Here is a 55,397-nt window from a genome sequence, read left to right on the forward strand (position 1 = left end):
GCGATGCCGATCGCGACCGAGATCACGACGATCTGGAGCACGTTGTACCCGACGCTCGAGCTCGTGGCACCCGTCTCGGGGTTGATCGAGGTCGACACCGACAGACCGAGGAAGTTCTGCGGGATGAGGCCCGTCAAGAAGCTCCACCACGAGCCGACGCTCGAGGGGACATCGGGCGTGAGCTCACCGGCGTCGACGCGTGCGCCGGGCTGGATCGTGACGCCCAGCACGATACCGATGGTCACGGCGATCAGCGCGGTGATCCCGAACCACAGCAGCGTCTGACCCGCCAGGCGCGCGGCGTTCGTGACGTTGCGCAGCTGCGTGATCGAGGCGACGATCGCGAGGAAGATCAGCGGCACGACCGCCGTGCGCAGCAGCGTGACGTAGCCGCTGCCGATCGTCGACAGTGTCGCTGCGAGCCCGTTCGGGTTACCCTCGGCATCGGGCCCGAGCTGGCGTGCCAGCAGGCCGAGGAGGACGCCCGCGACGAGGGCGATCGTGATCTGGAAACCGAACGAGCGGTAGAAGGGCTTCTTCCGCTTCGCGGGCGCGGCGTTCTTCGAGGTGGCAGAACTCATGGTGGTGCTCCTGAGAGGGATGACGTCGCGATGGCGACCCACCGACGCTAAACCCGAATCGGGGTCGTCGGGGCCATATGACTCTTCGTGACGGCCTCCCAATGCTCCGCGCCGTCGCATTCGGGACAGGGTGGCTCTGATGCCTGCCGGAGTCCGCAGCCGGCCGATGCGGACCGTCGTCGCCGGCGCAGAATGAGCGCATGACCCGCGATCTCGATGACCTCCTCGCTCCGCCCACACCCACGGCGTTGCTCGCACTCGAGGCCGTGCGCCGGTGGTCGTCGCCCGCGCTCGTTGATCACGGCATCCGGTCGTGGGCCTGGGCGCGGCTGCGCGCCGAAGCGCTCGGGCTCGACCACGACGCCGAGGTCCTCTACGTCGCCGCGATGCTCCACGACCTCGGTGTCACCCCTGCCTTCGACGCCCACGAGATCGCCTTCGAATCGGCCGGCGGCGCCGCGGGGTGGCTCTTCGCGGCCGGCGCCGGGTGGCCCGTGGAACGCCGCGAACGGGTGCGCGAGATCATCGAGCGCCACATGTGGCTGAGCGTCGATCCGGCGCTCGATCCCGAGGGTCACCTGCTGGAGGTGGCGACGAGCCTCGACGTCTCGGGAGTCGCGCCGGAGCTGTGGGATGCCGAGACCCTGCGGGCGGTCACCGAGCGGCATCCGCGTCGAGACTTCACCGCACAGTTCGCGGGATGCATCCACGCGCAGGCGCGCCGCAAGCCCGGCACCGCCGCGGCCCGGCTCGACGCGTCGCAGCGTATCGCCGAGGGCGGGCGCGTGTGGGACGGCATCCTGGCATGACGAAGGGCGACACCCGGATGAGTGGCGCGTTCATCCACATGACCGTCGTGGGCACGCGCGACGCCTCTCGGCTCACTCATCCGGGCCGAAGACGATCGTCGCGTTTCCCCCTGTGATCTCCAGCCGGCCATCGACCCGCGCCCAGTCGACATCCGAGGCAAAGACCTTCTCCACCCAGGCCTGCTCAGCCGCTCGGGTCGGATCGCACGCCTTCAGCGTCGCGGTTGCCGCACCGGGGACGATGATGCTCCCGCGCAATCTGACGGGAATGTTGAGCGTGTTGCAGGGCGTTTCGATCACCAACATCGGCGTGCCGTCCGTGTTCATAGCTCGGAGGACGATTGCACCCTCAGCCACCCATTCAATTGATGCCCCGTCTTCTACAGCGCTTATGGATCGGTACCTCTCGCACCCCAGCGTGTGCGCCAGAGCAGCGGGGCACCGCTCGAACGTCGTCCACGACGTCGTTGGCGACGGTTGCTGAGGCTGGCTACAGGCGGTCACCATCAACATTCCGATGAGGTTGACCAAAAGCGCACCATTCCTGACCCGCCTGCGATCCTTTTCTACTGACCTACCCACGGCGCACACTAAAAGGTAAGGAGTGATGCGCCGGGCAGGTTGTTCAAGGCGGTTCTCATGGACGTGAAGAGCACTGTCCTGTAACACTCGATACCCGGGTACGCCACACTGCCACAGGCAGTCCCCACCGAGTCGCGACCGGCTTGAATCATGCCGATTGCGCTCACATTATAGTCATTCGGCGGCATATAGTTCATGAAAACCGATCCCCCACTGTCCCCTCCGGCGATTGCAATCTGACCAGCCGTTCGCTGCGTGGCGGAAATGGTCGACACCATGCCATATCCGTCGTCGATGTAGACGTACATCGCAGTTACCTGCAGATTGCAGTGGGATCCAGAAGTGGCACCACTCACGCACACGTAGTCGTTCAGCCCGACGTCGAACAACCCGTAGAGACCTTTTTCGAGACCGGTGTTGACACCCACGTCCCATGGCCCATCGAACATCCGTGGCCCACCTGTCGCGGAAAGTACGCGGAGTGCCCCGTCCAAAGATGTCGCAAGTGAGTTTCCAAAGCTGCCCTGGCCATTCGGCGCCGTGTAGGGAAGTGCGTCGCAGTGCCGCGCGGTCGTGGCACGGGGGCTGCCGTTGTACAACACGGAGAACCCGGTGGAGCAGATATCCGTGGTGGGCGGCAAATGACGTTGCATCGCGGAGCCGGCCCAGTACGGTGGCGTCGGCTCGCTCCGGGATCCGTTGGTCAGAGCGATGTCTCCGCCGACAGTGGAGACACGCGTCTGCGGTCCTGTGATCGACTTCGCGACATCCTCCGCCGCGTCCCGCGACCCCGCATGAACATCCTGCGCTGAACGAGACCGATCAGTGGGGACCCCGAGGACGACGATGTCGGACGTATCAGCCGCCACCCCCTGAACGCCCGTGATCTCAAAGCCAACATCAGCAAACAAGCTCTCAGCCTCAAGGAGCCGCCTTGCCGCATCTTCGATCTCGGACAGGGACCGAGGCCACTGCTCGACAGTGGCACTGATGCCTAATCCTGCCGCCCGCTCCAGTGTTGCAACCATGAGGTCATCCTGACCGTGCCACAGAAGGCGTACGGCGAGATTCTCTGCGTCGTTCACTTGACTGACGTACCCACTACCGTGAACGGATTCATGCTGAGCGATCCAACTTGTGAGTTCACCGATTCGCAACTGATTGCGCAGTACCCGATCATCCACATCCCCGGGAACGTTACTGACGTCCCCGCGCTCTTCACTGCCGACGTCAGCCGCGCTCGCCACCGCAGTACCACCCGCGGTCATTACACCGACTATGAATGCGGGCACGACTCGGCCCACACCCCGTCCTCGCATTTGCCCCAGCTCGCCTTCGCTCGTGAAATACGGTGATGTTCCAACTGATTCACTGTCTTACGAAGAATCACCGTCGAAGAGCAGTCAATCAGACCGCCGCAAAGAATGTAAGGCCTGCACTGGCAACCTGCAGTCGCCCCTGCGAACGCGGGCCGGCGGGAAAAATCTCTTGAGATCAGTACGCGCACCTCTGCGACCACGACGATAGGATCCGGTCGCGGAAGTGCGGGACAGCCGTCCTCTGCGTCGCGACGTGGAAGGCTCCGGCCGCAAGACCCACCCTGGCGCAAGGGCTTGTTCGCGCAGCCCCACAGGCTCGACAAGAGGCAGGCTAAGATCGGCCCCCTCGCTCTCTCCCGGCGAGCGCCCGGGCGCGTGTGGGACGGCATCCTGGCATGACGAAGGGCGCCACCCTCGCGGTGTGACGCCCTTCGCCGTGGCGGAAGTGACAGGATTTGAACCTGCGAGGCGAGTTACCCCGCCTACATGGATTCCAGCCATGCTCCTTAGGCCGCTCGGACACACTTCCGTCGTCGAGTTTATCAGTCCCCGGCCCCCTCTCCCGCCGCCTCGCCCTCGGGGCACGGAGCTAGGCTCGTGACGTGACTGATTCCTCTCTCGTCCTGGTCGCCAACGCGGGTGACAGCAGCATCAGCGTCTTCCGGCTCGACGGCGACGCTCTCGAACGCGTCTTCGTCGCCGAGGGCCTCACCGGCACCGGCACCTTCGCGATCGACGGCGAGCGCGATCTCGTCTACGCCGGCGTCAAGGGTGCGGCCTCGGACGAGCCCGCGGCGATCGTCACGCTCTCGCTCGATCGCGGCACGGGTGAGCTCACCCCCGCGTCGCGGTTCCCGCTGCCGGACGGATCGGTCAGCTACATCGCGCTGACCCGCGGCGGCACGGCTCTGCTGGCGGCGTCGTACGGCGGCGACTACGGGTTCGTCGCCCCCATCGCCGATGGCACGATCCTCGAGCCCACCGGGCGCGTGCAGTTCGCCAAGCTCCACTCCGTGCTGCCTTCGTCCGACGGCCGGTTCGCGTATTTCGTCTCGCTCGGAGACGACCTCGTGGGGCAGTTCGCCCTCGGCGACGACCTGTCGCTGACTCCAGTCGGATCAGGCACGGCCGCGGCACCAGCCGGCAGCGGCCCCCGCCACCTCGTGCTCAACAGCGCCGAAGACGCCGTGTACGTCATGACCGAGTACTCCGGAGAGGTGCTGCACTACGCACGCGACCGTGAGACGGGCGCTCTCGAGCTTCGTTCGCAGGCCAACGCCGTCGATCCCGCGGCCGGGCTCGCGCGCGGCGAGATCGGCGGCGACCCCGTCGCCAACCACGCTGTCTGGGGCGCTGACATCCATTTCGGTGCGGACGAGCGGTTCCTGTGGATCTCGGAGCGCTCGACCAGCACGCTGGGCGCAGCTCCCGTCGCCGAAGACGGCACCGTGCACGACGTCTCGACTTTCATCCCCACGGAGCCGCAGCCGCGTGGGTTCGTTCTCTCGCCGTCCGGAGACCGTCTGATCGCTGCGGGCGAGAAGTCACGCACGGTGTCGCTCTACGCCGTCGACGGCGCCGAGCTGACGCTGCTCGAGCAGGCCGAGACCGGCGCGGGCGCCAACTGGGTCCGCTTCGCCTGACCCGCTGCGTCGGGGCTGATGAGCCCACAACCGGTGAGCCCCGGTACCGTGGGTGAGGTGGCCCTCTCCTCTCGCACCGCACCCCGCACGCCCCGTCCGAGCATCGAGCTCGAGGTCGTCGGAACCGAACGGCTCTCGGCGCACCTGGTGCGCGTCGTTCTCGGCGGCGACGGCTTCGCCGCGTTCCAGAACCGGCCCGAGACCGACAAGTACGTCAAGCTGAAGTTCGCCACCCCCGCTCCCGAGTCGGCGCCCGTGACCCGCACCTACACGGTCCGTCGGGTGGATGCCGTCGCCGGCACGCTGTCGATCGACTTCGTGGTCCATGGCGACGAGGGCCTCGCCGGGCCGTGGGCGGCGCGGGCACAGGTGGGCGACCGGATCGAGCTGATGGGGCCGGGCGGCGGTTACGCACCGGATGCCGCGGCCGACTGGCATCTGTTCGCGGGCGATCTCTCGGCGGTTCCGGCGATCGCCGCGGCCCTCGAAGCGCTTCCGTCGGACGCGGTCGGACACGCGTTCGTCGAGGTGGAGTCCGACGACGCGATCCTGCCGATCGAGGCTCCGGCCGGCGTCGAGATCGAGTGGATCGTCGACCCTGCCCACGACGCCGATGCTCTCTCCGCCGTCGTGCGGCAGTACGACTGGCCGAGAGGTGACGTGCAGGTCTTCGCGCACGGCGAGCGCGAGTCGATGAAGGCCCTGCGTCGCGTGCTGTTCGACGAGCGCGGACTCGAGCGCGGCCGGGTCTCGCTGTCGGGCTACTGGGCCCGCGGCCGCACCGAGGACCGCTTCCAGGCTGAGAAGCGCGAGCCCATCGGGCAGATCCTCTGAGCTCCGCTTCGCTCATTCGACCTCGTCGGAGAAGATCTCCTCGATCGTGCATCCGAACGCCCGCGCGAGCCGGAACGCCAGCGGCAGCGACGGATCGAAGCGCCCCCGTTCGATCGAGATGACGGTCTGACGCGACACCCCGAGCTCATCGGCGAGGCGCTGCTGCGACCACCCGCGGTCGTGTCGGCGCTCGGCCACCGAGTTCTCCACGGTCAGCCGCGCCGCTGCTGCGCGAGATAGCGCACCGCGACCGACGCCATGGCGATGAGCAGCACGGCTGACAGTGCGATCAGGGTCGGGATCTCGACCCGGGTGAACGCCAGGATCGCCGTGCCGAGGCCCACGATCAGAAGCGTGTCGGTGAGGGCACCGCTCGAGGCCCGCTCGAACCATCGCGCCTCGACCGACTGCTCGGGCTGCTCGGTGATTCCCCGCAGAGTCGATCGGTCGACGAACGCCACCCAGGCGAAGCCGACGCACGCAGGCAGGGTGAGGGCCACGATCACGACGGCGCCGAGGGCCGGCTGCGTTCCCGCGCCCCCCGTCGCCACCACGACCGCGGCGAGCGCCGCCGACACGAGCACCCCCACGGGGATGGCGACCCACAGCGCGGAGAAGCGGCGACTGCCGAATCTCATGCGTCCCCAGCGGGGGCGCGTGTCGACGACCGACGGCGTGTCACTGTTCTCGACCATTATTCTCCTCGGTGTAAAGCGAGCTTTACTGTCAACTGTACTTTACACACGTTCCGTGTCTGTCGGGAATGCCGAGGCCCGTCCCCACGGTTCACCTCCGCATGACCACTGTGGGAATCATCGGAGCAGGACACATCGGAAGCGCTCTCGCGGAGGGGCTCGTCGCACGCGGCTACGACGTCGTGATCGCCAACTCGCGCGGGCCCGAGACGCTCGCCGACCTCGTCGCGAGGCTCGGCGACCGCGCCCGGGCCGCGACAGCGCAAGAAGCGGCGGAGGCGGCCGACTGGGCCGTCGTCACTGTGCCGCTCAAGGCGCTCGAGGACATCCCCGCCGAACCGCTCGCCGGCAAGATCGTCCTCGACACGAACAACTACTACTGGGAGCGCGACGGCCGGATCGCCGAGCTGGAGGAGAAGCGCACCACGACATCCGAGATGGCTCAGCGCCACTTCGCCGAGTCGAAGGTCGTGAAGGCGTTCAACCACATCCCCGCCGCCGACATCAACACCGGCGGCTCCCCTGCCGGAACCCCCGACCGTCGCGCGCTCGCGACTGCGAGCGACCACCCCGAGGCCGTCGCGCACGTCACCGCGCTCTACGACGACTTCGGCTTCGACACCGTCGACATCGGTTCGCTGGCCGACAGCTGGCGCGTCGAGCGCGACCAGCCCGCCTACGTCGTGCGGCAGAACGCCGACGAGCTGCGCGCCAACCTCGCCCGCGCCCAGCGCTGAGCGAAGCATCGAAACGCCCACGCGGGCCTGTTCGAGCGGATCACCATCCCATCGAACCGGGGACGCCCTTGAACGGGCCCGCGAGGTTCGACGTCACCCAGCCGCCGTAGAAGCCGCCGGGCTGAGGCACGACGGCCTCGCCGTCGACGGTGCACCGGTCCATGCCGCCCGCATAGACGGCGACGCGGCCGACGAGCTCTTCGTATCCCGGCAACGGGTCGGGGTAGCCCCACGCTGCGCGCTCGCGCACCGCCGTGCCGCGTACGACGTCGAAGTACTCGGCCGCGCCTTTGAACTCGCAGTACGAGCTGCCGACCGCAGGAACCAGCGAGCCGGGCACGAACGCCGCGGCCGGCAGGTAGTACACGGGCGGATGACTCGTCTCGAGCACCCGCACCACGTCGTCGGTGTCAACGATCGTGATGGCGGCGAAGTCGATCGTCACGCGCGCGTGAACGCGTTCGAGACGCGGCGGACGAGGGTAGTCCCAGACGGACTCCTGTCCGGGACCGACGGGGTCGGGGGTGGGGCGGCGCATGCCCGACAGGTTACGCGCGGGGAGCGACATCCCGGCTGCGAGAATGCCCACCACGGCGCGACCGCAGCGCCCGGATGCCGCGGGCGATGAGACGCCATCCGACCAGCAGGACGAGCAGCGTCAGCGTCGCGACGATCACGAACGGCAGCGCCGTCCCCTGACCCGACACCGCGCGAAGCAGCATGCCCCCGATGACCGTCACCACCCACACGACGACGCCCGTGGGGACGATCCCCGTCGGCGAGCGCCAGGCCCGTGCCACCGTCCACGCCACCACCAGTGCGGCGAGGAACGGCCACGAGGTCGTCCACAGCCCCGCGAGCACATCGGAATCATGGCTCGCCCGGCCGGTCGCCGCGAACGCCACCACGAGGACGACATCGAGCAGAAAGGCGAGAACGGACGTGCGGGTCATGTCACCATCCTCCCCCGCGAGGTCGGTGTCCGCCGCCGTCGATAGCGTGGAAGGCGTGCGACTGCTTCTTCTCTCCCTGCAGGCCGGCGCGATGCGCCCGTTCCTCGATGACGGCGCCCGACCGGGACCGATCGTCTACGTCGACGATGCTCAGGCTGCGTTCCGCGATGCGCCGTTCATCGCCGCCGAGCGCGACGCGGTGCTGGCCTGCGGCCGCGAGGTCGTCGACGCCACACTGCGCGACACCGCCCCGGCGGATGCGGCCCGCCTGCTGTCCGACGCCGGAGCCGTCTACGTCGCGGGCGGCAGCACGTTCGCTCTGCTCGAGGCCCTCCGTCTCTCCGGCAACGACGACGTCCTCGTCGACCATGTGCGCCGCGGCCTCCCCTATGTCGGGCTGAGCGCGGGATCCATCGTCGCGGCGCCCGACGTGACACCCGCCTCGCTCATGGACGATCCGGCCGATGGCCCCGCCCTCGCGACCCACGCGGGTCTCGGGTTGATCGACGTCACCGTCATCCCGCATGCCGACGGCGCCCTGCCGCCTTACCCGCCTGAGCTGATCCGCCGCACCGTCGACACCTACGGGTCGGACTTCGCCCTCCTGCTGCTGCGAGACGATCAGGCGCTGCTGGTCGACGACGGGGTCTCCACGGTGATCGCCTCGCGCTGAATCCGCGTGTCCCATGCTTCGCCCAGCATCCGGTCCTTCTTAGACTCGGAAGGCGTCCGGTGCGCCTGCTGCGGACGAGAGAACAGATCCGAGGCCCATGTCTTCTCCCGATGCGACGGCGGCGACAGCCGCGTTCCGCGCCGCCCGCGACTTCCTTCTCGACAACGCGCATTCGCCCGAGGCGGCCCACGCGGGGTTCGTCTGGCCTGACGTCGGCGACCACTTCAATTGGGCCGTCGACTGGTTCGACGCGATCGCGACCGGCAACGACCGCGTCGCGTTGCACGTCGTCGACGAGGACGGCACCGAGGTTCAGGTCACGTACGACGAGATGCGTCGGCGCTCGAACCGCGTCGCCAACTGGCTCACCGAGCAGGGCATCGGGCACGGGGATGCCGTCATGCTGATGCTCGGCAACCGCGTCGAGCTGTGGGAGGCGATGCTCGCGATCCTCAAGATCGGCGCCGTCATCCTGCCGACATCCGTCGTGCTGGGCACCGACGACCTCCTCGAACGAGTCGAGCGCGCCGACATCCGCGCCGTGCTCGCCGACCCGGTCGACGCCGCCAAGTTCGACGGGATCGCGGGTCGGTTCGAGCGCATCGTCGTGGGCGGCGAGCGCCCGGGCTGGCAGTCGTTCGCCGACACAGCGACCGCCGCTGACACCGCGCCCGGCGTCGTCGTCGCCTCGGACGACCCGGCGATCGTCTACTTCACCTCGGGAACGACGTCGCGACCCAAGATGGTCGTCCATACGCACGTGAGCTACCCGGTGGGGCATCTCTCGACGACCTACTGGATCGGCGTGCGCCCCGGCGACGTCCACATGACGATCAGCGCCCCGGGGTGGGGCAAGCACGCGTGGAGCCTGTTCTTCGCCCCGTGGATCGCCGAGGCGACGATCTTCGTGTACAACTACGCACGCTTCGACGCCGCACGCCTCGTGGAGCAGCTCGATCGCAACGGCGTCAACACCTTCTGCGCACCGCCCACGGTCTGGCGCATGCTGATCCAGGCCGATCTCGAGAAGCGTCCGCACGCGCTGCGCGAGCTTCTGTCGGCCGGCGAGCCCCTGAACCCCGAAGTGATCGACACGATCGAGCGCTGGTGGGGTCTGCAGATCCGCGACGGCTACGGCCAGACCGAGCTGACGGCGGTCATCGGCAACACCCCGGGTGTCGCGGTGAAGCCGGGTGCGATGGGTCGCCCGCTTCCGGGCAACGACATCGTGCTCATCGACCCCCTCACGGGTCGGATCGGAGACGAGGGCGAGATCTGTCTCCCCACCGCTCCGACGCGTCCGCTCAACCTCATGCCCGGCTACCTCGGCGAGCCCGAGCGCACCGCCAAGGTCGATCACGACGGGTATTACCACACGAGCGACGTCGCCGTCCGCGACGCCGACGGACAGCTCACCTTCGTCGGACGCACCGACGACGTGTTCAAAGCCAGCGATTTCAAGGTGTCGCCGTTCGAGGTCGAGTCGATCCTCTTGACCCATCCCGCCGTCGCCGAGGCGGGGGTCGTCGGGGCGCCGGATGCCGTGCGGCTCAACATCGTGAAGGCCTACGTGGCGCTCGCGGCGTCGTGGGGAGCGTCCGCCGAGACCGCGCGGGCGATCCTCGCTCACGCGCGTGAGCACATGCCGCCGTACATGCGGGTGCGCCGTGTCGAGTTCTTCGAGCTGCCGAAGACGATCTCAGGCAAGATCCGCCGGGTGGAGCTGCGCGAGCGTGAAGTCGCCGCAGCAGATGCCGGCGAGCGTCTGACGACCGAGTGGCGCGAGTCGGACTTCCCCGACCTGAAGGGCTGACGCGCGGGCCTCCTGTCGCTCAGGCGGGCCATTCGCAACCCCTGGCACACCCACAGGCGGCGGGAGAAGACTGAGACTGTCCGGACAGCCTCAGCAGAAGGAGCCCCCGTGCCGCAGAACGTCGCCGAACAGATCGTCGCCCAGCTGATCGATGCGGGGGTGAAGCGTATCTACGGCATCGTCGGCGACTCACTCAATCCGATCGTCGACGCGGTGCGACGAACCGGGGGCGCAGCGTCGGGCGGGATCGACTGGATCCACGTCCGCCACGAGGAGGCCGCCGCCTTCGCTGCGGCAGCGGACGCCGAGCTCACCGGCGAGCTGGCCGTGTGCGCAGGAAGCTGCGGTCCCGGCAACCTGCACCTGATCAACGGCCTCTTCGATGCGCAGCGATCCGGTGTGCCGGTGCTCGCGATCGCCAGCCACATCCCGAGCCTGCAGATCGGGTCGGGTTACTTCCAGGAGACGCACCCCGAACGGCTGTTCACGGAGTGCAGCGACTACTGCGAGATGGTCATGACGCCTCAGCAGTCGCCGCGCGTGGTGAACTCCGCGATCCGTCACGCGACCGCGGGGTCGTCCGTCTCGGTGATCGTGCTGCCCGGCGACCTCGCCGAGCTTCACTCGACGGGTGAGTTCCCGCCCTTCGTCGCTGCCCGGCCGGGCCGGGTCGCTCCCGATGAGCGCAGCGTCGCCGAGCTCGCCGCGGCCATCGACCAGGCCGAGAAGATCGCGATCTTCGCCGGCGAGGGAGTGCGTGACGCGCGTGACGAGGTGATCGCGTTCGCCGAGCACCTGCAGGCGCCGATGGGGCACTCGCTGCGCGGCAAGCAGTGGATCCAGTACGACAACCGCTTCGACGTCGGCATGTCGGGCCTGCTCGGCTACGGTGCCATCGACCACGCCATGCACGAGGTCGACCTCCTCCTCATGGTCGGCACCGACTTCCCCTACGAGCAGTTCCTGCCCGACGGTGCCAAGACGGTGATCGCGCAGATCGACGTCGACGCCCAGCGGCTCGGGCGTCGCGCGGGCGTGACGCATCCCGTCCACGGCGACGTGGGTCTCACCCTCGCGGCGCTGCGGTCACGAACCGCCGCCAAGACCGACGACGCGTTCCTCGAGCGCACACTGAAGCGCTATCGGAAGGCCATGAAGGACTCCGTCGCGACCTACACCGACTCCGACGCGCAGCCGATCCACCCCGAGCGCGCGATGTCGGTCATCGACCGGGTTGCGGCATCCGACGCCGTCTTCACCGCCGACACCGGTATGGGAAACGTCTGGCAGGCCCGGTACGTCACTCCCGGGCCCGAGCGGCGCCTGCTGGCATCCTGGCGCCACGGTTCGATGGCCAATGCCCTCCCCCACGCCTTCGGCGCACAGATGGCATATCCCGATCGGCAGGTCATCGCCATCGCGGGCGACGGCGGGCTCTCGATGCTCCTAGGCGAGCTGATCACCGTGGCCGCCTACGACCTGCCGCTGAACATATTCGTGTTCAACAACTCGACCCTCGGGATGGTGAAGGCCGAGATGCTGGTCGCGGGCTTCCCCGACTTCGGCGTCGACGTGCCGATGGTCGACTTCGCCGCCGTCGGGCGGGCGCTCGGGTTCCACGCGCAGCGGGTCACCGACCCCGCCGACCTCGAGGTCGCCGCATCCGCCGCCCTCGCCCACCGCGGGCCCTCGATCGTCGACATCGTGACCGACCCCGATGCGCTCTCGATGCCGGCGGCGATCACGGCGGATCAGGTCGCGGGCTTCGGCATGTCGATGGCGAAGATGGTGCTCGGCGCGAAGGACGCGGGCGGCATCGGCGCGGTGCTCGAGACCGCGAAGTCGAACATCAAGCACATCCGCAGTCTCTGACGCGCCTTGCGTCGAGTGCCCGGACGCGCGCGGCGCTCAGGCCAGGAACTCCCACGGGTCGAACGACTCGATCGGGATGACGCGGACGCGCGGCAGCGGGGCATCGAAGGCGTGGACGTCGTATTCGAGGTCGAAGAACTCGACTCCGGGTATGGCGGTGAGCTCACTGCTGCGGAATTCCGAGAAAGCCAGCACGCCGACCCGGCGGTCGGGTCCGGTCAGCGCCGCGACCTCACCGACGAAGTCGCGGTCATGGCTGACCAGGACGACGTCGTCGTCGCGCTCCTTCAGCGCGGCGAGCGTGCGCTGTATGGCGATGTCCACGACCTTCTCGTCGACGTCGCCCGACAGCGGGACCGGCTTGTAGTCGAGCGCCAGCAGCGCCTGGACGAACGACATCGGCAGGTGGTTGCTGGCGTTGAGGAAGAACAGACCGCGCGCGGGCTGCTTCCACTGATCGCCGACGAACTGCAGCAGACGGTCCCACCGGGGCCGTTCATCCGGCAACGGACGCCGTCCGAGGATCGATTGGCCGAGCGTCGCGTCGATGTTCTCGCCGTCGACGAGCAACCACGTCACGCGTTCGGTCATGAGGTCCCCTGTCTGCGAATGTCCTCCGTGAACGCTATCAAGCCGGTTCAGCCGCCGGCCGTCAGTGACACCCGCATGAGTCGGTCGTCGCCGGACGCGGCGTTGCCGCGCCCGTCGGTGTTGTTCGTGAGCAGCCAGAGGTCATCGCCAGCGACGACGGCATCGCGGATCCGCCCCAGCTCGCCTTCCCAGAGGGCGATCGGCGCGCCGGCGAGAGCACCGCCGTCGACATCGATCTGCCACACGCGTTCGCCGCGCAACGCCGCCACGAAGATCGTGTTCCCGCGCGCCGCGATGCCGCTCGGGCTCGCCTCGTCGGGTGTCCAGGTGACCACCGGTGCGATGAAGCGGTCATCGTCCGACTCGCCCTCGACATCGGGCCAGCCGTAGTTGCCGCCCGCCTCGATGCGGTTGAGCTCGTCGAAGCGGTCCTGTCCGAACTCGCTCGCCCACATCGTGCCGTCCTGCGTCCACGCGAGGCCCTGCACGTTGCGATGGCCGAGGGAATACACCTCCGACCCGAGAGGATTGTCGGCGACCGGCTCACCGTCGGGCGTCAGGCGCAGGATCTTGCCCGCGAGCGAAGCGGGGTCCTGCGCCGCCTCGGGCGTGCCGGCATCTCCCGTCGCCACGTAGAGCAGACCGTCCGGTCCGAACGCGATGCGGCCGCCGTTGTGGACGCGGTCGCGCGGGATGCCGTCGATCACGACCTCCGCGTCGCCGAGCCGGCGATCACCGGCGTCGCCCTCGAGCGGCATCCGCACGACGCGGTTGTCGTCGGCCGTGGTCACGTACGCGTAGACGAGCGTCTCGCCGTCCGCCTCGTGAACGGCGATGCCCAGGAGCCCGCCCTCACCGACCGCGGCGGTGAGGTCGATCTCGCCGGCGACGCGCGACACCCCCTCTGTGTCCACCTCGAGGATCGTCCCGTCGTCGCGCTGGCTGACCAGCTGCGTCCCATCGGCGAGCACGACGACCGACCACGGCACCTCGAACTGCGTGACGACGTCGGCTGGGTCGCCGGTCGGACGCCACGGAGCCGGCGCGGCATCCGCGGGATCGGTCGACGTCTCGGAGGGGACGGGCGTCGCCTCCTGGTCGGTGGGTCGCGGGTCGGCGGCCCCGGTGCACGCCGACAGCAGCAGCGTCGACGCGAGCAGTACGGCCACGGCCGCCCGCGACCCCATCGGACGCGGAAGGATGCCGGTGCCCGTCGAGCGCTTCATCGTTCCAGGCTACGGGCCGGCGAGGATCGCGGCTGCGTCCTGCGCCCACCCGAGCGCCACGGCGGGGGCGGCGAGCGTCGTGGCGTCGTCGGCGCGTGCGAGCACCGTGATCACGACCGGCGCGCCCTCCTCCCGCTCGAGGTACCACGACCCGGCGAGCACGCCGATGGAGCTGCCGCCCTTGAAACCGACGTACGTCCACTTCTCGCCGAAATCGAGCCCGGGGTTGGCGGACAGGATGTCGCGCACGGGCGCACCCGCGTCGGTGCGGGCCCGTTCCTGCAGCGACGCGTGGGCTGCGGCCAGGTCGTCTGGAGTTGCGAACCAGTCGATGCCGTCTTGCCAGCCCGGCGTCGCCGCGGCCGCCGCCGCGAGGTCGGGGACACCCGCCGGCAGCCGCTCCAGCACCGACCGTCGCGCCTCGGCGTCGTCGGCGGCCCCGCTCCAGAGCGCACGCAGGTCGGCCTCGCCGAAGAGGAGCCAGAACAGCTCGCGTGTCGTCAACAGCGGGGTGTTCGCGTCGGGGTCGGAGTGCCCCATCGAGACCATCGCGGTTTCGACCGCCTCGCGTCCGACGGCCCGGATGAGCATGTCGGTCGCGGTGTTGTCACTGATGGCGATCATCTTGTCGGCGGCCTCCCGCACGGTCACCTTCGTGCCGTCGGGACGGTCCTGCAGCTCGCCGCTGGGGAGGCTCCGCACCGCGTCGTCGACGACCAGCTCGTCGTCCCAGGCGAGCCGTCCGGCCGCGACGGCGTCGAGGACGGCGCCGAGCACCCACAGCTTGAAGATGGAGCCGATGGGTCCGGCGGCCTGGTCACCGCCCTCGTAGAGCACCTCGCCCCCGACCTCCCGGACGTGCACGCCGGCGGTGAAGGCGGCGTCGTCGATCTGCTGAGTGAGCTCGTCCCAGGACGCCGCGGGCGTGCGCTCAGGCTGCGGTGGGCTGAACAGGAGCATCTGGATGCGAGCGTCGGGGGTGACCGAGATCGACATGTCGTAGGTCACCTGAGCGGACTCGATGGTCACGCGGGCCTCGGTCTCGACGCCGTCGTACCCGACCGCCGTCCACGGGGCCGCGGCCTGCATCTGCGCGAACACCTCCTGCAGCTGCGCGGGCGGGAGCTGCTCCAGAGCGGCGGCGTCGAAGTGCGTCTCGATGTCTTCGATATCGGTGGCCGCGTCGGCGTTGATCTCCTCCATCACCCAGCGGACCTGGTCGCCGACCGGCGTGACGGGAATCTCGACCGGGGTCGCGGACGGGGCGGACGTCGCTGCGGGGGCGGGGTCCGCCGAGCAGGCGCTGAGCACCGCGGCAGTCGCAGCGACGACGGCGACGGCTGCTGCGCTACGGCGGCGCGAGGCGGCGGACGGTCGGGGCGGAGGCGTATCGATGGGGGAACTCACCTCTCCAGCTTCTCGTCGCGACGCGGTCGCCGCCTCCCCCCACAGGTGGAGATCGCCACGTCGTCTCGGTCGGCCCCGCCGGGTAGCGTGGGCCGAGTGGACCCGATCGTCGCGACTTTCCTGATCCTCGCCGCAGCGATCATCGCGTTCCTCTCGGCGCGGGTGCCGCTCGAGGTCGTGGCCGTGGGTGTCGCGCTCGCGCTGTGGGCCACGGGGGTGCTCACCCTCCCCCAGGCGTTCGCCGGCTTCGGCGATCCCACGGTGCTGTTCATCGCGAGCCTGTTCATCGTCGCGACGGCCCTCGAGACGAGCGGCGTCACCCGGATCGTCGGTGCCGTGATCCTCGCGCGCGCCGGTACGCGGCGTGGCCGCATCCTGATCTGGGTCGGCGGGATCGTCGCGATCCTCACCGCGCTGATCAGCATCAATGGCGCCGTCGCCGCGCTCATCCCCGTCGCAGCCGTGGTCGCACGCCGATCGGGACTGCCCCCTTCGCAGCTCATGATCCCGCTGGCATACATCGCCTCATCGGCCTCTCTGCTCACGCTGACGGGAACGCCCGTGAACGTGGTGGTGTCCGAGCTCGCGGATTCCGAGGCCGGCCGCCCCTTCGGCTTCTTCGAGTTCGCACTCGTCGGGCTCCCGCTCGTCGCGGCCACGATCGCGATCGTCGTGCTGCTCGGCCCACGGCTGCTGCCGCATCACGGGCCGGAGCCCGCCCCCGACCATCACACGGAGCGCGAGGCCGAGACCCTCTCGCTGGTTCCCGAGGCCGTGCGCACCGGAGCCATCCGCACCCAGCGACCCACCCGGCTGCACCGTGGCTCGCGGCGCACGCTCGCCGTCACCGCCGTGATGGTCGTGCTGCTGGCCACCGGCGCCGTTCCGCCCGCCGTCGCCGGTCTCCTCGCCGCCGGAGCGCTGATCCTCTTCCGAGTCGTGAAGCTTCCCGACCTCTACCACGGGGTGTCGTGGACCACTCTCGTGCTCATCGCCGGCATGATCCCGCTGTCGGTGGCTTTTCTCGAGACGGGCGCCGCCGACGTCGTGGCCGACGGCATGCTCGCCGTCGTCGGGCAGGCCGACCCGCACCTGGCGCTCATCGTCGTCTGCGTCGTGGTGATCGTGCTCGGACAGTTCATCTCGAACGTCGCCACCGTGCTCATCGTCGCCCCGGTCGCGACGTCGATAGCCATCACCCTCGAGGTCAGCGCGCTGCCGTTCCTCATGGCCCTCACCGTCGCCGGAGCGTCATCGTTCCTGACCCCTGTGGCCACCCCGGTCAATCTCATGGTGATGACCCCCGGCGGTTATCGGTTCGGCGACTATTGGCGGCTGGGTCTCCCCCTGAGCGTCCTGTTCCTGCTCGCGGCCGTGTTCTACGTACCGCTCATCTGGCGATTCTGATGCCCGGGAGCACGACGTTCACGGGGGCGGGAGGGGCAGCTCCCGCTCGGTGTCCCAGGCCTGGGTCCAGCCGAGCTCGGTGAACAGGCCGTCGAGGAGCATAGCGGTGAAGCCCCAGACGAGGAACTCGGCGGCATCCTGACGCACGACGAAGCCCGGTCCCCGCCATTCGGAGCCGTCGCGTCGCAGCACCGTGACGCCTCGATTCGCCGGCGCGAGCAGGTCGGCGACGGGAGCGCGGAAGACCGCGGCGGACTCGGCCACGTCGACCACGCGCACCGGCGACGGGCGACGCCACCATGCCAGGACGGGGGTCACGAGGTGACGGGAGTACTCCAAGGGCACCGGCGGAAGGGCTCCGAGAACCTCCACGCCTTCGGTGTCGAGGCCGGTCTCCTCGCGCGCTTCGCGCAGTGCCGCGGCGACGACGTCGACGTCACCGGGATCGACCCGCCCGCCCGGCAGCGCCACCTGACCCGGGTGCGACCGGAGCGTCGTCGCGCGCGAGAGCAGCAGGACGTCGAGCTCACGCGAGAGCGCGCCCTCGGGCGCGTGAGCGCTCGGGCGGTCGTCGAGGACGCCGAACAGCACGAGCACGGCGGCGGCCCGCGTGCTGGGAGCCGCCGCCACGTCACCGGCCGGGCCCGCGCCGGACGCCGGGCGTCCGAGACGCGCTGCGAGCGCGGCGAGCTGGTCGCGCGCGCCCGTTCCCGAGGGGTCGAGGGGCATTGCTCCAGGCTACCCAGCCGTCAGTCGCGCGGGCCGAAGAACCCGGCGAAGACGACGTGCAGCAACGGCAACGCCGACAGCGCCATCAGCACTGTCCCGAACGTCTCGTCGTCGGGGCGCATGAGCACTCCTGCCACGAGCAGGCCGGCGAAGAGGATTCCCGAGACCGCTCGGCGTCCCAGTCGTTCCAGACGCGACATCCGCCGTTCGAGCCGGCCGCTGTCGAAGTCGAGGTTGCCGTCCTCGAGATGCGTGATGAGGCCGTCGAGCCGCTGCGGCAGGCGCATCGTGACGTCGGCGAGCCCCATCGCACGCCGCGCCACATCGCGCACGAGATCGCCGCGTTCCTCGCGGAGAAGCCGAGCGGCGTACGGCTCCACGGCATCCCAGAGGTTGAATGCGGGATCGATCGACGTGCAGACGCCCGAGGTGAGCGATGCCGCTCGCACGACGAGCAGGAAGTTCTCGGGCAGCTGGAACGGCAGCGCGCGGGCGAGCTCACCGAACTCCCCTGCGAAATCGCGGAACTCGCGGGGATCGACTTGTTTCAGTTCAGCGAACCCCATGCCGCCGAAGCGGGCGAAGAGCTGGGTCATCGCTCGCTCGAGCTCGCGGACGTCGGCGGAGGGCAACAGTGCGCCGACCTGCGAGATCCCGGCGACGAGCCCGCGGCCGTCGCGCGCCGCCGCGGCGACGAGGACGGTTCGCAGAGCTTCTCGCGTCGAGGAAGAGATCTCGCCCATCATCCCGAAGTCGATGAACGTGAGCAGCCAGTCGGGCCGGCCCTCGCGCCGCTGATCGGGGGGCACGGGCGTCACGAAGACGTTGCCGGGATGCGGATCGGCATGGAAGAAGCCGAAGCCGAAGAACTGGTCGAACATCACCGAGGCGAACACGCCGGCCACGTCGTGGGGATCGATGCCCGCGGCCCGTAGCCCCTCGACGTCCGTGACCTTGATCGCGGTGACGTCGGCGAGGGTCAGTACGCGCGACGTCGAGCGCTCCCACGCGATCTCGGGAACGGCGACCCGGGGGTTGTCGGCGAACTTCTCGCGGAAACGCTCGGCGTTGGCCGCCTCGTGACGATAATCGATCTCTTCGAGGCTCGTGACGGCGAACTCCTCGACGAGTGCGGGCATATCCGCGCGGCGAGAGACCAGGCGGATGCGCCGGAGCCAACGGGCGATGCGCCGGAGCGCGGCGAGATCGACGTCGACGATCGTTTGGATGCCGGGGCGCTGCACCTTCACGATGACGTCGGTGAACCCGGCATCGACGGCCTGCTCGGGCGTGAGTCGGGCACGATGGGCCTGCCCGAGGGATGCCGCGGCCACCGGTTCTTCGTCGAATGACGCGTAGGCGTCGCGCAGCGGCATCCCGAGCTCCGACTCGGCGGCCGTCCGGATCTGGTCGAAGGGCACCGGCGGCACCTCGTCCTGCAGTCCGGCCAGCTCGGTGGTGATCTCCGGGGGCAGGACGTCGAGCCGGGACGACATGAACTGCCCGACCTTGATCATGAGCCCGCCGAGCTCGACCGCGAGCATGTGGAATCGGCGCGCCAGCCGGCGCAGCCGCGCCGTACGCCCGCGTTCGGCGATCCGCTCGAGACCGAAGCGCGGCAGGACGATCTCGAACCACCACGTCTGCACCAGTGCGCGAGCGGCGAATCGCAGGATGCGGCGATAGCGCGCACGCGCGCGAGCGTCACCCGGCGCCGCGAGGGTGCCGGGTGACGCGACGCGATGCGGGTCGGCCGAGGCCACCCGCGTCAGGCCTGCGCGAGCAGGGCGTACAGCTTGCGACGCGCGTCGTCGAGGATCTCGACGGCCTGCTGAACCTGCTCGGGCGATCCGCTGCGGCCGACCTGAGCGGCGGCCTGCGCCAGCTCGACTCCTGCCTTGGGCAGCGCTGTCACCCGGCTGTGGTCGCGGCTCGTGCCTTCCCACGGGGCGGACTTCTCGCCCGCCTCGCCCGCCGCCGCGCGGCCGGCCTCGGTGAGCGAGTAGGTCTTGCGACCGTTGGACTCCTCCGCGCTCACGAGTCCCTCGTCAGCGAGCAGCTGGAGCGTCGGATAGACCGATCCGGCACTCGGCTTCCACGAACCGCCGCTGCGCTCTTCGATCTCGTGGATGATCTGGTAGCCGTGCATGGGCTGCTCGGCGAGGAGGGCGAGCACGGCGGCACGGACGTCGCCGCGTCCCACCCGGGTGTTCACCTTCTGCTCGAAGGTCGACTTCAACTGGTCGAAGGCTTCGAACACGTTGTTTCCGAGGTCGGAGACGTTGAAGCCGCCCCGACCGCCGAAGATGTTGTCACGGCTGCCGAAACCGCCGGTGGGGAATGTTCCGCTCATGCTGACCTCCCGGTCGTCGATACGTTAGCGATACCTGACGATATATCGTTATCGCTCCCGGTGACAGGGTTCGCATCGGATACCCAGCCTTCAACCCCGACGTTCGACGATCTCGTCCGCGTGGGCCGCGATCCACTCCATGAGCGGCATCATGCGCTCCATCAGCTCATCGCCGCGTTCGGTCAGCGCATACTCCACGCGAGGCGGAACCTCGGGGTAGGCGGTGCGGCTCACGATGCCGTCGGCCTCCAGCGTGCGCAACGTCGAGGCGAGCATCTTCTCGCTGATGCCCGCGACGGAGCGGCGGAGCTCACCCCATCGCGCGGTTCCGTCGGTGAGCGCGAGCAGCACGAGCACGCCCCATTTGCTCATGACGTGGTCGAGCACGACGCGCGTCGGACAGTTCTCGGTGAAGATCTGATCGGACGTCGCCCGGATCTGCGCGAAACTCACTGTCATGTGCGTAGCTTACCGAAAAGTGGGTACCCCACGGTTGGAATGCGTGACCAGCGATCGGAGGTTGTGCCCGGCAACACCCGATCGAAAGGATCACCGATGACCATCCTCATCACCGGAGCGAGCGGACAGCTCGGCCACCTCGTCGTCGAGGCCCTGCTCGCCCGCGGCGTCTCCCCCGACACCATCGTGGCCGGCGCGCGCGACCTCACGAAGCTCGCCGACCTCGCGGACCGCGGAGTGCGCACCGCCCGTGTCGACTACGACGATCCCGCCTCGCTGAACGCCGCGTTGGCAGATGTCGAGAGCGTGCTGCTCATCTCGGCATCGGAACCGGGCAAGCGGTTCGCGGGCCACAAGAACGTCATCGACGCGGCTGCGGCGGCGAACGTGTCGAAGCTCGTCTACACCAGCGCCCCGAAGGCGACGACCTTCGAGTGGGCGCTGGGCGCCGAGCACAAGGCGACCGAGGAAGCGATCGCCGCGAGCGGCGTCCCCGCCGTGATCGTGCGCAACAACTGGTACATCGAGAACTATCTGCCCGACGTCCAGCGGGCCGCCGAGAGCGGCGTCATCGCGGCATCTGTCGGCGAGGGCCTCATCGCCGCCGCTTCGCGCGCCGACTTCGCCGAGGGGGCCGCTGTCGTCCTCCTCGAGGACGGTCACATCGGTGAGGTCTACGAGTTCGCCGGTGACACCCGCATCGATTACGACGCCGTCGCCGCCGGAGCGGCCGAGGTGCTCGGTCGCGACGTCGCGTATGTCCGCGTCTCGACGGACGACCACATCGCCGCGCTGGAAGGCGCCGGGCTGGATGCCGACACCGCCCGATTCGTCGCGGGGATCGACACCGGAATCCGCGAGGGTGTCCTCGACGTCGACGACAACACCCTCTCGCGCCTCATCGGACGACCGACGACGTCGTTCGCCGACGGGCTTCGCGCCGCACTCGCCTGAGCGCGGGATGCCGACGCCCACCGCCCCGCGAAGGACGGTGGGCGTCGATATCCGCCCCCCTAGTTCAGCGGACGCGTCGAGGGCGGGATGACTCCGTTGGCGTAGAGCTGCTGGGCGACGTCCTGCAGCGCCGTCAGCGCCACGCGCTGCGTCGTCGGGCCGTACGAGATGCGGGCCACGCCGAGATCCTCGTACTCCTTCGCGGTGAGCGCGCCGGGCAGCCCGATCACGCTGAGCTTGCGCTCTCCGAGTCCCTCGACGAGGCGCCGGGTGATGTCGGCGTCGAGGATACCCGGGACGAAGACCAGATCGGCGCCGGCGTCGAGATACGCGCGACCACGCTCGATGGCGTCGGCGATCGATTCCTCGGTCGAACGGTCGCCCGCGCGCACGAAGGCGTCGGTGCGGGCGTTGAGGGCGAACGGGACACCCTCGGACTCCCCCGCCCGGACGATGGCCTCGACCGCGCGGACCGAGTCCGCGAGAGGCTGCAGGCGGTCTTCGACGTTGGCTCCGACGATGCCCACGCCGATGGCCCGGCGCGTCGTCTCACCGGGGTCGCCGAAGCCGGCGTCGAGGTCGGCCGACACCGGGACGTCGCCGGCCACCGAGACGATGCGGCCCACCATGTCGAGCACGATCTCGAGCGGGATGTCGGTGCCGTCCTCGTACCCGAACGACGCGGCGATCGAGTGACCGGCGGTGGCGATCGCGCGCGTCTCGGGCAGAGCCAGGATGGCCTCGGCCGACACCACGTCCCACACGTTCACCACCCGGAGGATCTCGGGCGCGGCATGGAGTGCGGACAGGGTCTGGGCTCGCTCAGCGGGGGTGCTCATGCCGATCACGCTAACCGCGCGCGGCGGGCACGGGGCACATGTTGCGCGATTCGACGACACGTGTCATCGGGCCGCGCCTCAGCCCTGGCGCCCTTTGAACCGCGGGTTGAGCTTGTTGATGACGTATACGCGGCCACGGCGACGCACGACCTGCGCGCCGGGCTGATTCTTCAGCGACTTGATGGATGCGCGAACCTTCACGACGACCTCCTATTGAGAACTCTTATCAACAACAAGGTACGGTGGAGGACCGATCGCCACAACTCGAGCCGGAGAGAACACCGTGACCACTCATCTCGCCGTCACCGGCGTCTGCAGCGCCGAACGCCGTCGTTACGCCCGTCTGTGCGTCATCGCCGGGCGCCATCGCGCCCTCCGCGTCATCGACCTCGCCAGCGACGCCGACCCGGCCCACATCCACGCCACCGTCCACGGAATGCCCTCGCTCTGCGTGCTGGATGCCCGCCATGCGATGGACGACCTGCGCGTCGAGGCACCGCTGCGTCGGACCGTCCCGCACGGAGACGGGCGAGCAGACGTCGGAGCACGGGCGCGGCTGGCGGCGCAGCTGATCGAGGCGGCGAGCGCCGTCGTGATCGTCAACTGGGAGCGGATGCCGACGGCCGACCTGTCGATCCTCATGGCACTCGCGTCGCACCTGGCACCGACCGCCCGCATCCGACTCAGCCGCGGCGTCGTCGACGACCTCTCCGCACTGGGCTTCGGCACCACCCTTCCGCTGCGCGACGCGGGCGACCGCGCCGGATGGACGCGTGCTCTCAACGGCGAGCACGATCCGTTCCTGACCGATCGACGCGTTGCGACGATGCGCTACGAGCAGTTGCGCCCGTTCCACCCCGGCCGGCTCGTGCTGGCTCTCGATCTGCTCGATTCCGGCTCGTGCGGACTGGTCCTGCGATCGGTCGGGGTCTGCCGTCTCGCGACGCGGCCGAATGTTCCCGCGCGGTGGGAGCAGGCTGGTTCGGCCATGTGGATCGACCCGATCGAGGCCGGCCACGGACTCGACGACGTCGGCCAGGACATCGCGCTGACGGGCGTCGACCTGAACACCGCAGCTGTTCGGCACGTCCTGGATGCTGCCGTGCTCGACGACGCGGAGCTGTCGGCGGGTCCGACGGCCTGGCGACGGCTGTCCGACCCCCTGCCCGAATGGAACGTGGCGGTCGGGTCCGAAGACCCGACCGCCGACTGAACCGGCAGGTACGGCTCAGACCCGTTCGCGGCGATGTGCGCGCCGGCGCAGGAGGGTGAGGAGGGCCCCACCCGCCAGGAGAGCGAGGGCGATCCCGGTCGCGGTGACGGCGGTCGCGCCGTCACCGCCGGTTGCGGCGAGGTCGCGACGAGATCCGGTTCCCGCACCGACGACCGAGCCCGCGGTGTCACTCGCGCCCGCACCGTCGGCCGGAGCCCCACCCGTGCCGCCGGCACCACCGCCGCCTCCGACGCCGCCGTCCGAGCCCCCGCCCGAGCCGCTGCCGGGGTTCCCGGGCTCGGCCGCCGCCACGACCGTGAACAGCGACACCCGCGAGTTGTCGACAGCACCGAACGGATCACTCGTGCGGACGTACCACCCGCGCTCGCCCTCCTCGGCGAGCGGCCATGCGGCCGAGAGGATCGAGCCGCTCGCGACATCCGAGAACGTCGCGATCTCCGTGCCGCCGAGGACCTCCGCCGAGAAGGCGTCGGTGCCGAGGGTGCGCGTGCCCGGGTCGATGCGCAGCTGCTCGTACGTGAGCGCGAACTCCTGCTGCGAGTAGTCCCCTGCTCCCGCCGGGCCCAGGAGGCTCGGCTCGTCGGAGTTGTAGACGTCGAGTGACGGCGAGTAGGTGCGCACGAGCATCTGCCGCCCCTCGTTGTCGAAGTGCAGGAGGCGGAGGAAGCCGAGGCCGCCCTCCGGGAGGCCCTGGTAGTCGAACAACATCGAGTACACGGTGCGATCCGAGACGCCGTCGCCGTCGTCGTCGAACGCGTCCTCGCGCAGGAATGCGTCGTGGTAGTGCCCGGAGAAGACCATGCGGACGTTCGGGTTGGTCGCGACGACCTCGTCCATGACCCGCTGCGGGATCGCGCCGAGCCCGCCGGTGGTGAGGATGAACTCGTGCTGCGCGATGATCGCGACGCGATCGGGGTGCTGCGCGAGCACCTCGTTCATCCACGCGATCGATTGATCGCCGGGGAGCCATCCGGTGTACAGCATGAGGAAGTCGATGCCGCCCGCCGAGATGAGGTCGTAGTGACCGCGGTTGTCCTCGAAGCTGCCGCCGTACCAGGGATTGCCGGCGTAGCGGTCCTCGCCGAAGTACGCACCGTAGTTCGAGTAGTCCTCGAGGTGGTGGCCCACATCGTGGTTGCCGGCGAGCACGCCGTAGGGCAGACCGGCCTCGTCGAGGCGGCGGTACTCGGGGTCGGCTCGCTCCCACTGCTCCATGACGTCGTAGTCGTCGATGATGTCGCCGGTGTGGAAGAGGTACTGCAGGTTGAGGTCGTCGCGCCGGTCGAGCAGGTACGAGTGGATGGCCTGCTGGTGACGATACGGCTCCCCGGGCAGGGTGTTCTCGTTGTAGTACTGCGTGTCCGACTCCCACGCCAGGGTGAAGTCGTACTCGCTGCGCGGAACATCGGCGGCGTTGTGCGGTGCGACCGGAGTCGTCCGGTCCGAGCGGTCCGCGCCCGCGAAGCCTTCGGAGTGCTGCACGAGCATCCGCACCACCCGTCCCGCGCCGTCCGAGGCGGCGAATGCGTAGTCGTCGACCGCGACGACGGCGTCGAGCGAGAACGACTCGTCGTCGGACGCGCTCACGTGGCGGTCGACCTCGTCCCATCCCGATCCGTCCGCGCGCTGCACGTAGAGGATCACGGTGGCTCCCGCGTCGGCACGACCCGACCACGTCGAGCGGACATCCGATCCGGCGTCGGCATCGCTGACTGCGACGTCGAACGACTGGTATGGGAAGGCGCGGTCGCTCGAGATCTCCTCCGCGACCCCGTCGACGGCCGCGAGCGTGCTCAGGTCGTCCGCGGTCAGCGGCTCCGCCTCGGCGCGATCGACGGCGCGAGCGTCCTGCACGGTGCCGGACTGCACGCTGACGTCACCGTCCGACAGATCGAGCCGGCGGCCCTCGAGGAAGCTCACGTCGAGCACGTCGCCCGTCGGGTCCTCGACCTTCGCCTGCAGGGTCACCTCACCGGCGGCGACCTCCGCCCCTTCGGCCGGCGCGAGCGCGCCCGCGCTCGGCTGCTCCTGGTAGGTCGTGAAGGTCGCGGTCCACGTGCCGGTGTTGCCGACGTGGTCGGTCGCGGTGATCTCCACGCGGTGGTCCCCCGCGGCAAGGGCCACCGAGGAGGTCTCATGGGGCAGGGCGATCTCTTCGCCGTCGAGTCGGGCGACGGTGCTCGCGACACCCGAGCCCGCATCGGTGATCGCGGCGTCGATGAGGATCGGGCCTTGGTACGACGTGCCGTCCACGATCTGAGACACCACGACGGGGGCGGTGTTGTCGACCGTCACCGTTCGCGAGAGCGCCGTCTGTCCGTCGGTGGCGGCGACGACCGCGGCGCCGTCCGCGCGCTCGGTCGTGTCCCACGAGGCCGAGAGCGCGGCGAACGCGTCGTCGGGCAGGGCGAAGCGCGCCTCGTAGAAGTCGAGCTTGCCCGTCGGGGCTCCCGTCTCGGTCACGCTGTCGCCCATACGGAGGACGGCGGCGGGGTCGTCGTAGCCGACGGGTGTGAGCGTCCGCCCGTCGGGCAGGACCAGGCGCAGGCCTCGGATCTCGAAATCGTCGTTGTTCTCGGCGAGGTCGATCTCGGGCGCCTTCTTCGTTCCCGCCCAGACGCTGACGACGAGCTCATCGCCGCGGACGACGTACTCGAGCGGAACGGGGGTGACGACCGTCTCCCATCCCTCCGTGCCGATCTCGAAGATGTTGAGGACATCGTCGCCGATGCGCACGCCGTTCTTGAAGTAGTAGTTGACGTTCGTCGTGTCGAAGACGAATCGGGGTTCGTCCTCCAGAGTGGGCTCGGTCGGCACGGCCGCCCCGTCGATCGTCAGCTCGATCGGACTGGGGTAGGTGTCGCCGGCTGCCACGACCTCGGTCGCGCCCGAGACGAACCGGCCGTCCTCGAGATTGAGCCGGACCGGATTGGCGTCGACCCCCGCTACCGGGACACGACGAGCCTCGGTGGACGTGGAGTTCGTGCCGTCGCTCGCCGTGATCGTGTACTCGTACCAGCTCTTGCCGATGAGGTCGGCGGCGTTGACCACGAACGTCACCGATCCGTCGCCCGCGTCGAGGAGGTTGATGCGCGCCGGGGCGCGATCGACGTCGTTGGCGAGTTCGAGCGTCACGGTCCGCGCCAGCACATCGTCGGTCACGGTCGCGGTGATGGCGAAGTCGGTGCCCGGCTGGATCTCGGCGGCGGTGCCGTCGACGATCATCGGCGCTTGCGTGTCCGGCGCGACGATCATGAGCCCCGCGGGAACCTGGTCTGCCTGCACGGCACCCGGTGACGCCGGGGCGAGATCGACGATCCGCTGCGTGGCGACATCCGCTCCGACGGTGTAGCGGATCCCCTGGTCGGCCACGGTGTCATCGGCGCCGTCGAGGTTGTACAACGCCGTGCTGACGTGGCGGCCGCTGTTGGTCTCGATGGCGATGCCGCGAGCGGAGCCGTTCGCCATACCCGCGGAGGAGATCTCGACGAGGCCCTCACCCGGAACGAGGCTCGAATCGAAGTGGGCGTTGAAGTCGGCGGCGGTGAGCGCGTCGTTGGCGCCGTTCTTGATCCACAGCACCAGCGTCTCCCCGCCCGGGATCACGACGTCGCCGGGCACGGCCGGCCAGACGCTCGACGAGCCCTCGACCGGGTACAGGTAGTCGATCGTGTAGTCGGAGAAGTCGATCGGGTCGCTCGAGGCGTTGTACACCTCGATGAACTCGAAGGCGTCCGAGCCCGCGACGTTCGCCGAGTCGGGCAGCAGCTCGGTGATCTGCAGCGGCGCGGTGACGACGGTCGGATCGGGCTTCGGGTCGAAGCCCGGCTGGCCCCCGGGCTCCTCGCCGACGGGCGGGGTGACGGCTTCGGGAGCCACGACACCGGGGGTGGCCACGGCCGGTTCCGCGAGGATGTCGGCACCGCCGTCGACCCGCTCGGCGGGCAGGCGGAAGTGCGCGGATTCTCCGGCCGCTGCCGCGGTGCGCCCGTAGGTCGACCACCCGACCGTCTGGTCGTTCTGAAGGATGCGGATACCGCGCGGCGCGCTGTTGGCCATCCCGGCCTGCCCCGTCACGCGCACGACGGTCGTGTCGGCGCCGGCGCCCCAATGCGCCCGGAAGTCGTCGATCGAGCGGGCGAAGGAATCGACGCTGCCCGCCGTGTAGCTCAGCCAGAACACCACGGTGCCCCCGGCGGGGATCACGACCGGGTCGGGCAAGGTGAGCGGCACGTCGCGAGAGCGATCGGCGCCGTCGGTGTAGGTGTACGCGAACGAGACCCCCGCGGCCGCCAGGTCGACGTCTGCGGCACCGCGGTTGTGCACCTCGAAGAACTCGTAGTCGTCGACGCCGACGTTGTCGGGGGCGATCTCGGTGACGATCAGCGGGTCGGATGCCGCGTCGGCAGCCGTGGGCGCTGCAAGCGCGGGAGCCGCCAGCGAGAGCGAGACCGCTCCCGCGGCGAGCGACGCCGTCATCGCGATGGTCAGGAAACGGGCGCGTGGGCGCTCAACGGGCATGACAAGCCACCTTCGGTGCAAGAGGGATGCCGCCGACGGTAGGGACCGCACGCGAGCGCGAGGTGAACGGCGCTGCCCCGCCAGGTGTCCGCCCGGTGACGCGCCGCGACATCTCGGTGTGCTAGTCAGGCGTGGCGTTCACCGCGTGTTCACGGATCGATGGTGCGCTGGACGCGTGTCGAACCTCGCCGCCGTGTTCGTCGTCTTCCTGCGCCTCGGGCTGACCTCCTTCGGGGGCCCTGTCGCGCACCTCGGCTACTTCCGCGACGAGTTCGTCGCGCGGCGCCGGTGGATCGGCGACCGCGTCTACGGCGAGCTCGTGGCCCTGTGCCAGTTCCTGCCGGGGCCCGCGTCGAGCCAGGTGGGGTTCGCGATCGGCCTGCGCCGTGCCGGGCTCGCGGGCGCGCTCGCGGCCTTCGCCGCGTTCACCCTGCCCTCGGCGGCGCTCATGGTGTGGGCGGCGAGCGGTATCGGGGCCGTGACCGGCCCGGTCGCGACCGGGGTGATCGACGGCCTGAAGGTGGTCGCGGTCGCCGTCGTCGCACACGCGGTCTGGGGCATGGCTCGGACCCTCGCTCCCGACCGCCCCCGCGGGACCATCGCGATCGCGGCGGCGGTCGGTACCGCCCTCGTGGGCGGGCCGTTCGCCCAGTTCGGCGCGATCGCGTTCGGCGCTCTCGCGGGGGCCCTGTGGCTCCGCGAGGATGCCGCGACACTCGACTCCGACGACGCCGCGGACGACGCCCTTCCGAGCGCGGGCACCCGCATCGGCATCGCCGCGCTCGTGGTCCTGGCCGCCCTCCTCGTCGCGAGCCCGATCGCCGCACGGGTCACGGGAGACGGCGTCATCGCCCTGTTCGACGCGTTCTTCCGCTCGGGCGCGCTCGTCTTCGGGGGCGGCCACGTCGTTCTCCCGCTTCTCGAGAGTGCGGTCGTCGGCCCCGGCTGGGTCGATGCCGAGACGTTCCTCGCCGGATACGGCGCGGCGCAGGCCCTCCCCGGACCGCTCTTCTCGTTCGCCGCCTACCTGGGCGCGCTCTCGAGCGTCGGCCCCGGGGGCGCAGCGGGAGCCGCGATCGCGCTCGTCGCGATCTTCCTGCCCGGCTTCCTCCTGCTCCTCGGGGCCTTGCCCGTGTGGGCAGTCCTCCGGCGCCGCCCCCGCGCACGAGGCCTGGTGAGCGGGGCGAGCGCGGCGGTCGTCGGCATCCTCGGCGCCGCCCTCTACGACCCGGTCTTCACGACGTCGGTGACCCGCGTCGACCAGTTCGCGCTCGCCCTCGTCTGCTTCGGTCTACTGACGCTCTGGCGCTGTCCGGCCTGGATGGTCGTGGTGCTGGGGGCCGGTGCGGGCGCGGCGACCGGAGCGCTGCTCAGCGGCTGACGAGGAAGCGGGTGGAGCGGGCGCCGCGCGGCATCCGGGCTCGTTCGGCTGCACGCTCACGACGCTCGATGGCGAGGTTGACGCCGCCGAGCACCAGGACGAGCACCGCGGCGATCGTCGGCAGGAGCATCGCGAGCCGGACGTCTCCCGCCTCCGCGATCGCGCCGGTGACGGCCGATGCGAGCGCTTGAGCCAGCGTCAGCGCCGACCCGAGCAGTGTCATCGTGGTCGCCGACCGGCCGACCGGGCTGCGGTGACCGGCGATGCTGAACAGCGTCACGAGCGTCGGGCCGACGCCGAGCCCCATCAGCAGGAGCATGACGATGACCGCGCCGAGCGAGTCCGAGGCGGCGTAGCCGCCGGCCGAGATCGCGAGGACGGCCGCGAAGACGAGCCAGCGGTGCCGCAGCGCGAAACGCGAGGGCAGCAGCACGACGGCGAGCGCGAGAGCGGCTGACCCGATGCCCATGAGGCCGTAGAGCAGACCCGCCTCGACACCCTCGCCCGCGGTCTGCGCGAAGGCCGTGAGCGACGTCAGCGTCGCGCCGAAGAAGAGCCCCACCCCGAAGGTGCCCGCCACGAGGACGAGGATGCGAGGACGCAACACCTGTGCGATGGGCGCCCGCTCCTCGCTCTCGCCGGGCGCCAGGGCGGCAGCAGCAATGAGACCGCTCGGGTGCAGGGCGAAGGCGGTCACGAAGACGAGGCTCAGGGCCGCGGCGATCGCGATCGGAGCCCAGGGTGCGATCGCGGCGGCGAGGATGCCGACCAGGAACGGGCCGATGACGAACGCCGTCTCGTCCGCGGCGGATTCGTACGACATGACGCGTGAGAGCGTGCGCGGGCGGTGCTCGGGGCTGAGACGGACGCGGATGATGCCCATCAGTCGACTGCGTGACATCGCCGCCGCCTGCGGCGCGCTCAGACCGATCGCCGCGGCTGCGGTCAGGATCAGCGGGTCGGGAGCCCCGGCAGTGACGACGATGGGGAACACCCCCAGCAGGAGGCCGTTGAGGATGCCGAGGGGAACCAGCACCCGGCGCTGCCCGAATCGATCGACGGCGTCTCCGATGACGGGACCGGCGATCACCACGCCGACGCCGACGGCGGCGGACGTGAGCCCGCCGAGCCCGACCGATCCCGTCGCCGAGACGACGAGGGTGAGGACACCCACGACCATCATGGCGAAGGGAAGCCGGGCGATGAACGCGATCGGGAAGAACACCCGACCGGTGTGGTGGATCAGGGAACGATCATTCGACGTCATGCATGCCTCCGAGCAGTCAGCTCGTTCTCACGTGCCGCCTTGCTCCGTCAGCAGGTAGTTGCATCGCTTCGCCCGGGCCGGCGCCGCGGACCGCTCGAGTCTACCGGCGGAACAGCTCTTCGGCGACGAGAGAGAGGTCGTGGAGGTCGGAGACCCCCGCGAGCTCGCGCGCCGAGTGCATCGAGAGGATCGGGATCCCGACGTCGACCGTGCGGATGCCCAGGCGGGTGGCGGTGATCGGGCCGATGGTCGAACCGCACGGCACGGCGTTGTTCGAGACGAACTCCTGGCTGCGCACGCCCGCCGCGTCGCACCATCCGTTCCAGGCGGCCGCTCCGACGCCGTCCGTCGCGTACCGCTGGTTCGCGTTGATCTTCAGGATCGGTCCCGATCCGAGCACCGGCAGCACGACGGGGTCGTGCTTGTGCGCATAGTTCGGGTGCACGGAGTGCCCGACGTCGCTCGAGACGCACCACGACGCCGCGAGTCCGCGCATGCGTTCCTCGCGATCGGCACCGAGACCGAACTGGATGCGTTCCACGACATCGGCGAGGAACGGGCCGGCCGCCCCCGACCGGGTCGCCGAACCGACCTCCTCGTGGTCGAAGACGGCCAGCATCGCGATATGACCGGCATCGAAGCCCGCGGCGGCGCGCTCGAGGGCGACGACGCCGGCATGAACGGAGGCGAGGTCGTCGAGGCGCCCGGATGCGAAGAAGACGTCTCCCGCGCCGAAGACGGCGCCGCGCGCGGCGTCCGCCGTCACGACGTCGTATCCGCGGATGCGGCCGGCATCCACTCCGGCCTCGCGGGCGAGCTCGCCCAGCAGGTCGGCTGACTCGGCCGAGCCCAGCCCCCACACGGGTTGCGTCTGCGTCTGCTTGTCGAGGGCGAGATGGTCGTTGGCCTCGCGATCGAGATGGATGGCGAGCTGGGGAAGACGGAGCAGCGGTCCCGTCGCGGTGAGCACCGAGGTGCCGTCATCCAGCACGAGGCGACCGGCCAGTCGCAGTTCGCGGTCGAGCCAGGAGTTCAGCAGCGGCCCGCCGTAGACCTCGACACCGGCCTGCAGCCAGCCGAGGCGGCCGGTGGTGGGTCGGGGCTTGAGCTTGAACGCGGGCGAGTCGCTGTGCGCGCCGAACACCCGCACGGGTGTCACGGCGGTCGCGGATGCCGGCACGATCCACGCGAGCACGGCACCGTCGCGCACCACCACGTACCGCCCGCCGGGCTGTTCCGGCCAGCGCTCGTCCTCCGACAGCGGGGTGAACCCGGCGGCGACGAGGCGACGAGCGACATCGGCGGCGGCGTGGAAGCTCGACGGCGACGCTGCGACGAAGTCGGCGAGGTCGTCGGCGTGGGAGCGGGCGGCGGCGGTGACGGCAGACACGGTGACTCCTGGATCGTTGGGGGCCTGCATCGATCGTAGGCGCACCCGCCGCCGCATCCCGGGCTCAGCCGTTGGCATCGGTGCGCATGGGCGGGCACTCCGTGCCGGGCGCAGTGGCCAGCTCGAAGTGCCACGGCTCGTTGCCGTAGGTCTGGCAGATGCCGAACTCCGACCCGTACGAGATCAGCCAGTACTGCGCGTCGACGGGTCCGATGTCGATGGCGTCGCCGCTGACGTGGCGCGACTGCTCGGGGGTGGCGACGTAGGCGCGGGCGGTCTCCTCCCCCACCGACGCGATGCGGGCATCGAGAAGCCACTGCTGATACGCCGCGCTGCGCCATCCGCTCGTCACCCCGAGGTGGATGCCGTCGTCGGCGGCGCGCGCTTCCGCGGCGCGCATCGCCCCCAGCAGTTCGGGGTCGAGTCGCGAGATGGCGGGTAGATCGTCGTCCCACAGGCTGATCCGCACGCCGTCCTCGATGAACCCGTCATCGGCCGTCGGCGAGAACGCCAGGCCCGGGAGCACCGGCGGCATCGGCGGCAGCTGCAGGCCCGTCGCACCCGCGAGCGCACCGGTGACGGTCGCCCCGAGAGCCGCCGCGCCCGCGACGGCGACCGCGGCGAGAGCGAGGCGACGACGACGAACACGGCGGGATGCCCGCGCTCGCGGACGCGGCGGCACGAAGGTCGCTCGCCGTGCGGACTCGATCGTCGGCAGCGCGAGCGGGCGGGGCGGAATCGAGGGGGAAGGAGTGCTCATGCCTCCAGAGCACACGAGCGGATGTTGCCACGACGTCGCCGATTCCGCATACGCCGGCGATATGCGCGCCCGCCTATCCTGAGGCCATGCGTGTGCTGATCGTCGAGGACGAGCTGTTCCTCGCCGAGGCGATCCGCGACGGACTGCGCCTCGAGGCGATCTCCGCCGACCTCGCCGCCGACGGCGAGACCGCGCTGGAACAGCTGGCGATCACCGCATACGACGTCGTCGTGCTCGACCGCGACATCCCGGGCCCGAACGGCGACGAGATCGCCCGGCTCCTTTCGCAGCGCCCCGAGGCTCCGCGCATCCTCATGCTCACGGCGGCGGACCGACTCGACGACAAGGCCTCGGGCTTCGAGTCCGGCGCGGACGACTACCTCACCAAGCCGTTCGCGATGCGCGAGCTCGTGCTGCGGCTGCGCGCTCTGGCCAGGCGGTCGGCGAACGCCGCTCCCCCGATCCGCGAGTTCGGCGACGTCCGACTCGACCCGTTCCGACGCGAGGTCTACCGAGACGGACGCTACGTCGCCCTGACGCGGAAGCAGTTCGCCGTGCTCGAGGTGCTCCTCAGCGCCGGAGGCGGGGTCATCAGCGCCGAGACGCTGCTCGAACGCGCCTGGGACGAGAATGCCGACCCGTTCACGAACGCGGTGCGCATCACGATCTCCACGCTGCGCAAACGACTCGGCGAGCCCTGGGTCATCGAGACGGTGGCGGGCGTCGGGTACCGGATGTCGGACCCCGCACCGTGATCGCCCGCCGCCGCGGGCTCTCCCTGCGGGTCTCACTCACCCTCAGCTACGCCGGTTTCCTGGTCGTCGCGGGCGCGGTGCTCTTCGGCGTCGGGCTCCTGGCCCTGCGGTTCGTGCCGAGCGGCGACCTGTTGAGCCAGTCCACCGGCGGCTGGGCCCCCGGACGCGGCGACCTCACCGACGTCTTCGTGAAATACGCATGGTGGGCTCTGGCCGCACTGGTGGTCGTCGGCCTGGTCGGCGGGTGGTTCCTCTCGGGATGGATGCTCGCCCCGCTCGGGCGCATCACCGACGTCGTCGGACGAGCCGATGCGGCCACGCTCCACCGCCGGATCGCCCTCCGCGGACGCCGGAACGAGCTCACCGACCTCGCCGACGCCTTCGACGACATGCTCGACCGGATCGAGCGGGCGGTCGCCGAGGAATCGCGCTTCGCGGCGAACGCGTCGCATGAGCTGCGCACTCCGCATGCCGTCATCCGGACGATCGTCGAGGTCGCCCGCGCCGATCCGGACGGGCGCGACGTCGACCTCGTTCTGAGCAGGATCGCCCAGACCAACGAACGGGCGATCGTGACGACCGAGGCGTTGCTCGAGCTCGCGCGTGCCGGCCGAGCCGGTCTGACTTTCGAGCCCGTCGACCTCGCGGAGGTCGCCCAGCGGGTCGTCGCCGACGCGCGCGAGATCGAGCTCACGGCACCGCGCTGCACATCACCGAGCATCCGGCTGGAGTCGGGCCCGGCGATCGCGCGCGGCAACGCCGCCCTTCTCGAGCAGCTCGTGTCGAATCTCGTCACGAATGCGCTCCGCCACAACCTCCCCGACGGCGGCGAGGTCGCGGTGCGCACACGGACGGCGCCGGACGGTTCGGCGCTGCTCGAGATCGTGAACACCGGACCCGACCTCGATCCGGCTCGCGTCGCGACACTGACCGAGCCGTTCGTCCGGGCGGGCGACCGCACCCGCGCGGCATCCGACCGCGGCGTCGGTCTCGGGCTGACCATCGTCTCGGCCATCGTCCGCAGCCACCGCGGCGATCTGCTCATCACCCCGCGCGACGGCGGAGGCCTGTTCGTGCGCGTGGCGCTGCCGAGCGCCTGATCGGCCTCAGGCGGTCTCGGCCCGGCTCTGGCACTCGATGCATGCCGGCGCGTACGGCACCGCTTCCAGCCGCGCCGGTGCGATCGCCCGCCCGCATCCGACGCACCGGCCGTACGAGCCCGAGCGAACGCGGTCGAGCGCCTCGGTGATCAGAGTGATCGTCGCGCGGTGCGATGCGGCGGTCTGGTAGGCCACCGGGTCGACGGAGGGAACAGCGCGGGGCTCGATGTCCTGCAGCAGCTCACGGCGCTCGGCGAGCAGCGCCTCGAGGCGCATTCGCACGTCGCTCGAGGTCGCTTCAGCGGTCTTTTCCATTTTTCTTCCGTTCTGCTTTTCAGGGTGCACCAAAAGCCCCGGTCTCGAGCCCGCAAAGGCGAGACGACGGGGCGGTGACCACCAACCATAGCCACACCGCACAAAAAAGCAAGTCACGGGAATCGGCGACCGAAAACCGATTTGACTTCCCTTTTTTCCGGGCTATGGTCGGGAGTCACACGCCAGCCACGAGGGGAAGCGAGTTCTCATGTCGACGAAAACACCACGCACACGAGGCGACAAAAAGGCGCCGCAATTGACGTTGAAGGAAAAGCGCGCAGCCAAGCGCGAGAAGCAGGATGACGGCGCGTTCCTGAAGCCGCGCAAGGGATCCGCTCGCTGACACCGCGAGCGCGCGTGCGGGATCCCCCGTGGCGCATCTCGAATCGATTCGATACACTGACCGACGGCGGCGCTCCGGCGCCGCCGTTGTCGTGCCCGCATCTTCTCGAAAGCCACCGCGATGTCCCGCACCCTCACCACCGGCAGCCCCTGGCGCGTCATCCTCGCGTTCTCGGTGCCCCTTCTGATCGGCAACGTGGTGCAGCAGATGTACCACATCGTCGATGCGGTGGTGGTGGGCCGCTGGCTCGGGGTCGACGCGCTCGCGGCCGTCGGCGCGACGGGTTCGATGCTGTTCCTGCTCATCGGTTTCGCGTGGGGGCTCACCTCGGGATTCGCGATCCCCACGGCGCAGGCTTTCGGGGCCGGCGACCACGCCGCCGTGCGCCGCTCGGTCGCAGCGGGGGCCACGCTGACAGCCATCACGAGCGTCGTGCTCACCGTCGTGGCGCCGTTCCTCTCGCGACCACTGCTGCAACTCCTGCAGACGCCCCCGGAGCTCCTCGACGACGCGACGGCGTTCGCCGTCGTCAGCTTCCTCGGCGCGGGGGCGACGATGTTCTTCAACTACCTCGCGGCGATCATCCGTGCGATCGGCGACTCCCGCACGCCGCTGATCTTCCTGACGGTGGCCTGCGTCTTCAACGTCGTGCTCGTGGTGGTGATGGTCGGCCCGCTCGGGTGGGGCGTCGGCGGCGCCGCCCTCGCAACGGTCGTGTCACAGGCACTGTCCGTGGGACTGTGCCTCGACTACATCCGGCGCCGTATCCCGGTTCTGCGCATGCGGCGCGCCGACTGGCGCATCACCCGAACCGACCTCGCGCTGCACCTGCGGCTCGGCCTGCCCATGGGCTTCCAGGCGTCGATCATCGCCATCGGCACCCTCGCGGTGCAGGTCCGTCTCAACGAGCTCGGCGCCGACGCCGTCGCCGCCTACACGACCGCCTCACGTGTCGACGGCCTGGCGGTGGCCCTGCTGCAGTCGCTCGGACTCGCCGTGTCGATGTTCGTCGCTCAGAACTACGGCGGTGGGCGCCCCGACCGCATTCGTCAGGGCGTCGCGCAGGCGACCTGGATGGCCGTGATCGGCGCCGTCGGGCTCGGCGTGGTGCTCATCACCTTCGGGGCGCCGCTGGTCCGGCTCTTCGTCGGCGACGGTTCGGACGGCGTCGTCTCCCTCGCCGCCCTCATGCTGATCATCAACGGGGCGACGTACACCGCGCTGGGCGTTCTGTTCGTCTTGCGCGGGGCCCTGCAGGGACTCGGCCACACCCTCGTGCCGACCGTCACCGGCATCGTCGAGCTCGTCATGCGTGCCGGGGCGGCCGTGGTGCTCGGTGCGTTCCTGGGGTTCGCGGGAGTCGCATGGAGCAACCCCCTCGCGTGGCTGGGGGCGACCGTCATCCTCGTTCCGGCCTACCTCCGAGCCCGGCGCGAGCTCGCCGACATGCCCATCGCCCGGGCCGATCACATCAGCACGGCGACGACGCCCGTGCCCGTGGTCGGGCCGGCGAGCGGCTCGATGGTCGTCGATGCCGTGGTCACCCAGCCCGTGCCTGTCATCCCCGACGCGCGGCGACGACGTCGCCCGCTCGCCGCCGCACTGCGCCGCGGCCGCGGCTGACCGGAACCCGCCCCGCGGTCAGCTCGCCGACGAACCCGGCCGGGATGCGCGGCGCGGTGCCCGCTTGACGGGGGCGGATGCTGCCGCCGGAGCCGATGCGGCGTCGGCGGGCGCCTCGGCCGCAGGCTCGGCAGCCGGCTCGACCGGCGCCTCGGCAGCCGGAGCCTTGCGGCTGCGCGACGCGCGCTTCGGCCGGGCGGGCGCCTCGGAGTCCGACTCGCCCGACGGAGCCTCCGGGGCGCTGGTCCGGCTGCGCGACGCGCGCTTGGGCCGTGCGGGGGCCTCGGTCTCGGTCTCGACCGGCTGAGCGGTGCCGGCCTCCGGAAGCGACACGGATGCCGCGTCGGCGCTGGGCTCGGCGGCGGCCGGAGCAGCCGTCGCCGACGGTCCGTCGTCGTCCGCCGCGGACGCGGCACCGGTGCGGGCGGTCGTCGCCCGAGGGGTCCGCGTCTTCGCAGCGCCGCTCTTCGGCGCCGTCTTGGTGGATGTCTTCCGCGCGGGCGTCTTCTTCGTACCCGCGCTGACCGCCACCGTCTCGCCTTCGGCCGGCGAAGCATCCGCAGAGCCGGTCGCCTCGTCACGGCTCTCGCCCTCCGGCGCATCCGCATCCGCGTCCGCATCCGCATCCGCGGACAGTGCCGCCGATGCCGTGGCGTTGGCGCGCGAGGCGGACGAGACCGCGTCGAGCGCGGCATCCAGAGCCGCGCCCAGAGTGAGCTGTTCGATCATCGGACGGCGTCCGCGCGCCGACGACCCGCTCGTCCCTTCGGCCGGGGCCGATTCCCGGGAGCTGTCGTCATGAGAATCCGCGCCGCCCTCCGGCACGGCCGAGGCGGCAGCCTCGGCGTCGGCTACCGCGCTCTTGGCACGCGACGACGGCTTGCGCCGCGAGCGCCCACCCGCGGATCCGGTCTCGACGTCGCCGCGACCCTTTGCAGGCGCATCCGCCGAGTCGTCCGAGGCCTTCGACCCCGACGTGCTCTTCGGGCGCAGGGACATGCCGCCCGGCTTCGACTCGATCGTGAACAGGCCCACGGCGCGGACGAGGTCCGACAGCTTCGCATAGCCCCAGTTCCGGGGGTCGAAGTCGGGCTGCTGCTTGCGCATGAGCTGACCGACGGTGCCGAGGTCGGACCAGCCGTCGTCGGCCGAGGCGGTCTCGGCGGCGCTGCGCAGGAGAGCGACGAGGCGCGCGTCGGCACGCAGCGCCGCCGCCGTCCAGCGCTCCGAGGTGGTCGATCGCGCGGCGTCCCGCTCGTCGACGACGCCGAGCACCTCGAGGTAGGTGAACTGATCGCACGCGTTGCGGAAGGCCTCGGGCGTCTTGCGCTCACCGAAGCCGTACACGGTGACACCCTCTTCGCGGATTCGGGATGCCAGACGCGTGAAGTCGCTGTCGCTCGAGACGATGCAGAACCCCTGGAACCGTCGCGTGTACAGCAGATCCATCGCATCGATGATCAGAGCACTGTCGGTCGCGTTCTTGCCGGTGGTGTTGTCGAACTGCTGCATGGGCTGGATGACGTGCTCGCTCGCGGCGTCCTTCCATCCACGGAGCTGAGATTTGGTCCAGTCGCCGTAGACGCGCTTCACCGAGGCCGTGCCGTAGGTCGCGATCTCGGCCAGCACCCCGCCGATGCGCGAGGGCGAGACGTTGTCGGCATCGACGAGGACGGCGAGGAGATCGCTCTGCTGAGGCATACCTCCAGCATGTCATTGACGAGGCTCGACAGCACTGTCAAGGCGCTCCCGCCCGTGCGCCGCCGGTCGTAGCGTGAGGTCCGATGACACTCGAATCCCGGCCCCTGCCCCACCGCCCGACCGTGTCGGTCGTGATCCCGGTGAAGGACGACGCCGTGATGCTGCGACGGTGTCTGCGCGCCCTCGCCGAACAGACCGAGCCGCCCGACGAGATCGTCGTGGTCGACAACGGCTCGCGCGACGACTCCGCCGACGTCGCCCATGCCGCCGGCGCGCGCGTCGTCGAGTGCGCGGCCACCGGCATCCCCGCGGCGGCGGCGACGGGGTACGACCACGCGACCGGCGATCTCGTCCTGCGGCTGGATGCCGACTCGCTCCCCGCCCCGACCTGGATCGCCGACCTCTGCCGCGACTTCGCACGCAGGCCCGACATCGCCGTGCTGACCGGAGGCGCCCGCTTCGTCGACGGGCCGCGGGCGCTGCGACGCCCCCTCGCCGCGACGTACCTCGGGCTGTACGCGCTCCTGGGGTTCGCCGCGCTGGGCCATCTGCCGCTGTTCGGCTCGAACCTCGCCTTCCGGCGCACCGCGTGGCGGAGCGTCAGCACCGAGGTGCACCGCGCAGACGCCGAGGTGCACGACGACTTCGACCTCGCCTTCCACCTGGGCGGGCGTCACCGGATCGCATACTCGCGCCGCGCAGACATGGGGATCTCCATGCGACCCTTCGACGATCGGCGCGCCTTCGGCACGCGCATCGCCCGGGGCTTCCACACCGTCGTCTCGCATTGGCCCGACGAGCTGCCGCACCGCCGCGTGGCTCGCCGGCTACGCCGCACGGGTCGCCACGACCTCACCCGCGCAGCGGAGGGGCGGCGATGACGCGCGCAGCGAGCGAGAGCGCCGTCGCCCATTTGTTCGGCCCGAGCGAGCTGCATCCGCACGACCTCCACGTCGCGACTTGGAACATCCGCCGGCGCATCGACGGACCGACCTGGCCGCCGAACGACCGCTGGACGGTGCGCGGTCGGCGGTTGGCCACGGCGCTCCACGCGGACCCGCCCGCTATCCTCGGCACGCAGGAAGCGATGCCCGACCAGGCCGATCTCGTCCGGGCCTCCCTCGGCACGTCGTACCGCTTCGTCGGTCACGGCCGCAACGCCGACGGCCGTGGCGAGGGCTGCCCGATCTTCTTCGACTCCGACCGTCTCGAGCTGACGGGCCATGAGCAGTCGGCCCTCTCCGAGACACCCGAGGTCGCGGGCTCGACGTCGTGGGGAAACCCGGTACCGCGGGTGGTGGTCCGCGCTGCCTTCCGTGATCGGGTCACCGGCGGCTCACTGACCGTGCTGAACACGCACCTCGACGTCTTCTCCGCCCGATCACGGCTGCGCTCGGCCTGGCAGCTGCACGACCTCGCCGCCGAGACGACGGGGGCGGTGATCGTCATGGGCGACATGAACGCCGGCCCGGGCTCCGCTCCACTGTCAGCGCTGTTCAGCAGCCGTCTCGTCGACGCGTGGCAGGCGGCGGAGGTCAGAGCGACGCCGCTCTGGGACACCTACGGCGGCTACCACCCGCCGCGCGTGCGGAAAGGGCCGATCGACTGGATCGCGGTCGATCGCTCCCTCCGCGTCACACGGGCCGCCGTCGACACGCGCACGATCGACGGCGCGGCACCGTCGGACCACCTGGGCGTCCACGTGCTCCTCCGCCTGGACGGGGGCGCGTCGTGAGCCGGCCCACCATGATCGAGAACTTCCTCCGCCCGCCTCGCACGACGAGTGCCGTCGTCGCAGACGCGGTCCGGCTGTGCGGTGTGCTCAGCATCGTGGTCGCGGCGCTGTGGTTCGAACTCACGGATGCCGGCATCCTGGCCTTCGCCCTCCCGGCTCTCGTCGCGCCGCGCTTCGTCGGCGTCCGTCCCGCATTCGACATCGTGTGCGGCGTCACGGTGCTGGTCGCGGCCTGGAGCAACGTGGTCGACCTGTATCGCAGCGTTCCGTCGTGGGACATCCCGGTGCACCTCGTGTGCACGGGCGTGCTCGCGGCGCTCGCGTACATCGCGGCGGCCCGCATCTCGATCGTGCCGCTGCCCGACGGCGAGGAGTTCCGCCGGCGCACCGGCCTCGTCGTCACGACGGCCTTCGGGCTGGCTTTCGCCGCGCTCTGGGAGATCGTGGAGTGGGCGGGCAAGCTCTTCGTCGACTCGATCCTCGTGACCTACGACGACACGATCGGCGACATGGCCGTCGGCGGCCTCGGTGCGCTGATCGCGGGCATCTTCGTGGCACGCGTTCGCCTGACGGCGGAGGGCACGGCCGAACGGGGGCACGACGCCGATCAGGATGCCGCGGGCGTCACGCCCTCCCGGTGAGGATGAGGTTCCAATACACCCAGGGCAGCACGCGGCGGTCGAAGAACCAGGACAACGCGCTCTCGCGGTACATGCGCCGGAAGAAGGGGATCGTCGGCATGAGCTCGCCCGAGGGCCCGAACTCGGCCCACACGACGCTCGAGCGCGACACCGTCATGGGGCACACGCCGTACCCGTCGTAACGTGCGCGGGGCTCGTCTCCCGCCAGGGCCGCGGAGAGGTTCTTCGCGAGGACCATGGTCTGCTTGCGCAGAGCTCCCCCGCTCTTCGAGTTCGTCGTGGCAGCGGCATCGCCGATCGCCCAGATGCCGGCGAAGCGGGTGTGGCGAAGGGTCGCGGGATCGACGTCGACGAACCCGTCCGCGTCGCCCTCGGCGGCGAGCCCGGATTCCCGGATCCAGTCGGGCGCCGACTGCGGCGGCACGACGTTGACGAGGTCGAACCGGATGCGTTCGATGCCGGTCGGCGACGCGATCACGACCTCGGAGGCCGCGGCATCCACCTCGATCAGCGCGCTCTCGGTCCGCAGCTCGATGCCGTAACGGTCGATCGCCCGCTGGATCTCCCGGTCGAAGGCCGGGATGCCGAACACGGTCTTCTCCGGAACCACGAGGATGACCCGGATGTCGTCCAGCACCCCGATGCGCTGCCAGTAGTCGCACGCCTGGTACATGGGCTTCTGCGATGCGCCCGCGCACGAGGCGGGACCGGCGGGCTGCGTGAAGACGACGGTGCCCCGCCGCAGATCGCGCAGGCGCAGCGACGTGCGCGCCGCGAGGTCGCCCTCGTAATGGGTGGTCACGTCGCCTGTCCCGATCGATTCAGCCAGCCCCGGCACGCTCGCCCAGTCCTTCTGCATCCCGGGGCTCAGGACGAGGTGGTCGTAACCGACCTCGTCGCCCGATGCGAGGCGGACGGTCGAGCGGTGCGGGTCGACGGAGATCACGGCATCCTGGATCCACCGGACGCCGTCGGGGATGACGCTGCGCTGCGGCCGAACCGTCTCGCTGATACGCGCCGTACCGCCGGCGACGTGCGAGAACAGCGGCTGGTACTCGTGGGTGTCCTTCGGCTCGATCAGCGCGATGTCGTCGACGCCCTGCCGCTGCAAGCGGGCTGCCGCTGATACTCCGCCGTTGCCGCCGCCGACCACGACGACCCGGTGATGCGCGGTGTGCGACCGAGTCGCTCGAGGATCGGATGCTGCCGTCGCCATGTGATCACGCTAGGCGTAACCCTCGGAACGACGAGGGTGGTTGCGTCGGGCGAGCGCGGGGTCTAGAGCGTCGCGCGCATCCCGCCGAGAACGCACCGTCGCCGCGAGCACGCACGTTGGACGGTGCGTTCTCGGCGCGGAGGTACGTTCTCGGGGGCCGGGCCGGGGCAGAGCGGGGCTAGAGCGTCTCGGTGATGTAGATGAGGATGAAGATGGCGAGCACGCCGACGGCGAGGATGCCCATCGCGAATGCGAGGCGGCGGTTGCGCACGGGCGCCTCGTCCGATGAGCGCGCGGCGACCACCATCATCGCCCAGCCGACGACCGCGTAGACGACGCCGACCGCGGGCAATGCCGTCTGGAGCTGGAAGGCCAGCACGAAGAGCACGATCGCCACCGCAGCCAGGACGCCCGCGGGCACGAGCCAGCGCGACGCCGCCCCCTGCCGGAAGCTCGCCTGGTTGGTCAGATCCGTGGGATCGGGCCTCGGGTGGCGGTCCGGCATCTGCTCGGGTCCGTGGGGCTCGTTGCGCTCGTCGACCATGTCGTCCTCCCGTTCGCCCCTCACGGTAGGTGTTCCCCCGCGCCCCGCCGACCCCCTTGCGCATCCCGCGCCGAGCGCGCACCATCCACGCGAAAGCGCACGTCGCACGGTGCGTTCTCGGCGCGGCGGTGCGTTCTCGGCGCTGACACCGTCGCGTCAGCGGGCAAGGCCGACCATCTCGGCGCTGCGGTCCCAGAGCTCCCGGGCGAGGCCGGCGTCGGTCGCGTCGCGGTGAGAGCGGGCCGGGCGATCGTTCTCGTAATAGGCGCCGGGAACCCAGTCGCGGTTCGGCGTGCCGTCGGCGAGGAAGACCAGTCGTGCACCGCCCTCGTCGGTCGTCGTGAGCAGGCGCCGGGCGATCGGGTTGTGGTAGACCCAGCGGAGGGGGCCGGGCACGTTCGCGGCGAACTGGGTCGCGACGACTCCGGGGTGGAACGCAGCCGCTGCGATGCCCCGATCGCCGAAGCGGGTCTGCAGCTCGCGGGTGAAGAGGATGTCGGCGAGCTTGGCATTGCCGTATGCGATGCGCCCCGAGTATCGCTTCGCCGCGTTCAGATCGGTCACGTCGAACCGCGAGAACAGGCGCGCGGCCACGCTCGCGGTCTGGATGACGGATGCCTCACTCTCGATGAGCCGGTCCAGCAACAGGTTCGTCAGCAGGAACCCGGCGAGGTGATTGACCTGGAACGTCTGCTCGTAGCCGTCGACGGTGAGCGCACGCGGGCCGAAGATGCCGCCGGCGTTGTTGGCGAGCACGTCGATGCGCGGGTACGCCTCGAGCAGTTCGTCGGCGAGGCGCCGCACCTGTGCGAGCTCGGCGTAATCGGCGAGGTGGTAGGGCGCGTCGAGCGTGCTCGCAAGAGCACGTGTCTTCTCGGGCGAGCGTCCGACCAGGACGACGCGATTCCCCTCTCGGACGAGGCGCCGCGCCGCGGCCGCCCCGATTCCATCGCTTGCTCCCGTGATGACGATCGTGCGCATGTGGGCAGTCTCGCAGGCCGCGGCCGGTCGGCGAGAGCACTGGCGCATCCGGCCCCGGTGTGTCAACGGCTTCTCCCCCGGTCCCGCCGGGCGACAGGATCGCCGCAACCGATGCACAACGGAAGGAGCCGCGATGGCTCAGGAACTGTCGAAGGGCGACCGCGTCAGCTGGGATACCTCCCAGGGGCGGACGCACGGGAAGATCGTCGAGAAGAAGGACAAGGACTTCCAGTTCGCCGGTCAGAAGTTCACGGCATCCGCCGATGAGCCGGCCTTCATCGTCGAATCGGAGAAGAGCGGCGACCAGGCGGCCCACAAGCGGTCGGCGCTGCGCAAGCTCCGCAGCTGAGCCGCAGCATCCGCGCGATGCGACGAGAGGCCCCTCCGCTGATCGGAGGGGCCTCTCGTCGTACCGGAGCGATCGAGGTCAGTTCTCGATGTCGCCGCGCCAGGCACCGGTCTCGGTGCCGCGCGACTCGATGAACTCCTTGAAGCGGGTCAGGTCCTTCTTCACGGCGTGGTCGTCGATGCCGATGGCGGCGCCGACCGACTCGACGAAGCCCTCGGGCGTCCAGTCGAGCTGCACCGTCACGCGCGTCTCGTCGTCGCTGAGCTTGTGGAAGGTCACGACGCCGGCATGCTCGTCCTTGCCCTCGACACTGTTCCAGGCGACCCGCTCGTCAGGGTGCTGCTCGGTGATCTTCGCGGTGAACTCGCGCTCGGCCCCGCCGATCTTCACCTTCCAGTGGGTCGTGCCGTCGTCGAGCTGGGTGACCGACTCGACGAAGCTCAGGAAGTGCGGGAACGACTCGAACTGCGTCCACTGGTTGTATGCGACGGAGACGGGCACGTCGACGTCGATGGTCTCGATGATGCGAGCCATGGGCGGCTCCTTTCGTTTCGATTGCGGGGCTGTCACCATGCTTCGCCGTCGGCGCCGCCGTGGCGACCGCCTTGCGACGTCGACGGACGGCTGGTAGGCCCGCGATCGATGTTTCAGTCGAGCCCGCGCACGGGCACGCCGAGCCATTCGGCCAGGTCGCGGATCTCCGCATCGACCATCTCGCGCTCCTCGCTCTCCCACGGCACGAGCTCGTGCAGCGCGGCGACGACGAGATGCTCCTTCGGCTGGTCGAGGGCGGCGTCGAGAAGGCCGATGAACCGGTCGCCGCAGAGGATCGGATGCGCGAAGTAGCCGTACACACGCTGCGCTCTCGGTACGAACTGCTCGAGTTTGTAGGTGAAGTCGAACGCTTCGATCAGGCGGGGGCGGTCGAACAGCATGCCGTCGTAGGGGTTGAGGATCGCGACCCGCCCTCCCGGGTCGTTATCGACGGCCTCGAGCGCCCGCGGGTCGACCCGCCACTTCCAGGTGCTCCCCTCGACGACGGCCGGCTCACCGGCCATCCCCACCCCCGACCACGACGACTTCTGCCGCGCGAGCCCCGCGCCCTGCAGCCGGCGCTCGTCGAGGAAGGCCCCGGCCTCGTCGTAGGTGAGGTCGTCGGGCTCGGCACCGCGCGCCCGCTCGGCGACATCCCACCGGCGCAGCCGACCGGCACGCCCGACGACCGCGACCTCACCGAGCCGCTCGAGCAGGTCGAGCATGCGCGGCACCTGGTTGTCGCTGTACCAGCCGCTGTCGTTTCCGGCGGGCACGGCGGCGGTGTCGGGGATATCGGCCGCCAGCAGCGGTCCGTCGGCGCGCAGCCGCGCCAGGACGTCGGCGCGGAAAGCGCTGTTGGCCTCGAGCCACGCCGCCGTGCTCTCGCGGACGGGACGCAGCCGCATCCGCACGCGCATCGCCGGAAGCATGCTCGCGGGGTGGAACGAGCCGGCGTACTCGAAGAGCTGCCGGTCGTCTTCGACGGCCTTCGTCAGCTGCCCCGGCTCGTACCCCCAGCCGATCCTCGCCCACGGGATCGCCTGCTCGCTGGGCGCGATGACGGCCGTCGGGTCGATCTTGATCGCGCCGATCTGCTCGGCCACCTCGACGACGTCGCCGGGACGGTCTGCTTCGAGCAGCTGCGCCCGAACGATGATGCGGCGGGCCTGCTCACGCGTGAGCCGGTGCGGTTCCATGCCACGACGCTACCGCCCACCCCCGACGCGGCCGAGGCACGCCTCAGAAGCGGGCGACCCACTCGGGAACGGTCACTGCGGCCGGGCCGATCACGACGTCGTCGAAGAGGCGCACGTCTTCGTGGGCCTCGAGGTTCAGCAGTGCGGTGCGTGCACCCGCTTCAGCCGCCACCGCGACGAGGGATGCCGCGGGCGTGACCGCGCCCGATGTCCCGATCACCCAGAAGTGCTCGCACAGGGCCACCGCATCGAAGATGTCGTCGAGCCCGTAGACCGCTTCTCCGAACCACACCACGTCGGGGCGGAGCGCGCGACCCCCGCACGCCGGACAGGGCGGCCGCCCGGCGAGGTCGCCGCGCCACGGCATCCGCTCTCCGCATGTCTCGCACAGCGCCGACCCCAGCTCGCCGTGGATGTGGCTGACGCGCCGCGACCCCGCGCGCTCGTGCAGGTCGTCGATGTTCTGCGTGACGACGAGCACGTCGCCCGGGCGCCGCGCTTCGAGGTCGGCGAGGGCGAGATGCGCGGCGTTCGGCGCGGCGACGGCCGCCGCACGGCGCCGCTCGTCGTAGAACGCGTGGACGAGGGCGGGGTCTGCCCGATAGCCCGCGGGAGTCGCGACGTCCTCGATGCGGTGGTCCTCCCAGAGCCCGTCGGCGGCGCGGAAAGTGCGGATACCGGACTCGGCCGAGATCCCGGCGCCGGTCAGGACGACGATCCGCGTCACGGTCAGCGCCGCGCAGACAGGTCGGGGGCGAGAGACTCGCGCTCGTCGAACACGAAGCACTCGCCGTTCCAGTGCGCGCCGCCCTCGCGCTCGAAGTAGCCGAGGATCCCGCCCTCGAGCTGGTAGGCGTCGACCCCCTCCTCGCGCAGGACGATCGCGGCCTTCTCGCAACGGATGCCGCCCGTGCAGAAGCTGACGACCGTCTTGCCGGCGAGCTGGTCGTGGTGCGCGGCGGCGGCATCCGGGAACTGCGTGAAGCGCTCGATCCGCCAGTCGACGGTTCCCGCGAACGTGCCGTACTCGACCTCGAACGCATTGCGGGTGTCGAGCAGCACGACCTCGCGTCCGGAGTCGTCGTGGCCCTGGTCGAGCCAGCGCCGCAGGTCGCCGGGGGTCACGCTCGGCGCACGTTCGTCCGCCGGACGGATCGTGGGGCGGTCCATGCGGATGATCTCGCGCTTGACCTTCACGAGCATCCGGCCGAACGGCTGCTCGTCGGACCAGCTCTCCTTGGCCGTCAGCGCCGCGAAGCGCGCATCGGCGCGGAGGTCGTCGAGGAACTCGCGCACCGCGCTCTCGGCCCCGGCGAGGAACAGGTTGACGCCCTCCTCGGCCAGCAGGATCGTGCCCTTCAGCCCCGCGCCCTCGGCGCGCTCGCGCAACACGTCGCGAAGCGCGGCGGGATCGGCGATGTGCGTGAAGAGGTACGCCGAGACGTTGAGAACGGATGCCACGCCTCCAGCCTACGAAACCCGCGGCCGCGCGCGGATCGGGCGCAGTTCCCGGCATCCGCCGCAGAATCATCTGCGCGCGTATCCGCGAACTGCGCCCGAAGCCGAACCCCGATCAGGGTCGTCGGTCAGTTCACCTCGGAGGGGTGCGCGCTCACGCGGCCCGAGCCGTCGCCCGGGTCGAGCGCCGAGATCGCGTCGACCTGCGCCGTCGTGAGCTCGAAGTCGAACAGCGAGGCGTTCTCGACCATGCGCTCGCGGCTGACGGTCTTGGGGAACACGATGAATCCGCGCTGCAGGTGCCAGCGCAGCACGACCTGAGCCGGGCTCTTTCCGTGAGCGGCCGCCGCCTCGGCGACGGGCTCGGCGCCGAAGAGGTCGTACTTGCCCTGCCCCAGGGGCCCCCACGACTCGATGCGGACACCCTTGTCGGTCGCCCAGTCGACGACATCCTTCTGCTGATACGCCGGGTGCAGCTCGATCTGGTTCACCGCGGGGAGCACGCCGGTCTCGGCGTAGATCTTCTCGAGGTGCTCGACGAGGTGGTTCGAGACGCCGATCGAGCGGGCGTGACCCGCGTCGCGCAGCTCGACGAGCTTCTGCCACGCGTTGACGTAGTTGCCGTTGGCCGGGGCCGGCCAGTGCACGAGGTACAGGTCGACGTAGTCGAGGCCGAGCTTCTCGAGGCTCTCCGACAGGGCCTTGCGGGGCTCGTCGCCGCCCTGACGGTCGTTCCACAGCTTGGTCGTGATGAACAGCTCGTCACGCGGGATGCCGCTGGCGGCGATCGCGCGGCCGACACCCTCTTCGTTGCCGTAGATCGCGGCGGTGTCGATGTGGCGGTAGCCCGCCTCGAACGCCTCGGAGACGAGCCGCTCGGTCTCGGCCGGGTCGACCTTGAAGACGCCGTAGCCGAGCTGCGGAATCTCGAAGCCGGAGTTGAGGGACACGTTCGGAACGTGGATCTGATCTGCCATGGCTCCACCCTACGAGCGCGCACCGGCCGCGTCGTCGGGATTGACGCGGGGCGTCCCGAGAGGCAAGGCGGTGGTCAGCCGCCGAGCGCGTGCAGGGCGTCGCCCGTGAGGCGCTGCGTCGTCCACTCCGCCATCGGCTCGGCGCCGATCGAGCGGTAGAACGCGATCGAGGGGGCGTTCCAATCGAGAACGGTCCACTCGAGCCGCGAATAGCCGCGTTCGACGCAGACCTCGGCGAGCGACGCGATCAGCGCCTTGCCGTATCCGGTGCCCCGTTGCGACTCGTCGACGAAGAGGTCTTCGAGCCAGATGCCGTGGCGGCCCGTCCAGGTCGAGTAGGTCAGGAACCAGATCGCGATGCCCACGATCGCCCCCTCGCGCTCGACCACGTGACAGAACGCGCGGGGCTCCGCTCCGAACAGCGTCTCGCGCAGCATCTCGGCCGTGTTGTCGACGGCATCCGGCTCGCGTTCGTAGACGGCGAGGGCGTGGATGCAGGCGAGGATGCCGGTCTCGTCACCGGGCCGGGCGGCGCGCAGCACAGCGCCGCCGGGGAGGTCGCGGGGGGTCATCCCGTCAGCGTATCGAGCGTGCGGTGCGCTCCGCGCCGCCGCCGTCAGCCGACGAGGGGGCCGCCGTACCGCCAGTATCCGAGGAACGAGATGCGATCCTTCGCGATGCCGACGTCGTTCGTGAGGAACCGGCGGATGCCGGTGACAACGCCCGACTCGCCCGCGAGCCACACTCCGAACCCGGGGTCGGCGGCCGCCGCGGCGCCGTGCTCCGCGGCCCACGACCGCACGGCCGTGGCGAGGGCGTCGTCACCGGCGCGATGCTCGACGCGGGTCACGAGCGCGCGATCGGCGAGCACGTCGGAAACGAGGTCATCGGCGGGGTCGGCCGCACCGACGATCACGTGCGGCCGCGTCGCCTGCGGCAGCGCGGAGACGATGTTCCGCAGGGCGGGGAACGCCGTCTCATCGCCGACGAGGAGGAACCGGGTCGCCTCGCCCGGCGTCCAATGGATGCCGTATCCCGTCCATTCCATTCGCACGTCGGGCCCCGTGATGACGAGCGGGTCGCCGGGCCGTGCGGCCAGAGCCCACGCGGAGGCGGGGCCCACGGGCTCGTGCAGGAAGAAGTCGACGTCGATCTCTCGTTCGGCGACGCGGATCGCCGACGGCGTATAGGTGCGCAGCACGTTGCGGTCGTTCTCGTCGAGCGCCTTCCACCGGGCGTACCAGTCGGAGGGATGCGGGGTGGGCTCATCGAGCAGGCCGAACTCCGCGAGCCCGGGGTGCGGACGGCCCGGCAAGGGCAGCACGATCTTGATCCGCTGGTCGAGCCCCCACGGCGCGAAGTTCGCCAGAGCCTCGCCGCGAAGGGTGATGCGGACGAAGCCGGGGCTGAGGCGGGCCACGCCGGCGACCTCGACGACGAAGGCGCTGTACGCCCAGGGCCGCTCGGCGCTCACGCTGACTCCTCCCCCGCGCCCGCCCCGGACCGACGCGCGCGGAGCGGGACGACGAGCGGTCCGCCGGTGACGGGATCGTCGACGACCACGTTGGCGAGCCCGAAGACCTCCTGCACCCGCTCACTCGTGATCACCTCGGTCGGCGGACCCTCGGCGAGGATGCGCCCGTCGCGCATCGCCACGATGCGACTCGCGTACCGAGCGGCGTGGTTCAGGTCGTGCAGCACGGCGACGATCGTACGGCCCCGCTCGTTGAGCTCGGCGAAGAGCTCCATCAGCTCGACCTGGTGGGCCACGTCGAGGAAGGTCGTCGGCTCGTCGAGCAGCAGCAGGCCCGTCTGCTGGGCGAGCACCATCGCGACCCAGACCCTCTGCCGCTGGCCTCCCGAGAGCGCCTCGACGGGTCGTGATGCGAGCGGCATCGTCCCCGTCGCGACAAGCGCCTCGTCGACGGCCGAGTCGTCGTCGGCCGACCACTGCCGGAAGAGGTTCTGGTGCGGATAGCGCCCGCGTCCGACCAGTTCGCGCACGGTGATGCCTTCCGGGGCGACCGCCGACTGCGGCAGCAGCCCGAGCCGTCGGGCGACCTCCTTGGCGGGCAGCTCGGAGATCGCCCGGCCGTCGAGCACGACGGTCCCGGCGCTCGGTGCGAGCAGACGTGACAGGCCGCGCAGGAGCGTCGACTTGCCGCAGGCGTTGGGACCGATGATGACCGTGAACGACCCGGGCTCGATCCGCACCGACAGATCGCGGACGATCTCGGCGCCGTCGTAGGCGAGGGTCACGGACTCGGCGGCGAGCGATGTCGCCGATGGGAACGGGTCAGGCACGGCGGCGGACCTCCAGCACGATCATGAGGACGAGGTAGGCGCCGCCGAGCGAGACGGTGACGACGCCGACGGGAAGCGGCGCGGGCAGCACGTGCTGCGCGATGAGGTCGGAGGCGATCAGCAGCACGGCGCCGACGAGCGCGGAGAGCCCGAGCGACAGGTGCGGCGTGCGTGCGATCAGGCGGCCCACCTGCGGAGCCGCCAGCGCGACGAAGGCGATCGGGCCGCCCACGGTCGTCGCGGCCGCGACCAGCACGACCCCGACCAGCAGCGCGAGAGTGCGCACGAGGTGCGGTCGTGCGCCCGTCGCCGCGGCGAGGTCGTCACCGAGCTCGAGCTGCCGCAGCCGCGGCACGAGCGCGAACGACGCGACGACCAAGGGGGCCGCGCACGCGAGCGCGCCGGCCACCGCCGGTGCCGTCACCCCGTTGAGACTTCCCGCACCCCAGGCCGACGCGAACATCGCGGTCTCGAGCTCGATCTGCAGCAGCATCCAGGTGTTGAGCGATGCGAGCATCGCCGAGACCCCGATGCCGACGACGATCAGGCGGAACCCCTGCAGCCCGCCGCGCCAGGCCAGCGCCCAGATGACGACGGCGGTGGCGAGGGCGCCGATCAGCGAGCCGCCCACGAGCACCGGCCAGCTCGACGACACCAGGACGAGGGCGGCGAGCATCCCGGTGAAGGCTCCGCTCGACAGCCCCAGGATGTCGGGGCTCGCGAGCGGGTTGCGGGTGACGGTCTGGAACAGCGCGCCCGCGATCCCGAGGATCGCACCCACACCGAGCGCTCCGAGCGCACGAGGCAGCCGCCACTCGCGGACGACGGTCTCGACGAGCGCGTCGTCGCCGGCCCCCACCAGCGCCGCGACCACATCGCCGGGAGCAACCGGGAAGGTGCCGGCACCGAGTGCGACGACCAGCAGCACCGCAGCGACGACGAGGGCACCCGCTCCGACGACGACGCTGCGCAGACGCACGGGCACATGCACGGCACCGGCCTGCAGCCGCAGCATCCGCGGCCCGCCGCTCACAGGGCGCTCGCCCGACGTCGACGCGCGAGCGCGATGAGGATGGGAGCCCCGACGAACGCCGTGACGATGCCGACCGGCAGTTCAGCGGGGGCGATGAGCACCCGCCCGACGACATCCGCGGCGAGCACGACGATGGGTGCGAGCAGCGCGCTGACGACGAGGATCATCCGGTGATCGGCGCCGAACAGCCAGCGCGCGATGTGCGGCACCATGAGCCCGACGAACGAGATCGGTCCCGCGAGTGCCGTCGCAGCACCCGCGAGGAGGGTGACGGCGACGATGACGCCGATCCGGATGCCGGCGAGGTTCGCGCCCTGCGCACGAGCGACATCGTCGCCGAGCGCGACGGCGTTGAGACCGGCGCCGAGCACGAGCGCCAGAACGACTCCGACGGCGATGAAGGGCGCGACCGGCACGATCGTGTCCCACCCGCGACCCAGCAGCGACCCCGCGTTCCAGCTGCGCATCGCGTCGAACGCTTCGGGATCACTGAGCACGATGCCCGTCGTGATGCCCGACAGCACAGCGCCGAGGGCGACGCCCGCGAGCGTGAGCCGGATCGGGCCGGCCGCCCCGCGCCCGCCCGAGCCGATCACGTACACCGCGAGGGTGACGGCGAGCGCGCCGACGAACGCGAACCACACCGCACCCGACGTCGCCCGGACACCGAGCACCGACATCCCGAGCGCGACCGCCAGTGCGGCTCCGGCGTTGACGCCGAGGATGCCGGGATCGGCGAGCGGGTTGCGGGTGAAGGCCTGCATCAACGCCCCGGCGACGCCCAGGGCGGAGCCTGCGAGGAGTCCCACGACCGTCCGCGGAACACGGAGCTCGGTCACGACGAACGTCGCCTCGGGCGACCCATCGCCGCGCAGCACCCCGATGACGGTGCCCGGTGACAGCGGATTCGCCCCGACGGCGAGGGACGCCGCGACGACGAGCACCAGGGCCAGGGCGATCGCGGCACCCGCCGCGGCGCGTCCGGCTCTCGAGCTCACCGCCCGTCGAGGAAGCGCTCGATGTCGCCGAGCACGCTCTGCGCTCCGCGCGGACCGACGCCGGCCACCCAGGTGCTCGTGTCGACGAGGGTCACCGACGGGAAGGCATCCGCGTTCTGGGTGATCGCCGCGGGCACCGCCGACGCGTCGGTCGTGTCGGAGGCCGTGACGAAGACCGCGTCGGCACGCGCGTCGAGGATGTTCTCGGGAGAGATGTCGGCCTGCAGCCCGTCGGCCCAGTCGTGCTCGGGCGTGGTGTATCCGACGCATTCGAGCAGGCTGCCCGCGAACGAGACGGGTCCGTAGAGGCTGAGCGTCGTCTCGTCGCGGGGGCGGATGACCTGCGCCGTCTTGCCGTCGAGGTCGTGGGCAGAACCGATCTCAGCGCAGCGGTCGTCGACGGCGGTGATCTGCGCGGCGACCTCGTCCTCGCGTCCGAGCGCCTCACCGATCAGCTCGGCGTTGTCGCGCCATGGGTCGGCCTGCGTCGCGATGAAGACGGTGGGTGCGATCGCGGTGAGCTGGTCGTAGAGCTTCGAATGGCGCGCCTCGGTTCCGAGGATGAGGTCGGGCTTCAGCGCGGCGATCGCCTCGAGGTCGGGCTCGGGCACCGTTCCGACGGGTTCGACGCCGTCGACGCCCAGGTATGCCGGGATCCCGGCGACGTTGCTGGCGACCGCGGCCCCCACCGGCGTGATGCCGACGGAGACCGCGGTGTCGAGCTCGAGCGGCTCGAGGGTCACCACGCGCTGGGGCTGCTCGGGCACCTCCGTGACGCCGCGAGCGTGCTCGACGGTACGCGGGGCGGCACTGGCCTCGGGGGCGGCGTCGGCAGCGGATGGCTGCGCGGCGCAGCCGGCGACGACGAGGGCCGCGGCGGCCGAGATGGCGGCGGCGCTCAGGGCGCGCCGGACAGGACGAGACAGCATGTGGGGCCTTCCCTCGGGTCGATCTCGCGGCGGGCGCGATGAGGCAAGGCAACCCTAACAAAAACCGTCAGTCGGCTGCGAGCGCCGCTTCGATCGGGGTGTCTCCACCGGTGAACTCGATCATCCGGCCGACGGTCGCGGGCTCGGCGAGGACCGCGGCGATGACCGCCGCGACATCGCCGCGCGGCACGGACTCCTCACCCGAGCCACCCACCGTGATCTTGCCGGTCGGCTCGTCGAGCGTCAGGCCGCTGGGCGCGACGATCGTCCAGTCCAGTCCGCTCTCGCGCAGGTGCGCATCGGCCTCGGCCTTGGCCTGCGCGTAGGCGTAGAACGAGTCGTCCTCGGGCACGCCGTGATCGAGCCCGGCACCGAAGTAGGACACCATCACGTAGCGACGAACGCCGGCGGCGGCCGCCGCATCGATCGAACGGATGGCGGCGTCACGGTCGACCGCCCAGGTGCGGGCGGCATCCCCTCCCCCGGCTCCTGCAGACCAGACGATCGCATCGTTGCCGCTGAACAGGTTGGTCATCTGGTCCACGTCGAACGACTCGACGTCGGCGACGAGCGGCGTGGCGCCGGTCTCGGCGACATCCCCCTCGTGGTCGCGGTTGCGGATGACGGCGGTGACCGTATCGCCGCGCTCGGCGAGGATCGGCTCCAGTCGCAGCGCGACCTTGCCGTGGCCTCCGATGATCAGGATGCGGGACATGGGTGTTCCTTTCGTCGGGGGTGATGGATCGAGGATGCGGCTGCGCCGGCTCGGTCGGACCGGTCGGTCAGCCGCGGAAGTCGTCGGGATCGATGTCGTCGAGGAACTCGCGGAACTCCGCCACGCGCTGCTCCGCGGCCTCGGGTGTCTCGGCTCCTTCGGGAGCCTCGCTGACCGTGTCGGGGATCCCCGCCTCGGCCAGCACGTCGTCGGCGACGAAGATCGGCGCCCCGGCACGCGAGGCGAGGGCGATCGCGTCGGAGGGCCGGGCGTCGACGACCCGCGAACCGGTGAGCGCGGTCACCGTGACCTCGGCGTAGAACGTGCCGTCGTCGATGCGGGTGACCTCCACGCGATCGACCGTGGCGTCTGTCGCGTCGAGCAGCCGGATCATGAGGTCGTGCGCGAGGGGACGCGGCGGCGACACCCCCTCGACCGCGACGAGGATGGACGTCGCCTCCTGCGAGCCGATCCACACCGGCAGGATCCGGTCCGACAGCGCATCGACGGGCTTCAGCAGGATCACGTGCTGCTGGGCGGGATCGAGTGCGACCCCGAGAACGCGGACCTGGACCATGACTCCTCCCGGGGTCGGTTTCGCCCAGCCTATGCACGAGGGAATGCGAACGGGGCCGCCGACGTTGCGGCTTGACATGCAGCGTTTCGGCACTCTCTCGTTCGGTCACTACGGTCCGCTGGGCGGCGGTCGCGAGCTCACCGCCGGCGATTCGCTGCGACAGGCGATCGACCTCGCGCAGGGCATGGATGATCTCGGCGCCGTCGGCGCATACTTCCGGGTGCACCACTTCGCGCGACAGCAGGCGTCTCCGATGCCGCTGCTGGCCGCGATCGCCGCGACGACGAAGAACATCGAGATCGGCACCGGCGTCATCGACATGCGCTACGAGAACCCGCTCT

At 70.4% G+C, this 55,397-nt stretch carries 58 protein-coding genes and 1 tRNA gene (2 of these 59 running past the window's edge); 20 read left to right on the plus strand and 39 right to left on the minus strand.

The window, feature by feature from the left end:
* Nucleotides 1–581 carry the start of a dicarboxylate/amino acid:cation symporter gene (locus ACU6RU_RS00530; protein ID WP_446725630.1) on the minus strand. Its footprint begins 814 nt before the window's first position, so only the first 581 of its 1,395 coding nucleotides appear in the window; the start codon lies at nt 579–581; its stop codon lies off the left edge, out of view.
* A 200-nt stretch (nt 582–781) separates the two neighbouring features.
* On the opposite strand from ACU6RU_RS00530, the gene ACU6RU_RS00535 reads away from it, so the two are divergent.
* A complete protein-coding gene (locus ACU6RU_RS00535) occupies nt 782–1,390 on the plus strand; it encodes an HD domain-containing protein (RefSeq protein ID WP_446725631.1) in 609 nt (202 codons plus the stop codon).
* Between the two features lie 72 nt (nt 1,391–1,462).
* Here the strand turns inward: ACU6RU_RS00535 and ACU6RU_RS00540 are convergent, their stop codons facing one another.
* The 3 genes from ACU6RU_RS00540 to ACU6RU_RS00550 form a co-directional block, all read right to left on the minus strand.
* Nucleotides 1,463–1,717 carry a hypothetical protein gene (locus ACU6RU_RS00540; RefSeq protein WP_446725632.1) on the minus strand — a complete coding sequence of 85 codons (255 nt, stop codon included), beginning with the start codon at nt 1,715–1,717 and terminating at the stop codon, nt 1,463–1,465.
* A gap of 263 nt (nt 1,718–1,980) precedes the next feature.
* Nucleotides 1,981–3,240, minus strand: coding sequence for a hypothetical protein (locus ACU6RU_RS00545; RefSeq protein ID WP_446725633.1), 1,260 nt, complete (start codon nt 3,238–3,240; stop codon nt 1,981–1,983).
* 488 nt (nt 3,241–3,728) lie between these two features.
* Nucleotides 3,729–3,820 (minus strand) — tRNA-Ser (locus tag ACU6RU_RS00550).
* A 73-nt stretch (nt 3,821–3,893) separates the two neighbouring features.
* Here ACU6RU_RS00550 and ACU6RU_RS00555 point away from each other — a divergent pair.
* Nucleotides 3,894–4,934: a lactonase family protein gene (locus ACU6RU_RS00555; RefSeq protein ID WP_446725634.1), complete on the plus strand. Its 1,041-nt coding sequence runs from the start codon at nt 3,894–3,896 to the stop codon at nt 4,932–4,934.
* An 18-nt stretch (nt 4,935–4,952) separates the two neighbouring features.
* A complete protein-coding gene (locus ACU6RU_RS00560) occupies nt 4,953–5,768 on the plus strand; it encodes a siderophore-interacting protein (protein WP_446725635.1) in 816 nt (271 codons plus the stop codon).
* A gap of 12 nt (nt 5,769–5,780) precedes the next feature.
* Here the strand turns inward: ACU6RU_RS00560 and ACU6RU_RS00565 are convergent, their stop codons facing one another.
* A complete protein-coding gene (locus tag ACU6RU_RS00565; protein ID WP_120263160.1) occupies nt 5,781–5,978 on the minus strand; it encodes a helix-turn-helix transcriptional regulator in 198 nt (65 codons plus the stop codon).
* A gap of 2 nt (nt 5,979–5,980) precedes the next feature.
* Nucleotides 5,981–6,463, minus strand: a complete 483-nt coding sequence (locus tag ACU6RU_RS00570; protein WP_446725636.1) for a hypothetical protein — start codon at nt 6,461–6,463, stop codon at nt 5,981–5,983.
* Between the two features lie 68 nt (nt 6,464–6,531).
* On the opposite strand from ACU6RU_RS00570, the gene ACU6RU_RS00575 reads away from it, so the two are divergent.
* The gene (locus ACU6RU_RS00575; RefSeq protein ID WP_446725637.1) at nt 6,532–7,200 is read left to right on the plus strand and encodes an NADPH-dependent F420 reductase; all 669 of its coding nucleotides are present in this window, start codon (nt 6,532–6,534) and stop codon (nt 7,198–7,200) included.
* Between the two features lie 40 nt (nt 7,201–7,240).
* Here ACU6RU_RS00575 and ACU6RU_RS00580 read toward each other — a convergent pair whose 3' ends face one another.
* Nucleotides 7,241–7,738: a DUF427 domain-containing protein gene (locus ACU6RU_RS00580; RefSeq protein ID WP_289331083.1), complete on the minus strand. Its 498-nt coding sequence runs from the start codon at nt 7,736–7,738 to the stop codon at nt 7,241–7,243.
* 10 nt (nt 7,739–7,748) lie between these two features.
* Complete coding sequence (locus ACU6RU_RS00585) at nt 7,749–8,153, minus strand: DUF3054 domain-containing protein (protein WP_289331082.1); 405 nt, start codon at nt 8,151–8,153, stop codon at nt 7,749–7,751.
* A 55-nt stretch (nt 8,154–8,208) separates the two neighbouring features.
* Between ACU6RU_RS00585 and ACU6RU_RS00590 the strand changes: the two genes are divergently transcribed.
* The 3 genes from ACU6RU_RS00590 to ACU6RU_RS00600 all read left to right on the plus strand — a co-directional run bounded on the left by ACU6RU_RS00590 (nt 8,209) and on the right by ACU6RU_RS00600 (nt 12,511).
* Nucleotides 8,209–8,826, plus strand: a complete 618-nt coding sequence (locus ACU6RU_RS00590) for a Type 1 glutamine amidotransferase-like domain-containing protein (protein ID WP_220700894.1) — start codon at nt 8,209–8,211, stop codon at nt 8,824–8,826.
* Between the two features lie 97 nt (nt 8,827–8,923).
* A complete protein-coding gene (locus tag ACU6RU_RS00595) occupies nt 8,924–10,639 on the plus strand; it encodes an AMP-binding protein (RefSeq protein ID WP_289331081.1) in 1,716 nt (571 codons plus the stop codon).
* A 108-nt stretch (nt 10,640–10,747) separates the two neighbouring features.
* Nucleotides 10,748–12,511 (plus strand): thiamine pyrophosphate-dependent enzyme, encoded by a 1,764-nt coding sequence (locus ACU6RU_RS00600; RefSeq protein WP_120263165.1) that lies wholly within the window; start codon nt 10,748–10,750, stop codon nt 12,509–12,511.
* Between the two features lie 36 nt (nt 12,512–12,547).
* Here the strand turns inward: ACU6RU_RS00600 and ACU6RU_RS00605 are convergent, their stop codons facing one another.
* The 3 genes from ACU6RU_RS00605 to ACU6RU_RS00615 are packed head-to-tail and all read right to left on the minus strand — an operon-like array spanning nt 12,548 to nt 15,735.
* A complete protein-coding gene (locus tag ACU6RU_RS00605; protein ID WP_120263166.1) occupies nt 12,548–13,102 on the minus strand; it encodes an NYN domain-containing protein in 555 nt (184 codons plus the stop codon).
* Nucleotides 13,103–13,149: 47 nt separating this feature from the next.
* Nucleotides 13,150–14,328: a PQQ-dependent sugar dehydrogenase gene (locus ACU6RU_RS00610; protein WP_446725638.1), complete on the minus strand. Its 1,179-nt coding sequence runs from the start codon at nt 14,326–14,328 to the stop codon at nt 13,150–13,152.
* Nucleotides 14,329–14,337: 9 nt separating this feature from the next.
* Entirely contained in the window at nt 14,338–15,735 is a 1,398-nt protein-coding gene (locus ACU6RU_RS00615; RefSeq protein WP_446725639.1) for a serine hydrolase, read from the minus strand.
* Nucleotides 15,736–15,831: 96 nt separating this feature from the next.
* On the opposite strand from ACU6RU_RS00615, the gene ACU6RU_RS00620 reads away from it, so the two are divergent.
* Complete coding sequence (locus ACU6RU_RS00620) at nt 15,832–17,142, plus strand: SLC13 family permease (protein WP_446725640.1); 1,311 nt, start codon at nt 15,832–15,834, stop codon at nt 17,140–17,142.
* An 18-nt stretch (nt 17,143–17,160) separates the two neighbouring features.
* On the opposite strand, the gene ACU6RU_RS00625 is transcribed toward ACU6RU_RS00620, so the two are convergent.
* The 4 genes from ACU6RU_RS00625 to ACU6RU_RS00640 all read right to left on the minus strand — a co-directional run bounded on the left by ACU6RU_RS00625 (nt 17,161) and on the right by ACU6RU_RS00640 (nt 20,683).
* Nucleotides 17,161–17,871 (minus strand): NUDIX hydrolase, encoded by a 711-nt coding sequence (locus ACU6RU_RS00625; RefSeq protein WP_446725641.1) that lies wholly within the window; start codon nt 17,869–17,871, stop codon nt 17,161–17,163.
* Nucleotides 17,872–17,891: 20 nt separating this feature from the next.
* Nucleotides 17,892–19,634: an ABC1 kinase family protein gene (locus tag ACU6RU_RS00630; RefSeq protein WP_446725642.1), complete on the minus strand. Its 1,743-nt coding sequence runs from the start codon at nt 19,632–19,634 to the stop codon at nt 17,892–17,894.
* Between the two features lie 5 nt (nt 19,635–19,639).
* Nucleotides 19,640–20,224, minus strand: coding sequence for a PadR family transcriptional regulator (locus tag ACU6RU_RS00635; RefSeq protein WP_120263171.1), 585 nt, complete (start codon nt 20,222–20,224; stop codon nt 19,640–19,642).
* A 90-nt stretch (nt 20,225–20,314) separates the two neighbouring features.
* Complete coding sequence (locus ACU6RU_RS00640) at nt 20,315–20,683, minus strand: winged helix-turn-helix transcriptional regulator (RefSeq protein ID WP_120263172.1); 369 nt, start codon at nt 20,681–20,683, stop codon at nt 20,315–20,317.
* A 96-nt stretch (nt 20,684–20,779) separates the two neighbouring features.
* On the opposite strand from ACU6RU_RS00640, the gene ACU6RU_RS00645 reads away from it, so the two are divergent.
* Entirely contained in the window at nt 20,780–21,637 is an 858-nt protein-coding gene (locus ACU6RU_RS00645) for an SDR family oxidoreductase (protein ID WP_446725643.1), read from the plus strand.
* Nucleotides 21,638–21,696: 59 nt separating this feature from the next.
* Here the strand turns inward: ACU6RU_RS00645 and ACU6RU_RS00650 are convergent, their stop codons facing one another.
* Nucleotides 21,697–22,476, minus strand: coding sequence for an isocitrate lyase/PEP mutase family protein (locus tag ACU6RU_RS00650; protein ID WP_446725644.1), 780 nt, complete (start codon nt 22,474–22,476; stop codon nt 21,697–21,699).
* A gap of 78 nt (nt 22,477–22,554) precedes the next feature.
* The gene (ykgO, locus tag ACU6RU_RS00655; protein WP_023951906.1) at nt 22,555–22,677 is read right to left on the minus strand and encodes a type B 50S ribosomal protein L36; all 123 of its coding nucleotides are present in this window, start codon (nt 22,675–22,677) and stop codon (nt 22,555–22,557) included.
* An 82-nt stretch (nt 22,678–22,759) separates the two neighbouring features.
* Between ykgO and ACU6RU_RS00660 the strand changes: the two genes are divergently transcribed.
* Complete coding sequence (locus ACU6RU_RS00660; RefSeq protein ID WP_446725645.1) at nt 22,760–23,689, plus strand: GTP-binding protein; 930 nt, start codon at nt 22,760–22,762, stop codon at nt 23,687–23,689.
* A gap of 15 nt (nt 23,690–23,704) precedes the next feature.
* Here ACU6RU_RS00660 and ACU6RU_RS00665 read toward each other — a convergent pair whose 3' ends face one another.
* Nucleotides 23,705–28,231 (minus strand): lamin tail domain-containing protein, encoded by a 4,527-nt coding sequence (locus ACU6RU_RS00665; RefSeq protein WP_446725646.1) that lies wholly within the window; start codon nt 28,229–28,231, stop codon nt 23,705–23,707.
* 175 nt (nt 28,232–28,406) lie between these two features.
* Here ACU6RU_RS00665 and chrA point away from each other — a divergent pair, with 175 nt between their 5' ends.
* Nucleotides 28,407–29,612 carry a chromate efflux transporter gene (gene chrA / locus ACU6RU_RS00670; RefSeq protein ID WP_259455220.1) on the plus strand — a complete coding sequence of 402 codons (1,206 nt, stop codon included), beginning with the start codon at nt 28,407–28,409 and terminating at the stop codon, nt 29,610–29,612.
* Here the strand turns inward: chrA and ACU6RU_RS00675 are convergent.
* The 3 genes from ACU6RU_RS00675 to ACU6RU_RS00685 form a co-directional block, all read right to left on the minus strand.
* Nucleotides 29,602–30,879, minus strand: coding sequence for an MFS transporter (locus ACU6RU_RS00675; protein WP_446725647.1), 1,278 nt, complete (start codon nt 30,877–30,879; stop codon nt 29,602–29,604). The two genes, chrA and ACU6RU_RS00675, sit on opposite strands and share 11 nt — an antisense overlap.
* A gap of 100 nt (nt 30,880–30,979) precedes the next feature.
* On the minus strand, nt 30,980–32,299 hold the full coding sequence (locus tag ACU6RU_RS00680; protein WP_289331071.1) for a M18 family aminopeptidase: 1,320 nt from the start codon (nt 32,297–32,299) through the stop codon (nt 30,980–30,982).
* A gap of 34 nt (nt 32,300–32,333) precedes the next feature.
* On the minus strand, nt 32,334–33,029 hold the full coding sequence (locus ACU6RU_RS00685; protein ID WP_446725648.1) for a M15 family metallopeptidase: 696 nt from the start codon (nt 33,027–33,029) through the stop codon (nt 32,334–32,336).
* A gap of 86 nt (nt 33,030–33,115) precedes the next feature.
* Here ACU6RU_RS00685 and ACU6RU_RS00690 point away from each other — a divergent pair, with 86 nt between their 5' ends.
* A complete protein-coding gene (locus tag ACU6RU_RS00690; protein WP_120263184.1) occupies nt 33,116–33,784 on the plus strand; it encodes a response regulator transcription factor in 669 nt (222 codons plus the stop codon).
* The gene (locus ACU6RU_RS00695) at nt 33,781–34,884 is read left to right on the plus strand and encodes a sensor histidine kinase (protein WP_446725649.1); all 1,104 of its coding nucleotides are present in this window, start codon (nt 33,781–33,783) and stop codon (nt 34,882–34,884) included. Before ACU6RU_RS00690 ends, ACU6RU_RS00695 begins: the two co-directional genes overlap by 4 nt.
* 6 nt (nt 34,885–34,890) lie before the next feature.
* Here ACU6RU_RS00695 and ACU6RU_RS00700 read toward each other — a convergent pair whose 3' ends face one another.
* Nucleotides 34,891–35,199, minus strand: a complete 309-nt coding sequence (locus ACU6RU_RS00700; protein WP_120263185.1) for a TraR/DksA family transcriptional regulator — start codon at nt 35,197–35,199, stop codon at nt 34,891–34,893.
* A gap of 208 nt (nt 35,200–35,407) precedes the next feature.
* On the opposite strand from ACU6RU_RS00700, the gene ACU6RU_RS00705 reads away from it, so the two are divergent.
* Together ACU6RU_RS00705 and ACU6RU_RS00710 are read left to right on the plus strand one after the other, a co-directional pair.
* Nucleotides 35,408–35,542 (plus strand): hypothetical protein, encoded by a 135-nt coding sequence (locus tag ACU6RU_RS00705; protein ID WP_259455221.1) that lies wholly within the window; start codon nt 35,408–35,410, stop codon nt 35,540–35,542.
* A gap of 120 nt (nt 35,543–35,662) precedes the next feature.
* A complete protein-coding gene (locus ACU6RU_RS00710; protein ID WP_446725650.1) occupies nt 35,663–37,165 on the plus strand; it encodes an MATE family efflux transporter in 1,503 nt (500 codons plus the stop codon).
* A gap of 18 nt (nt 37,166–37,183) precedes the next feature.
* Here ACU6RU_RS00710 and ACU6RU_RS00715 read toward each other — a convergent pair whose 3' ends face one another.
* Complete coding sequence (locus tag ACU6RU_RS00715; protein ID WP_446725651.1) at nt 37,184–38,866, minus strand: NYN domain-containing protein; 1,683 nt, start codon at nt 38,864–38,866, stop codon at nt 37,184–37,186.
* Nucleotides 38,867–38,949: 83 nt separating this feature from the next.
* Between ACU6RU_RS00715 and ACU6RU_RS00720 the strand changes: the two genes are divergently transcribed.
* Genes ACU6RU_RS00720 through ACU6RU_RS00730 form a run of 3 tightly spaced genes read left to right on the plus strand, consistent with a single transcriptional unit; the run spans nt 38,950 to nt 41,242 of the window.
* Nucleotides 38,950–39,747 carry a glycosyltransferase family 2 protein gene (locus ACU6RU_RS00720; RefSeq protein WP_289331067.1) on the plus strand — a complete coding sequence of 266 codons (798 nt, stop codon included), beginning with the start codon at nt 38,950–38,952 and terminating at the stop codon, nt 39,745–39,747.
* The gene (locus ACU6RU_RS00725) at nt 39,744–40,601 is read left to right on the plus strand and encodes an endonuclease/exonuclease/phosphatase family protein (protein WP_446725652.1); all 858 of its coding nucleotides are present in this window, start codon (nt 39,744–39,746) and stop codon (nt 40,599–40,601) included. Before ACU6RU_RS00720 ends, ACU6RU_RS00725 begins: the two co-directional genes overlap by 4 nt.
* Entirely contained in the window at nt 40,598–41,242 is a 645-nt protein-coding gene (locus ACU6RU_RS00730) for a hypothetical protein (RefSeq protein WP_446725653.1), read from the plus strand. Before ACU6RU_RS00725 ends, ACU6RU_RS00730 begins: the two co-directional genes overlap by 4 nt.
* Here ACU6RU_RS00730 and ACU6RU_RS00735 read toward each other — a convergent pair.
* The 3 genes from ACU6RU_RS00735 to ACU6RU_RS00745 all read right to left on the minus strand — a co-directional run bounded on the left by ACU6RU_RS00735 (nt 41,226) and on the right by ACU6RU_RS00745 (nt 43,983).
* Complete coding sequence (locus ACU6RU_RS00735) at nt 41,226–42,458, minus strand: NAD(P)/FAD-dependent oxidoreductase (RefSeq protein ID WP_120263191.1); 1,233 nt, start codon at nt 42,456–42,458, stop codon at nt 41,226–41,228. The two genes, ACU6RU_RS00730 and ACU6RU_RS00735, sit on opposite strands and share 17 nt — an antisense overlap.
* Nucleotides 42,459–42,636: 178 nt before the next feature.
* Complete coding sequence (locus ACU6RU_RS00740; RefSeq protein ID WP_289331064.1) at nt 42,637–43,026, minus strand: hypothetical protein; 390 nt, start codon at nt 43,024–43,026, stop codon at nt 42,637–42,639.
* 132 nt (nt 43,027–43,158) lie between these two features.
* A complete protein-coding gene (locus tag ACU6RU_RS00745; protein ID WP_120263193.1) occupies nt 43,159–43,983 on the minus strand; it encodes an SDR family NAD(P)-dependent oxidoreductase in 825 nt (274 codons plus the stop codon).
* A 133-nt stretch (nt 43,984–44,116) separates the two neighbouring features.
* On the opposite strand from ACU6RU_RS00745, the gene ACU6RU_RS00750 reads away from it, so the two are divergent.
* Entirely contained in the window at nt 44,117–44,332 is a 216-nt protein-coding gene (locus tag ACU6RU_RS00750; protein WP_446725654.1) for a DUF2945 domain-containing protein, read from the plus strand.
* Between the two features lie 78 nt (nt 44,333–44,410).
* Here the strand turns inward: ACU6RU_RS00750 and ACU6RU_RS00755 are convergent, their stop codons facing one another.
* The 13 genes from ACU6RU_RS00755 to ACU6RU_RS00815 all read right to left on the minus strand — a co-directional run bounded on the left by ACU6RU_RS00755 (nt 44,411) and on the right by ACU6RU_RS00815 (nt 55,056).
* Entirely contained in the window at nt 44,411–44,866 is a 456-nt protein-coding gene (locus ACU6RU_RS00755) for an SRPBCC family protein (protein WP_120263195.1), read from the minus strand.
* A 113-nt stretch (nt 44,867–44,979) separates the two neighbouring features.
* A complete protein-coding gene (locus tag ACU6RU_RS00760) occupies nt 44,980–46,065 on the minus strand; it encodes a DNA glycosylase AlkZ-like family protein (RefSeq protein WP_446725655.1) in 1,086 nt (361 codons plus the stop codon).
* Nucleotides 46,066–46,108: 43 nt separating this feature from the next.
* A complete protein-coding gene (locus ACU6RU_RS00765) occupies nt 46,109–46,792 on the minus strand; it encodes an NAD-dependent deacylase (RefSeq protein WP_446725656.1) in 684 nt (227 codons plus the stop codon).
* Between the two features lie 2 nt (nt 46,793–46,794).
* Nucleotides 46,795–47,526 (minus strand): sulfurtransferase, encoded by a 732-nt coding sequence (locus tag ACU6RU_RS00770; protein WP_446725657.1) that lies wholly within the window; start codon nt 47,524–47,526, stop codon nt 46,795–46,797.
* Between the two features lie 125 nt (nt 47,527–47,651).
* A complete protein-coding gene (locus ACU6RU_RS00775) occupies nt 47,652–48,500 on the minus strand; it encodes an aldo/keto reductase (RefSeq protein ID WP_446725658.1) in 849 nt (282 codons plus the stop codon).
* 74 nt (nt 48,501–48,574) lie between these two features.
* Nucleotides 48,575–49,072 (minus strand): N-acetyltransferase family protein, encoded by a 498-nt coding sequence (locus ACU6RU_RS00780; RefSeq protein ID WP_446725659.1) that lies wholly within the window; start codon nt 49,070–49,072, stop codon nt 48,575–48,577.
* Nucleotides 49,073–49,116: 44 nt separating this feature from the next.
* Nucleotides 49,117–49,974: a siderophore-interacting protein gene (locus ACU6RU_RS00785; RefSeq protein ID WP_120263200.1), complete on the minus strand. Its 858-nt coding sequence runs from the start codon at nt 49,972–49,974 to the stop codon at nt 49,117–49,119.
* Entirely contained in the window at nt 49,971–50,804 is an 834-nt protein-coding gene (locus tag ACU6RU_RS00790) for an ABC transporter ATP-binding protein (RefSeq protein WP_120263201.1), read from the minus strand. The genes ACU6RU_RS00785 and ACU6RU_RS00790 overlap by 4 nt, the downstream gene beginning before the upstream one ends.
* Nucleotides 50,797–51,837 (minus strand): FecCD family ABC transporter permease, encoded by a 1,041-nt coding sequence (locus ACU6RU_RS00795; RefSeq protein ID WP_259455223.1) that lies wholly within the window; start codon nt 51,835–51,837, stop codon nt 50,797–50,799. The genes ACU6RU_RS00790 and ACU6RU_RS00795 overlap by 8 nt, the downstream gene beginning before the upstream one ends.
* Nucleotides 51,834–52,835, minus strand: a complete 1,002-nt coding sequence (locus tag ACU6RU_RS00800; protein WP_289331054.1) for a FecCD family ABC transporter permease — start codon at nt 52,833–52,835, stop codon at nt 51,834–51,836. Before ACU6RU_RS00800 ends, ACU6RU_RS00795 begins: the two co-directional genes overlap by 4 nt.
* Entirely contained in the window at nt 52,832–53,764 is a 933-nt protein-coding gene (locus ACU6RU_RS00805) for an ABC transporter substrate-binding protein (RefSeq protein ID WP_446725660.1), read from the minus strand. Before ACU6RU_RS00805 ends, ACU6RU_RS00800 begins: the two co-directional genes overlap by 4 nt.
* 67 nt (nt 53,765–53,831) lie before the next feature.
* The gene (locus tag ACU6RU_RS00810; RefSeq protein WP_446725661.1) at nt 53,832–54,479 is read right to left on the minus strand and encodes an SDR family oxidoreductase; all 648 of its coding nucleotides are present in this window, start codon (nt 54,477–54,479) and stop codon (nt 53,832–53,834) included.
* Between the two features lie 67 nt (nt 54,480–54,546).
* Nucleotides 54,547–55,056, minus strand: a complete 510-nt coding sequence (locus tag ACU6RU_RS00815; RefSeq protein ID WP_120263206.1) for a bifunctional nuclease family protein — start codon at nt 55,054–55,056, stop codon at nt 54,547–54,549.
* Between the two features lie 76 nt (nt 55,057–55,132).
* Between ACU6RU_RS00815 and ACU6RU_RS00820 the strand changes: the two genes are divergently transcribed.
* Nucleotides 55,133–55,397 carry the 5' end (the start) of an LLM class flavin-dependent oxidoreductase gene (locus tag ACU6RU_RS00820; protein WP_446725662.1) on the plus strand. It continues 773 nt past the right edge of the window, so only the first 265 of its 1,038 coding nucleotides appear in the window; the start codon lies at nt 55,133–55,135; its stop codon lies beyond the right edge, outside the window.

Source organism: Microbacterium sp. F1-18 (genome assembly GCF_052921305.1).

Excerpts from the sequence above, each read along its gene's own strand:
- ACU6RU_RS00705 (WP_259455221.1), top strand. The coding sequence starts at position 35,408 with ATGTCGACGAAAACACCACGCACACGAGGCGACAAAAAGGCGCCGCAA.
- ACU6RU_RS00725 (WP_446725652.1), top strand. The coding sequence starts at position 39,744 with ATGACGCGCGCAGCGAGCGAGAGCGCCGTCGCCCATTTGTTCGGCCCG.
- ACU6RU_RS00690 (WP_120263184.1), top strand. The coding sequence starts at position 33,116 with ATGCGTGTGCTGATCGTCGAGGACGAGCTGTTCCTCGCCGAGGCGATC.
- ACU6RU_RS00745 (WP_120263193.1), bottom strand. The coding sequence starts at position 43,983 with ATGCGCACGATCGTCATCACGGGAGCAAGCGATGGAATCGGGGCGGCC.
- ACU6RU_RS00735 (WP_120263191.1), bottom strand. The coding sequence starts at position 42,458 with ATGGCGACGGCAGCATCCGATCCTCGAGCGACTCGGTCGCACACCGCG.
- ACU6RU_RS00750 (WP_446725654.1), top strand. The coding sequence starts at position 44,117 with ATGGCTCAGGAACTGTCGAAGGGCGACCGCGTCAGCTGGGATACCTCC.
- ACU6RU_RS00595 (WP_289331081.1), top strand. The coding sequence starts at position 8,924 with ATGTCTTCTCCCGATGCGACGGCGGCGACAGCCGCGTTCCGCGCCGCC.
- ACU6RU_RS00685 (WP_446725648.1), bottom strand. The coding sequence starts at position 33,029 with ATGAGCACTCCTTCCCCCTCGATTCCGCCCCGCCCGCTCGCGCTGCCG.
- ACU6RU_RS00755 (WP_120263195.1), bottom strand. The coding sequence starts at position 44,866 with ATGGCTCGCATCATCGAGACCATCGACGTCGACGTGCCCGTCTCCGTC.
- ACU6RU_RS00675 (WP_446725647.1), bottom strand. The coding sequence starts at position 30,879 with ATGACGTCGAATGATCGTTCCCTGATCCACCACACCGGTCGGGTGTTC.
- ACU6RU_RS00570 (WP_446725636.1), bottom strand. The coding sequence starts at position 6,463 with ATGGTCGAGAACAGTGACACGCCGTCGGTCGTCGACACGCGCCCCCGC.
- ACU6RU_RS00645 (WP_446725643.1), top strand. The coding sequence starts at position 20,780 with ATGACCATCCTCATCACCGGAGCGAGCGGACAGCTCGGCCACCTCGTC.
- ACU6RU_RS00605 (WP_120263166.1), bottom strand. The coding sequence starts at position 13,102 with ATGACCGAACGCGTGACGTGGTTGCTCGTCGACGGCGAGAACATCGAC.
- ACU6RU_RS00805 (WP_446725660.1), bottom strand. The coding sequence starts at position 53,764 with ATGCTGTCTCGTCCTGTCCGGCGCGCCCTGAGCGCCGCCGCCATCTCG.
- ACU6RU_RS00610 (WP_446725638.1), bottom strand. The coding sequence starts at position 14,328 with ATGAAGCGCTCGACGGGCACCGGCATCCTTCCGCGTCCGATGGGGTCG.
- ACU6RU_RS00545 (WP_446725633.1), bottom strand. The coding sequence starts at position 3,240 with ATGACCGCGGGTGGTACTGCGGTGGCGAGCGCGGCTGACGTCGGCAGT.
- ACU6RU_RS00575 (WP_446725637.1), top strand. The coding sequence starts at position 6,532 with ATGCCGAGGCCCGTCCCCACGGTTCACCTCCGCATGACCACTGTGGGA.
- ACU6RU_RS00720 (WP_289331067.1), top strand. The coding sequence starts at position 38,950 with ATGACACTCGAATCCCGGCCCCTGCCCCACCGCCCGACCGTGTCGGTC.
- ACU6RU_RS00810 (WP_446725661.1), bottom strand. The coding sequence starts at position 54,479 with ATGTCCCGCATCCTGATCATCGGAGGCCACGGCAAGGTCGCGCTGCGA.
- ACU6RU_RS00665 (WP_446725646.1), bottom strand. The coding sequence starts at position 28,231 with ATGCCCGTTGAGCGCCCACGCGCCCGTTTCCTGACCATCGCGATGACG.
- ACU6RU_RS00760 (WP_446725655.1), bottom strand. The coding sequence starts at position 46,065 with ATGGAACCGCACCGGCTCACGCGTGAGCAGGCCCGCCGCATCATCGTT.
- ACU6RU_RS00640 (WP_120263172.1), bottom strand. The coding sequence starts at position 20,683 with ATGACAGTGAGTTTCGCGCAGATCCGGGCGACGTCCGATCAGATCTTC.
- ACU6RU_RS00715 (WP_446725651.1), bottom strand. The coding sequence starts at position 38,866 with ATGCCTCAGCAGAGCGATCTCCTCGCCGTCCTCGTCGATGCCGACAAC.
- ACU6RU_RS00710 (WP_446725650.1), top strand. The coding sequence starts at position 35,663 with ATGTCCCGCACCCTCACCACCGGCAGCCCCTGGCGCGTCATCCTCGCG.
- ACU6RU_RS00815 (WP_120263206.1), bottom strand. The coding sequence starts at position 55,056 with ATGGTCCAGGTCCGCGTTCTCGGGGTCGCACTCGATCCCGCCCAGCAG.
- ACU6RU_RS00625 (WP_446725641.1), bottom strand. The coding sequence starts at position 17,871 with ATGCCCCTCGACCCCTCGGGAACGGGCGCGCGCGACCAGCTCGCCGCG.
- ACU6RU_RS00580 (WP_289331083.1), bottom strand. The coding sequence starts at position 7,738 with ATGCGCCGCCCCACCCCCGACCCCGTCGGTCCCGGACAGGAGTCCGTC.
- ACU6RU_RS00585 (WP_289331082.1), bottom strand. The coding sequence starts at position 8,153 with ATGACCCGCACGTCCGTTCTCGCCTTTCTGCTCGATGTCGTCCTCGTG.
- ACU6RU_RS00780 (WP_446725659.1), bottom strand. The coding sequence starts at position 49,072 with ATGACCCCCCGCGACCTCCCCGGCGGCGCTGTGCTGCGCGCCGCCCGG.
- ACU6RU_RS00650 (WP_446725644.1), bottom strand. The coding sequence starts at position 22,476 with ATGAGCACCCCCGCTGAGCGAGCCCAGACCCTGTCCGCACTCCATGCC.
- ACU6RU_RS00635 (WP_120263171.1), bottom strand. The coding sequence starts at position 20,224 with ATGAGCGGAACATTCCCCACCGGCGGTTTCGGCAGCCGTGACAACATC.
- ACU6RU_RS00680 (WP_289331071.1), bottom strand. The coding sequence starts at position 32,299 with ATGCAGGCCCCCAACGATCCAGGAGTCACCGTGTCTGCCGTCACCGCC.
- ACU6RU_RS00540 (WP_446725632.1), bottom strand. The coding sequence starts at position 1,717 with ATGAACACGGACGGCACGCCGATGTTGGTGATCGAAACGCCCTGCAAC.
- ACU6RU_RS00560 (WP_446725635.1), top strand. The coding sequence starts at position 4,953 with ATGAGCCCACAACCGGTGAGCCCCGGTACCGTGGGTGAGGTGGCCCTC.
- ACU6RU_RS00700 (WP_120263185.1), bottom strand. The coding sequence starts at position 35,199 with ATGGAAAAGACCGCTGAAGCGACCTCGAGCGACGTGCGAATGCGCCTC.
- ACU6RU_RS00775 (WP_446725658.1), bottom strand. The coding sequence starts at position 48,500 with ATGGCAGATCAGATCCACGTTCCGAACGTGTCCCTCAACTCCGGCTTC.
- ACU6RU_RS00535 (WP_446725631.1), top strand. The coding sequence starts at position 782 with ATGACCCGCGATCTCGATGACCTCCTCGCTCCGCCCACACCCACGGCG.